The 56537-nt window shown below is 69.4% G+C and carries 51 protein-coding genes (1 of these 51 running past the window's edge); 16 read left to right on the top strand and 35 right to left on the bottom strand.

The genetic code is table 11. The features are described 5' to 3' along the window. Positions 1-481 carry the 5' portion of a hypothetical protein gene (locus tag ABTU92_RS20255; protein ID WP_408093437.1) on the bottom strand. 8 nt of this gene lie to the left of the window's left edge, so the window shows 481 of its 489 coding nt (coding positions 1-481); its start codon is at positions 479-481; its stop codon lies beyond the left edge, outside the window. Here ABTU92_RS20255 and ABTU92_RS20250 point away from each other — a divergent pair. Next, positions 480-866, top strand: a complete 387-nt coding sequence (locus ABTU92_RS20250) for a hypothetical protein (protein ID WP_408093436.1) — start codon at positions 480-482, stop codon at positions 864-866. The genes ABTU92_RS20255 and ABTU92_RS20250 overlap by 2 nt on opposite strands. Before the next feature lie 291 nt (positions 867-1157). On the opposite strand, the gene ABTU92_RS20245 is transcribed toward ABTU92_RS20250, so the two are convergent. The 14 genes from ABTU92_RS20245 to ABTU92_RS20180 all read right to left on the bottom strand — a co-directional run bounded on the left by ABTU92_RS20245 (position 1158) and on the right by ABTU92_RS20180 (position 12486). Further along, the gene (locus ABTU92_RS20245; protein ID WP_408093435.1) at positions 1158-1772 is read right to left on the bottom strand and encodes a hypothetical protein; all 615 of its coding nucleotides are present in this window, start codon (positions 1770-1772) and stop codon (positions 1158-1160) included. A 190-nt stretch (positions 1773-1962) separates the two neighbouring features. Continuing rightward, positions 1963-2253, bottom strand: coding sequence for a hypothetical protein (locus tag ABTU92_RS20240; protein WP_408093434.1), 291 nt, complete (start codon positions 2251-2253; stop codon positions 1963-1965). Positions 2254-2293: 40 nt separating this feature from the next. Beyond that, on the bottom strand, positions 2294-3490 hold the full coding sequence (locus ABTU92_RS20235; RefSeq protein WP_408093433.1) for a hypothetical protein: 1197 nt from the start codon (positions 3488-3490) through the stop codon (positions 2294-2296). Then, positions 3480-4007 carry a hypothetical protein gene (locus ABTU92_RS20230; protein WP_408093432.1) on the bottom strand — a complete coding sequence of 176 codons (528 nt, stop codon included), beginning with the start codon at positions 4005-4007 and terminating at the stop codon, positions 3480-3482. Before ABTU92_RS20230 ends, ABTU92_RS20235 begins: the two co-directional genes overlap by 11 nt. A 12-nt stretch (positions 4008-4019) precedes the next feature. Then, the gene (locus ABTU92_RS20225) at positions 4020-4988 is read right to left on the bottom strand and encodes a hypothetical protein (RefSeq protein ID WP_408093431.1); all 969 of its coding nucleotides are present in this window, start codon (positions 4986-4988) and stop codon (positions 4020-4022) included. Then, positions 4985-5743, bottom strand: coding sequence for a hypothetical protein (locus ABTU92_RS20220; RefSeq protein WP_408093430.1), 759 nt, complete (start codon positions 5741-5743; stop codon positions 4985-4987). Before ABTU92_RS20220 ends, ABTU92_RS20225 begins: the two co-directional genes overlap by 4 nt. Positions 5744-6061: 318 nt before the next feature. Then, on the bottom strand, positions 6062-6928 hold the full coding sequence (locus ABTU92_RS20215; RefSeq protein ID WP_408093429.1) for a hypothetical protein: 867 nt from the start codon (positions 6926-6928) through the stop codon (positions 6062-6064). Between the two features lie 235 nt (positions 6929-7163). Continuing rightward, positions 7164-8540, bottom strand: coding sequence for an AAA family ATPase (locus tag ABTU92_RS20210; RefSeq protein ID WP_408093428.1), 1377 nt, complete (start codon positions 8538-8540; stop codon positions 7164-7166). Further along, entirely contained in the window at positions 8537-8857 is a 321-nt protein-coding gene (locus ABTU92_RS20205; protein ID WP_408093427.1) for a hypothetical protein, read from the bottom strand. Before ABTU92_RS20205 ends, ABTU92_RS20210 begins: the two co-directional genes overlap by 4 nt. Beyond that, entirely contained in the window at positions 8854-9195 is a 342-nt protein-coding gene (locus tag ABTU92_RS20200; protein ID WP_408093426.1) for a hypothetical protein, read from the bottom strand. Before ABTU92_RS20200 ends, ABTU92_RS20205 begins: the two co-directional genes overlap by 4 nt. After that, positions 9192-9593 carry a hypothetical protein gene (locus ABTU92_RS20195; RefSeq protein ID WP_408093425.1) on the bottom strand — a complete coding sequence of 134 codons (402 nt, stop codon included), beginning with the start codon at positions 9591-9593 and terminating at the stop codon, positions 9192-9194. Before ABTU92_RS20195 ends, ABTU92_RS20200 begins: the two co-directional genes overlap by 4 nt. Beyond that, positions 9593-9976 (bottom strand): hypothetical protein, encoded by a 384-nt coding sequence (locus ABTU92_RS20190; protein ID WP_408093424.1) that lies wholly within the window; start codon positions 9974-9976, stop codon positions 9593-9595. The genes ABTU92_RS20195 and ABTU92_RS20190 overlap by 1 nt, the downstream gene beginning before the upstream one ends. Positions 9977-10179: 203 nt before the next feature. Then, complete coding sequence (locus ABTU92_RS20185) at positions 10180-10377, bottom strand: helix-turn-helix domain-containing protein (protein ID WP_408093423.1); 198 nt, start codon at positions 10375-10377, stop codon at positions 10180-10182. A gap of 897 nt (positions 10378-11274) precedes the next feature. Next, entirely contained in the window at positions 11275-12486 is a 1212-nt protein-coding gene (locus tag ABTU92_RS20180; protein WP_408093422.1) for a tyrosine-type recombinase/integrase, read from the bottom strand. Positions 12487-13736: 1250 nt separating this feature from the next. On the opposite strand from ABTU92_RS20180, the gene ABTU92_RS20175 reads away from it, so the two are divergent. The 3 genes from ABTU92_RS20175 (at position 13737) to ABTU92_RS20165 (ending at position 17193) form a co-directional block, all read left to right on the top strand. Beyond that, a complete protein-coding gene (locus tag ABTU92_RS20175) occupies positions 13737-14720 on the top strand; it encodes a quinone oxidoreductase family protein (protein ID WP_408093421.1) in 984 nt (327 codons plus the stop codon). A gap of 248 nt (positions 14721-14968) precedes the next feature. Continuing rightward, positions 14969-16414, top strand: a complete 1446-nt coding sequence (locus tag ABTU92_RS20170; RefSeq protein WP_408093420.1) for a TAXI family TRAP transporter solute-binding subunit — start codon at positions 14969-14971, stop codon at positions 16412-16414. An 8-nt stretch (positions 16415-16422) separates the two neighbouring features. Next, the gene (locus ABTU92_RS20165) at positions 16423-17193 is read left to right on the top strand and encodes a potassium channel family protein (RefSeq protein WP_408093419.1); all 771 of its coding nucleotides are present in this window, start codon (positions 16423-16425) and stop codon (positions 17191-17193) included. A 256-nt stretch (positions 17194-17449) separates the two neighbouring features. Here ABTU92_RS20165 and ABTU92_RS20160 read toward each other — a convergent pair whose 3' ends face one another. The 6 genes from ABTU92_RS20160 to ABTU92_RS20135 all read right to left on the bottom strand — a co-directional run bounded on the left by ABTU92_RS20160 (position 17450) and on the right by ABTU92_RS20135 (position 22659). Beyond that, the gene (locus ABTU92_RS20160) at positions 17450-17641 is read right to left on the bottom strand and encodes a hypothetical protein (protein ID WP_408093418.1); all 192 of its coding nucleotides are present in this window, start codon (positions 17639-17641) and stop codon (positions 17450-17452) included. Positions 17642-17806: 165 nt separating this feature from the next. Beyond that, the gene (locus ABTU92_RS20155) at positions 17807-18802 is read right to left on the bottom strand and encodes a branched-chain amino acid ABC transporter permease (RefSeq protein WP_408093417.1); all 996 of its coding nucleotides are present in this window, start codon (positions 18800-18802) and stop codon (positions 17807-17809) included. After that, positions 18799-19680: a branched-chain amino acid ABC transporter permease gene (locus ABTU92_RS20150; RefSeq protein ID WP_408093416.1), complete on the bottom strand. Its 882-nt coding sequence runs from the start codon at positions 19678-19680 to the stop codon at positions 18799-18801. Before ABTU92_RS20150 ends, ABTU92_RS20155 begins: the two co-directional genes overlap by 4 nt. 227 nt (positions 19681-19907) lie before the next feature. Beyond that, complete coding sequence (locus ABTU92_RS20145; protein ID WP_408093415.1) at positions 19908-21134, bottom strand: ABC transporter substrate-binding protein; 1227 nt, start codon at positions 21132-21134, stop codon at positions 19908-19910. A 75-nt stretch (positions 21135-21209) separates the two neighbouring features. After that, the gene (locus ABTU92_RS20140) at positions 21210-21914 is read right to left on the bottom strand and encodes an ABC transporter ATP-binding protein (protein ID WP_408093414.1); all 705 of its coding nucleotides are present in this window, start codon (positions 21912-21914) and stop codon (positions 21210-21212) included. After that, the gene (locus ABTU92_RS20135) at positions 21907-22659 is read right to left on the bottom strand and encodes an ABC transporter ATP-binding protein (protein WP_408093413.1); all 753 of its coding nucleotides are present in this window, start codon (positions 22657-22659) and stop codon (positions 21907-21909) included. The genes ABTU92_RS20140 and ABTU92_RS20135 overlap by 8 nt, the downstream gene beginning before the upstream one ends. A gap of 582 nt (positions 22660-23241) precedes the next feature. Between ABTU92_RS20135 and npdG the strand changes: the two genes are divergently transcribed. Further along, positions 23242-23931 (top strand): NADPH-dependent F420 reductase, encoded by a 690-nt coding sequence (gene npdG, locus ABTU92_RS20130; protein WP_408093412.1) that lies wholly within the window; start codon positions 23242-23244, stop codon positions 23929-23931. 275 nt (positions 23932-24206) lie between these two features. On the opposite strand, the gene ABTU92_RS20125 is transcribed toward npdG, so the two are convergent. Then, positions 24207-25238: a helix-turn-helix domain-containing protein gene (locus ABTU92_RS20125; RefSeq protein ID WP_408093411.1), complete on the bottom strand. Its 1032-nt coding sequence runs from the start codon at positions 25236-25238 to the stop codon at positions 24207-24209. Positions 25239-25475: 237 nt separating this feature from the next. Here ABTU92_RS20125 and ABTU92_RS20120 point away from each other — a divergent pair, with 237 nt between their 5' ends. Further along, positions 25476-28607, top strand: a complete 3132-nt coding sequence (locus ABTU92_RS20120; protein WP_408093410.1) for an autotransporter domain-containing protein — start codon at positions 25476-25478, stop codon at positions 28605-28607. A 259-nt stretch (positions 28608-28866) separates the two neighbouring features. Here the strand turns inward: ABTU92_RS20120 and ABTU92_RS20115 are convergent, their stop codons facing one another. Together ABTU92_RS20115 and ABTU92_RS20110 are read right to left on the bottom strand one after the other, a co-directional pair. Beyond that, positions 28867-31257: a transketolase gene (locus ABTU92_RS20115; RefSeq protein ID WP_408093409.1), complete on the bottom strand. Its 2391-nt coding sequence runs from the start codon at positions 31255-31257 to the stop codon at positions 28867-28869. Positions 31258-31428: 171 nt separating this feature from the next. Next, positions 31429-31878, bottom strand: a complete 450-nt coding sequence (locus ABTU92_RS20110) for a DUF6163 family protein (RefSeq protein ID WP_408093408.1) — start codon at positions 31876-31878, stop codon at positions 31429-31431. 163 nt (positions 31879-32041) lie between these two features. Here ABTU92_RS20110 and hemB point away from each other — a divergent pair, with 163 nt between their 5' ends. Then, on the top strand, positions 32042-33118 hold the full coding sequence (gene hemB, locus ABTU92_RS20105; protein ID WP_408093407.1) for a porphobilinogen synthase: 1077 nt from the start codon (positions 32042-32044) through the stop codon (positions 33116-33118). A gap of 112 nt (positions 33119-33230) precedes the next feature. After that, the gene (locus ABTU92_RS20100) at positions 33231-33995 is read left to right on the top strand and encodes a hypothetical protein (protein ID WP_408093406.1); all 765 of its coding nucleotides are present in this window, start codon (positions 33231-33233) and stop codon (positions 33993-33995) included. A 190-nt stretch (positions 33996-34185) separates the two neighbouring features. Here ABTU92_RS20100 and ABTU92_RS20095 read toward each other — a convergent pair whose 3' ends face one another. Beyond that, complete coding sequence (locus tag ABTU92_RS20095) at positions 34186-35415, bottom strand: threonine ammonia-lyase (RefSeq protein WP_408093405.1); 1230 nt, start codon at positions 35413-35415, stop codon at positions 34186-34188. Positions 35416-35559: 144 nt separating this feature from the next. On the opposite strand from ABTU92_RS20095, the gene ABTU92_RS20090 reads away from it, so the two are divergent. Next, entirely contained in the window at positions 35560-36081 is a 522-nt protein-coding gene (locus tag ABTU92_RS20090) for an RDD family protein (RefSeq protein WP_408093404.1), read from the top strand. A 215-nt stretch (positions 36082-36296) separates the two neighbouring features. Then, positions 36297-37040 carry an arginyltransferase gene (locus ABTU92_RS20085; protein WP_408093403.1) on the top strand — a complete coding sequence of 248 codons (744 nt, stop codon included), beginning with the start codon at positions 36297-36299 and terminating at the stop codon, positions 37038-37040. Between the two features lie 267 nt (positions 37041-37307). Here the strand turns inward: ABTU92_RS20085 and ABTU92_RS20080 are convergent, their stop codons facing one another. After that, complete coding sequence (locus ABTU92_RS20080) at positions 37308-38840, bottom strand: caspase domain-containing protein (protein WP_408093402.1); 1533 nt, start codon at positions 38838-38840, stop codon at positions 37308-37310. A 157-nt stretch (positions 38841-38997) separates the two neighbouring features. Between ABTU92_RS20080 and ABTU92_RS20075 the strand changes: the two genes are divergently transcribed. Beyond that, the gene (locus ABTU92_RS20075; protein ID WP_408093401.1) at positions 38998-40185 is read left to right on the top strand and encodes a hypothetical protein; all 1188 of its coding nucleotides are present in this window, start codon (positions 38998-39000) and stop codon (positions 40183-40185) included. A 101-nt stretch (positions 40186-40286) separates the two neighbouring features. Here the strand turns inward: ABTU92_RS20075 and ABTU92_RS20070 are convergent, their stop codons facing one another. From ABTU92_RS20070 to ABTU92_RS20060, 3 genes are all read right to left on the bottom strand, one after another. Then, a complete protein-coding gene (locus ABTU92_RS20070; RefSeq protein ID WP_408093400.1) occupies positions 40287-40964 on the bottom strand; it encodes an HAD family hydrolase in 678 nt (225 codons plus the stop codon). A gap of 377 nt (positions 40965-41341) precedes the next feature. Then, positions 41342-43282, bottom strand: a complete 1941-nt coding sequence (tkt, locus tag ABTU92_RS20065; protein WP_408093479.1) for a transketolase — start codon at positions 43280-43282, stop codon at positions 41342-41344. A gap of 248 nt (positions 43283-43530) precedes the next feature. Continuing rightward, positions 43531-44409 (bottom strand): phosphoribulokinase, encoded by an 879-nt coding sequence (locus ABTU92_RS20060; protein WP_408093399.1) that lies wholly within the window; start codon positions 44407-44409, stop codon positions 43531-43533. On the opposite strand from ABTU92_RS20060, the gene ABTU92_RS20055 reads away from it, so the two are divergent. Further along, on the top strand, positions 44378-44539 hold the full coding sequence (locus ABTU92_RS20055; protein WP_408093398.1) for a hypothetical protein: 162 nt from the start codon (positions 44378-44380) through the stop codon (positions 44537-44539). The genes ABTU92_RS20060 and ABTU92_RS20055 overlap by 32 nt on opposite strands. A gap of 39 nt (positions 44540-44578) precedes the next feature. Here ABTU92_RS20055 and ABTU92_RS20050 read toward each other — a convergent pair whose 3' ends face one another. From ABTU92_RS20050 to ABTU92_RS20035, 4 genes are all read right to left on the bottom strand, one after another. Beyond that, entirely contained in the window at positions 44579-45622 is a 1044-nt protein-coding gene (locus ABTU92_RS20050; RefSeq protein ID WP_408093397.1) for a class 1 fructose-bisphosphatase, read from the bottom strand. 92 nt (positions 45623-45714) lie between these two features. Continuing rightward, a complete protein-coding gene (cbbX, locus tag ABTU92_RS20045) occupies positions 45715-46647 on the bottom strand; it encodes a CbbX protein (RefSeq protein WP_408093396.1) in 933 nt (310 codons plus the stop codon). Between the two features lie 139 nt (positions 46648-46786). Beyond that, positions 46787-47176 carry a ribulose bisphosphate carboxylase small subunit gene (locus tag ABTU92_RS20040; RefSeq protein ID WP_408093395.1) on the bottom strand — a complete coding sequence of 130 codons (390 nt, stop codon included), beginning with the start codon at positions 47174-47176 and terminating at the stop codon, positions 46787-46789. 152 nt (positions 47177-47328) lie between these two features. Then, a complete protein-coding gene (locus tag ABTU92_RS20035; RefSeq protein WP_408093394.1) occupies positions 47329-48828 on the bottom strand; it encodes a form I ribulose bisphosphate carboxylase large subunit in 1500 nt (499 codons plus the stop codon). Between the two features lie 122 nt (positions 48829-48950). Here ABTU92_RS20035 and ABTU92_RS20030 point away from each other — a divergent pair, with 122 nt between their 5' ends. After that, positions 48951-49871 (top strand): LysR family transcriptional regulator, encoded by a 921-nt coding sequence (locus ABTU92_RS20030; protein ID WP_408093393.1) that lies wholly within the window; start codon positions 48951-48953, stop codon positions 49869-49871. 167 nt (positions 49872-50038) lie between these two features. Here ABTU92_RS20030 and ABTU92_RS20025 read toward each other — a convergent pair whose 3' ends face one another. Continuing rightward, positions 50039-51826, bottom strand: a complete 1788-nt coding sequence (locus ABTU92_RS20025) for an SLC13 family permease (RefSeq protein WP_408093392.1) — start codon at positions 51824-51826, stop codon at positions 50039-50041. Positions 51827-51958: 132 nt separating this feature from the next. Next, the gene (locus ABTU92_RS20020) at positions 51959-52909 is read right to left on the bottom strand and encodes a helix-turn-helix domain-containing protein (protein WP_408093391.1); all 951 of its coding nucleotides are present in this window, start codon (positions 52907-52909) and stop codon (positions 51959-51961) included. 385 nt (positions 52910-53294) lie between these two features. Between ABTU92_RS20020 and ABTU92_RS20015 the strand changes: the two genes are divergently transcribed. The 3 genes from ABTU92_RS20015 to ABTU92_RS20005 all read left to right on the top strand — a co-directional run. Next, complete coding sequence (locus ABTU92_RS20015) at positions 53295-54500, top strand: amino acid ABC transporter substrate-binding protein (protein ID WP_408093390.1); 1206 nt, start codon at positions 53295-53297, stop codon at positions 54498-54500. A 167-nt stretch (positions 54501-54667) separates the two neighbouring features. Next, positions 54668-55543, top strand: coding sequence for a branched-chain amino acid ABC transporter permease (locus tag ABTU92_RS20010; protein WP_408093389.1), 876 nt, complete (start codon positions 54668-54670; stop codon positions 55541-55543). Then, positions 55540-56537, top strand: a 998-nt coding sequence (locus ABTU92_RS20005; protein WP_408093388.1) for a branched-chain amino acid ABC transporter permease, incomplete at its 3' end; no start/stop codon positions are given. The genes ABTU92_RS20010 and ABTU92_RS20005, both read left to right, overlap by 4 nt.

The raw sequence follows: 56537 nt of genomic DNA, 5'->3' as shown, positions 1-56537 counted from the left end.
AGATCGTATCGAGCGAGTTTCCGTATCGGTAGGTCTGGCACCGGATCGGGCCGATCGGTTCCTGGGCCGGCGCCGTGACGACCACCGGGTCACGCCGCGCCGCCCGCTCGAGCGCCCGCACCGACCGCTCCTCCATCGCTCGCCGCCGAGCCTCGGCCGCGATCCGGGCCGTGATCCGCGCGTCCTCGGCCTGCATCTCGGCGAGCCCCACCGCCCGCTGGTCGAACCGCTGCGCGTTCGCCAGGCGCTCGGCCATCTCGAGGCGAAGCAGGTCGGGGTACGGGTAACCGACAACCCGGACTGAAAATTCCGCATCCAGGTAGCATTTCGTGAGCGCCGCCATAGAGCGGAACTCGCGCTCGCGCGCCTGACAGGCCCGCACGCCGGCGGCGAGATGGTCCTGCAGCGGATCTGCGCTCCCGGCTCCTGTCAGGAAAACGACCAGAAGCCCGACGACCCCGCGCATCACAAGGAGGTTCATGGCACCTTCCGTTATCGAAGTAAGCCCGGCTACGCGGATCTCAACGGGGCCAAGATTGCTCTCGATCATCGGCCCTTTGGCGCTCGTCCTCTTCATAACGAAGGCTCTCTCGTTCCTCGTCGAGGATTTCGTCCCGGAAGTAGTCCTTCCAATCGTGTTCTGTTATGCCGGAGTTCTTAAGGCTATCAATCGCAAGGCCGATCAAGTTCGATTTTCTCGACCACTCGGCCTCGATTTCTCTGCGGCGCCGTTCAGCGGAGAGCGATTTAGAGACGCCCGTAATGATCACTTCTTCGCATCGGGAATCGCCTTCACACTGCGCACGGACCCTTGCGAAATCGGCGTCGCATCGCGACAGAACGAAACTGTGGTCTTGCTGATGTGATAGGCGCTGAGCTTCTTGGACGGCGCTGCTGACACACCGTTCAAAGTTTCTCTTCACTTCGAACGCCGCGTCACGCTGGCTCTGTAATGCAGAACTGACGAGGTACGCTGCCATCGACAGACAAGCGACGCCAAACAGCAGGACCTTGGTGAGTGACCTAGGGCGCGGGGGCATTTCGATCCGATCAATCCCAGGGCATTGTGGCAACAGTACCCCAGGTGTGATCAGAAAGAAAGCGGCGCACGCCTTCATCAGCGTGCGCCGAGTTTCAGGCGATAGTTATTAGGCGCTTCAGGTCATCGCCAACAGATCCCTCACGATGAGCCTCGCCATGTCGGTGTCGTCCATCGCAGGATCGGGAAGCTCGCCCTCGGTGAACGAGGCGAGGAACTTCGCCTTTGTGATGAGGCCCATCAGCGTCGTCGCCGGCATCGCCATCGCCTGCTCGAGCAGGGCAGTGTAGCGGCGGAAAAGTTCGTTCTGGCGCTGCTCCGCGGCACGGAAGCCGACCGCCACGGCGATAGCCTCGCAAGCGGCCGAATGCCGGTCGTGGGTCTCGATGATCACCGTCGCGCGAGTCTTCAGGGGCTCGGGGAGCCCCGGCAGGACGCCGCGTAGCCAGTCGAGATCCCGGGTGTCGCAGGCCTCTTCGCCGTCGGCACCACGGACGCTGATCGTGGGGTCGCCCTTCTGCCACCGCAGCTCGCTCGGAAGAGGCGGCAGGATCGCCAAGTAGCGGCGCTCGGTCACCTCCCGGTCGGCGTTGGCGGTCTTCAGCGCCTCCGCGAGAGCGAGCCCCTCGTTCGCGAGCGCGAGGAGCGCGCCGTCTCCGGCGCTGGAAGCCTGCTTCGTCGGGATCTTCGCCTTGCGAGCACGGGTGGTAGACTGCGTGTCAGCCTTCGGCATGGGTAAGCTCCATGGTGAGGGTTAGGGTCGAGCGGGAAGCTGCTACTTCCCCTCGACCTGCCTATACAGTACTCGAAATCGACGATGGTTGCAAAAACAAAGTATTGACAGGCAGCCTGTCAATAATTTGTCTGATATGTTCGCAAGGCTTTGCCTTGTATGTCTCCGTGATGCCGGAAACTCCGCGTCATTATTCGAGGTGACCATCGCTCGGCAGCATCCGCAGGATCAGGTCACTCGGGCTTTCGGCAGCCTCCGACCGGACGTCGAACACTGGCCGCCGGCCTGCGAGAGCGCGGAACTCCGGCTGATCCGTCAGCGACCCGATGAACGCCAGCGCGCTCGACCGATCCAGCCCCGCGGTGAGGTAGCCTGACTCCGACAGAAGCCGCTCGACCTCCCGCATCTCCTCGGCCTGGCCTTCCGGGTCGAGTTCTGACAGGAGCGTCAGCATTCGCTTGGAAAGGCGGGCTCTTTCCATGGGCAATGGACTCCTGCCGCAAGCGAACTGCTTCGCCTTCCTAATACCTGATGCAAGTCATCGCGACGAGCGCGACAGGGCGCGCCTCTGTTCCGCCATCGTTGGCGACCGTGACAGAGGTCGAAGACGACGAGGTCCCGGTGTGCGAGTGGGAACCGGCGCTGTAGGTCGTGTCGAGGCCGTTTGCAGATGTCACGCGGACGCCGGTTCCTGAAGCGCCAGTTGAGGTCGTGCCGCCGCCGGTGTTGGCAGCGACGCCCGGCCCCGTGACAGATAGATTGTTGAGGTTCGAATACGTATAAGAGTGCGAGTGTCCCGGATCGTATATCCCAGCCGCGTGATAGTGCAGACCATCGGTGCTGATCGAAGTCGTCGTCGTCGTCGTCGCCGTGGCGGTGTGGTTGTGCTGCTTGTTCTGGTCGGCTTGCACCTGCCCGACGTGGATCGATGAGGTGCGCGAGCGAAGGAACCGGCCAGCCGTCTTCGTATCGGGAAGCGTAAACGAGTTCGCGTTCACGGTCCCGTACGGCGAGACATAGACGGTCGAGGTCGCCGAGCCAGTGCAGGTGTTGTTGATCGTGATCTGGGAGGACGAGTCGACCGAAACAATCGTCGAGCCGTCCGTGATGCCGGTGCCTCCCACGTAGTAGCCGGCCTTCATGTTCGACGTGTCGGACAGTCCCGTGATGACGGCCGACCCGTTCGTGTGAGCTCCGGATTGCTGGATCACCAGCTTGTTGAACAGGTCTGGGAAAGAGGCAGCCGCCTTGACCGCTCCGTCTGCTTCGAACGCGAAGGAGGGAGACACCGCGCCGCTGTGCTGGACGTAGGTTCCAACCAATTCAGCGTCCGCGCGTCGGACCACGTTCGATCCGAAGCACCAGATCCTCGTCATGGCTCCGCGGGGCACGTTGACCGCGGTCCCCGACGACGTCTTGACCAGGACACCGAAGTTGCCGGTCGTCCCGTTGTAGAAATCCCAGGGCTTTTTCGAGTTCGGGACGACGATGGTCGCGTCACTCGACAGCGCCCCGGTGACGGACACGGCGGCGCACCGCGCCTGATCCGCCGTCAATGTCGTGGAGCCGCCCGTCGTCGACACCGAATGGATTTCGGCGATGGCGTCCTCGATCAACTCGGTGACGTATTGGTTGTGGTTGTCGCCCCAGGTGTTGTCGTTGTTGCCGGTGCCCTGGAGCAGCAAGCCGAGCAGCGAGGTGTAGGCGTCAGCGGGCATGCGCGGGTCCTCCCGGAATCGTCAGGTCTTGGTTGTTTGGGACCGTTTCAGAAGAAGGTGCTCGGCTCGTTATGGTGACATCCGTCCTGGCCTCTGGAGGCGATTCATTCTCCGGGATCTCGCCGGCCTTTAGGGCGGCGACACGGGCGGCGATGGCGGTGCGCTCCTCGGTCGCCTTCCGGGCGGCGTCCTCCGCCTCGGCATGCTGGCGCCGGCGCTCGGCGTCCTGCTCCTGCCGGACCCGCTCGGCCTCGGCCAGGCGCTCCTCGTGCGCGGTCTTGGCCGCCTGCCAGGGCGGTAGGAACGGCAGCACGCGCGCCTCGTCGGCGAAGTGCTCGACGTCGAACTTGCCGGGCACCGAGCTGGTGCGCCGGATCTCGCCGTCGCGGCCGTCCCAGATCATCGAGACGAAGCGGGGGTCGGTGATCAGCGCCGAGGCGTCGACGTGGAAGCCCTCACCATTGACCGCGACGTGGGTGGTTTTGGCATTGCCGGCGATCTGCACGTGGACCTGCATGGGGTTCTCCTGTCAGCGCTTGATCCGCACCGTTCCGTCCGGGTGGCGGTAGAAGGAGCCGGAGACGATTGAGTTGTAGTCGTCGGCGGTCGTCGGCGCGTAGGGCGTTTCGCGCGTGCCGTTACCCCTCATGCCGAGCTCGCCGCGGAACCGGTCGTTGAACGTGTCCGCCGCCTTCGGCGCAGCCGGAGCCGCCGGTGCCGGGGCGGCTGGTGCGGCGCCGGCCGGGGTCTCGCCTACGCCGAGCTCGCGGCGGATCCGCTTCTCGTACTCGCCGTGCAGGGCGCGCAGCCGCTCCGTCTCCTTCTGCCGCTGCTCGTCGGTCAGCCGGAAATTCGTCGCCAAGCTGTCGATCGTCTTCTCGGTCCGCGCCAAGCTGCGAGCGATCAACCCCTCCGCCGCAACGACCCGGCGCGACCGCGGCATCTCGGCGAGCGTCTTGGGCACGCCTGTCCCGTCGTCGTCGCTGCCGCCGTCGGTCAAGGCGCTGGCCCGGCGGCGGGCGAGGTCGGTCTTGGCGTCGATCAATCCGAGGGTCGCATCGGCTTCGTTCGACCGTCGGACCATGTCGACCGCCTTCACGCCGCGGCCGAACTCGGCCTCGTCGAAATCGTTGCTGCCTTTCAGCGCACCGCCCATGCTCTTCCCGAAGGCCCCGAGCGGCATGCTGCCGTCCATCGCACCGAACCCGCCGGCAAGAGCTGCGCCGATCCCCCTGGCCGCCGGAACGGATCCGGTGACGGCCGTGAGAAGCCCGCCCGCGCTCGTCTGATACGGTCGGCTCGGGAACGGCCGGCCGAGAACGTCCGGCGGATCGGGGGGCTGCGGCACGGCGCCCTGCGAGGGCACGTCCGCTCTCGGCGAGCCGGCGCCTCCTGGCAGCTTGGCGAGCAGGGCGGCGATCGGGTCGCCTGGCACGCTTGGAGACGAGGCCGGCGATGGATGACCGGCTCCGCCGAAGAGCACGTCGATGATGTTCATTGGATTTTCTCCTCAGGGCTGGCGCTGGTGGGATGCATGTCTTGTCCGCGGCGCGCACGCTCGCGGGCCGCGGCGGCCTGGAAGGCGTCGAAGTCGATGGTCACCGAGGACGCACCGGCACCCGGAGGCGGAGGCGAGGTCACGGCGCCACAGGCCGGATCGTCCCGACGGCGCATGAAGTCCTTCAGGCGTTGCTCCGTGGTTGGCTCTGCGCGATTTTGCGCCGTCGAGGACGCTTCGATCGGCGTCGCCGTCTCGGCCGCCAGAGCGTTCAGCTTCTCGAAGCCCTCCAGGGCGGCGACGGCGGCGTTGCTGGTCCGCTCGATCAGCACGCCCAGCTTGTCCGGAGCGTCCCGAACCAGGGGCCCGGGATCCCGCGCGACGTGCTGCGCCACCTTCCGGGTCGCCTCCAGCAGGTCCGAGAACGTCCGCCGGGCGCGCTCGGCGTCGGTTAAATCGTCCTGGTCGGCCTCCGGGGAGGCTTCTCCGCAGCCCAGCGCGAGAGCCGGCAGGCTGTCGAGACGGCGCTGCGGGTCGCCGGTCAGCACCGGCACGGCGGCATCGAGCTCCGCGCGCGGCTGCGGCGGCTGCCGGGGCGCCCCGGCCTGCCAACCCGCTCGCCGCCACCTGGAAATGCTGTCGTGGCCCACCGGCCGGCCCGCCTGCGTGAGCGCCAGGGCGACACGCCGACATGAGGGCTGGTCCATGCTTTCCCACACCGCTCGGGCCTCGGCAGGGGTGGCGGGGCGGATCACTGGTCCCTCCGTCCGGAAGTGTCCGGCGTCCGATCGGACGCTCGGACAGCGCGTCTGATCTCGGACAGCGCCCTTTCGCTGCCGGCAACCGAGCGCCGCCGACCACCGAAGCTCCGGTCCGTGCCGTTCGGGTCGACCTGCTCCACACAGCGGTTCACGAGGGCGTCGGCAGCCCTAACGTGCCGCCGAAGCTTGAAATCGGCGCCCGTGGTCGTGGCGAACTGCGGCGCAGTAGCCGGAAGCGGCCGCCGGTGTGATCCGGTGGCGGGGGCCCGGTCCATGGTGTTGAGCTGTCGTTTTGCCATGCCGCTGTCCCATTCAGGAATCGTAGCCGCGGCGGCGGAGCGCGGCTGCCTGACCGCATGCTTCGATGAACGCTGCGGCCGATTCCTCGAGCGCAGCTCGGATCCGCATTACCGCAGCCAAGTCCCTTTCCGCCCGCTCGCCCAGATCGCGGTCGAGCAGCGAAGCGACGACGAGCATCAGGCGCTGCGTCTCGGCGACCAGACGCTCGAAGTTCTCCCTGGGAGAAGTTCCGGTTGCGGCACCAGTAACACCCCCCGGCTCAGTGCCTGCGGCCGCGGCCGACGCGAGTTCGTCGAGGAGGCCGAACGCCGGGGGCGTGGCCTCTGCCGCGGCGCGCCGATGCGCCTCGAAGACGTGCACGTCGAACAGGCGCCTGTCCTCGGCCTGCATCTCCGCAAGCCCAATCTCCTTCCGGTCGAACCGCTCGGCGTTGGCGACACGAGCGGCGAGCTCTTGGAACAGGAGGCCAGGATACGGGTGGCCGATGGCCCGCACGCGGTGCTCCGCCGCGAGGTGGCTCGCGACCAACTCCGCCATCGACCGGAACTCGTGCTCGCGGGCCTGGCAGTGCCGGATGCCGGCGGCGAGGTGGTCCTCCAGGCAGGGCGGTGCCGCGGGCGAGCACGCTCCGGCGCTCATCGGCGCGGCGGGAGCGGCCGGCTTGCTGGTGTCCGTGGTTTTCGTGATAGCAGCAGAAGCCCGGGCGATAGCCGCACCAACGGTGGCGGGCTCGGCCCGGCAAGCCGACCGGAGCTGCTTGGCGGCCGCCGGCGCGGCGGCTCGATCGCCACGGACCGACTTCCGACCGTCGGTCGGTGCCGTCGCGGTTGAGGCGCTCCCCGGATCGCGGTTGGCGTTCGGACTGCGGTTCGGCTTCATCTTGGGGCTCTCTGGTCTTGGCGAAGGTGATCGGAGCATCGCCCCCGCAACCGCACCGGTGTCCTATAGACACCGGTTGCGGTGGTTGCGGCGTGGGTCCCGGCGATGGTTGCGCGATGGTTGCACCCCGGTTTCAAGCCGGTTTCAGCATGGTTGCGGTGGTTGCGGGTGGCCCCGAAATCGGATGGTTGCGGCATGGTTGCGGAGGGGGTTCCGCAACCATCGAAATTCGGGGTCAGAGCGGCCATGTCAGGTCCCCCTCGCAGGCCACCAGATTGGCGCTCACCAGCTCGCGACGATGCTTTGCGAACAAGGTCCGGGCGGAATGCGCTTTGGCGCCGGGATCGATCAGGCCCAGGGTCACGCACTCGGCGCGCCACACGTCGGTGGACACCGCGGGCTGCCCCCGGAGGTTCACCCGTTCGTCGCCGGCCATGGCGTTTCGGAGCGCGTCGAGGAACTTTCCGCCGAGCGGCGACACCTTGGCTGGGCGCCGTGCCTCAGCCGCCTCGAACGTCCAGCGGTCATCCACGAGGGCGACGCGGGCCTGTTGAAAGTCCAACCGGGTCGCCGGGCTCCGCTCGCGGGCCTTGCGGAAATCCAGGCAGAACGACACGTCCGTGTCGTCTCGGCGAACTGCTTCGAGCACCACCACCGTGTCCATCTGCCATTCGCGGGTCTTGGTGCCGTATCCGCGGGTTTCGTCGTGGCCGGTGTGGTGCACCCAAATCTGGCCGATGCCGCGCCGTGTCAGCGAGCGCGCCCACGGCAGCGTTTGCTGCCACGACTCCTCGTCCTTCATGTCACCTGTGGTCAGGCACATGATGCTGTCGAAGATGACGAGGTTGATACCGCCGATCCGCTGGATGAGCGCCTCGACACAGGCCCGGCCGGCCGGGGTGTTCAGCGGCGCGAACGCCTCGACGTCTTCGTGGCTGAACGCGAAGAACCCGGCCGGCACTTCGCCGAGCCGCTCGACCGCGTCCGCGATGCGCTGTCGCAGCAGGCGGCGGGACATCTCGCCGTCGATGTAGAGCACCTTCGCCGGGCGGCGGCCGCGCCAGTGCAGAAACCCCTGACCGGAAGCCGCAGCCATGCCGATCGCCATCGCGAAGTTGGTCTTGCCGAGACCAGTCCCGGCGATGAGCAGAACCCGCGACGTCGTGGTCAGCCAATCCCCCATCAGGGGATCGGGCTGGTCCAGCTTCCGAGCCTGCCACTCGGCAATCGACAGCGGAACGTGTTGAATGCCAAAATCGACAGCTGGGGCCGTCAGCACCGGGCCGTACTCACGGGGCATCAACACTGCCGGCGGCGGCTCTTCCGGGTTGTCGAGCGCGTCGGCGATTGCACGGATCACCGCGTCCTCGCTGGTGCGCGCCAGCAATCCAGTGCTCTCGGCCTGCTCGAGCAACTCGTCGATCACCGTCGACCGATCGATAAACCCCTGCCGAACCGGAATTGCGAGCCGCGACGCCCCGGCTTTCAAGGCCAGCAACTGGGGGATCGGTCGTTCTGCGAGCGCGATGTCCGCCTTCGTCTCGCGGAGAACAATTGCCGCAGCGGACTCGGGATCGAGAGCGTGTGCCGCTCCATTGATACCTGCGCTCATGGCGACCGCACCTCCGGAACCGCGATCCGGTCGAGAGCGGCGCCCAGGATTCCCGATGCGCGGCCGCTGCCGTCGCGGATCAGCGCGCGCCGGAGCGTCTCGGCCTCACACCCATGCTGGAGCGCGAGCGAGGCGGCGACCGCAGCGTCCCGGGCGTGGATGTCGACTGCGCTGCCGTCCTTCGCGATGTTCAGGAACACCTCGGCCAGACGCCCATCTTCGAAGCGGCCAATGCCCGCCCGGCAGCGCATGCCGGAGTGCTCGAACTCGAAGACTTCGTGCTCGCGACGGTTCGGAAGGCGCTGGCGTTCTGTCATCGCAACACCGCCTTCCCAACGCGCTCGGCCACCGCGGCGATTTCCGCGGCGAGGCGCAGCGGGATCACCACGAGCGGCTCGCGTCGGTCGGCCCGGACCACCAGAAGGTCCCGGCCGTCGAGCCATCCGTACAGCTCGCGGAACCCGCCCGCCCGGACCTTCACTTCCACGACTCGGTCGACGCCGAGCAGCGGGACCATGACGTCGCCCGTGTAGCGGCCTCCGGCGGAGCCGGAGAGCGGGACTCGCTCGGCCGCGAAGCCGCGTTCTTGGAGGAAGCGCACCAGCGCCCGCTCGGCGCGGTCGCCCTTCTGACGAGAGCGCCGGCCGCCGCTCATGATCGCCTCCCGGCCGAGCCGATGCCGAGCTCGTCACAGAGGCGGTCGATGAAGGCCTGCTCGTTCGTCCGACTGATCACGATGAAGGTGTCGTCTTCCTCGTCCCAAGACCGCTCCTGCCGGATCACGAGGGCGCCGCGCTTGTTTCTGTAGACGGCCGTCGCGCGCTGCTCCTGCAGGACGATCGAGTCGTTCTCATCCCAATCGAAGTCGTCGATGTCGGCGGCTTCGCTGTCGCGGACCTTCCTGGGGCCGATCGGGTCGATACCGAGCGCGTCGACCCGGCGGAGTTCGGCTTCAGGAACGGCGATGACCTCGTGGCCGTTAGAGACCAGCGTTGTTGTCGCGCCTTTCGATGGCACCTTGTTCTCGTCGAAGAGAGAGGCAACGGCGCTCATCACGCTTGCGCTCCCTGCTCGACAACATGGACGGCGCCGGGCTCCAGAACGTATCGGGCGTGCGTGCCCGGGAACGCGCCGCCGTGCGCCTCGTCGATCGTCTGGACGGGCACGCCGGCCTTGCGGATCTTGTGCACGTAGTCCGACCATCGCGGCCCGGGCGTGTCGATCGGCGTGCAGCCGGCGGCGCCGGCGCGGAGCAGGTGATCGAGCGCCCACGCGGTGCGGCCGCGGAAGATGTGCTCGGGTCCGTCCGGTCCACCGATCCGCACCCGGATCGCGACGGTTCCCCGCTGGCGCTTCGGGGAGGGGGTGGACCGCGCCGCCGCTTTCACGCGGGGCGTCCAGGCGAAGAGGTCGCTCGTCGTCGGAGTCGTGCTCATTCGGGCCCTCCAAAGACGAGGGGCAAGATCACGGCCGCCACCGACGACTTCAGGCGGAAGCGCGAGACGAGGTGACCGACTTGCAGAACACCGAGCGGGAGGATATCGTCCGGAACCGTCTGGCTTCCCAGCAGACGATCAGTTCCGGACGGCGTCGTGCCTGCCAGCACGGCGCCGTTCGTGTTTCTGGTGCACATGGTCGATCACGCCGCCGCCTTCTTCGAGATCACCGGGAGGCGGTCCGCCAGCGCGACCAGATCGGCGTGCGGAACCAGGGTCTTTCGGCCGAGCTTCTTGATCGGCAACTCTCCGGCGGCGACCAGCGCATACAACTTGCTGCGGCCTATGCCGAGAGCTCGGCAGGCGTCCGGAATTGGGAGGAGCAGCGGAGTCACGTTCATTTAGTTCGTCCTCGTGGTCGAAAACGGCCGGGAACGGCCGGTCGAGGACGCACGTTGGCCCCGGATACGCGGGGTAGAATAGCCGCTCCGAAAAAGGTGGCGCTTCGAATTAGCGCTTCGATTTCTTGCGCCCGGGCAACGCTTTCACGCAAAGCCCCGCCCTCTTCCTGGCTTGAGGCCATACGCGGTTCAAGAAGCCGCGGTCTGAGACGTGAGAACGAACCAATTCCGCGGCGTCGTCTCTCCGTAGGTCGGCATTCTTTTGAAGTGCTTCTGTGACAATGCGGACTGCTTCGGCCTCATCCTTGGCCGATATTTCCAGGCTCATCCCTCCCGAGGGCGACGCTTCCTGCCCTCTCAGCCTCATCCATCGCTTGATGCCCTTCTGGTCGGCGACAACGTGCCTCCAGAGCACCCCGTGGTCGGGATGGATGCGACGCCGATAGCGGAGGAGGTCGAACGGTTCCGACCGGATCGTTCCGGTCGCCAAATCGAAACCGCGTACCTCGACGAAATCAGTTGCGGGGATTGGTTCGGATGGAGGCGATTCCGAACGGCGCCCGGCGAACCGGACAATTCCGCTCGCCGCGGCTCTGCTGAGCGCTTCGTCCAAGCGCCGGCGCTCGGTGGGAATCGCGGCGGTCGTCACACCGTGAAGCCAAGCCCCTGGAAGGGGCGGGAATTGCTCCATCTCATCAGGTGACGCTCGATCGCCAGATGCGGGATCCGCGCCATAGAGCACCCACCAGAGGGCATCCTTCAACGATATCCAATCCCGAACGGCTTCTGATTCCGACATCGCGCGCACCTCGCGCCAGCACCAGAGTGAGCACGGGGAAACCGGTGGTGCGAACCGGCTTGTCGGATGGCCGTCCTATCCCCGTGCGTCCGTGACTCTCAGCTCCGCTTCACGAGCGGCACGACCACGCCGCTGGTCGCCGCCGGCGCTGTGCAGTATCCAGCCCACGCCTCCATGAGCCGCCGGCGCTTCTCGAGCGCGTCGCCGCGACGGTAGGCGCGCTCGGTGGCATCCCCAACGACGTGGGCCAGCGCGGCCTCGGCGATTTCGCGCGGGAAGCTCGTCCGCTCACCGGCCCAGTCGCGGAACGCCGAGCGAAACCCGTGAACCGTCAGATCGCCGCGCTTGGCACGGCGCAGGACCATCGTCAGCGCCATCACCGAGAGCGGCTTGCCCGGCTTCGCGCCGGGGAACACGAACTCGCTCACCTTCGTCTCGGCGAGCGCCGTCAGGATCGCGACGCACCGCCCGGTCAGAGGAACCCGATGCTCACGGCCGGCCTTCATGCGGCTGGCCGGCACGGTCCAGACCTTTGCGTCGAGATCGATCTCGGACCACCGTGCTCCGAGCACCTCGCCCGATCGCGCTGCGGTCAAAACGGCGAACTCCAGGGCGCGGGCCGAAATGCCTTCCATCGCGCGAAGTTTGGCCAGAAACGCCGGCACCTGATCGAACGGCATCGCGGCGTGATGGCCGCGGGAGAGCTTCGCCCGCTTCGGCAGGAGGTTGGCGAGGTGACCGCGCCAGCGGGCCGGATTCTCCCGCGACCGCAGACCACGCGCCGCCGCGGCGTCGAGCACACGCTCTATCCTGCCGCGCACCCGGGACGCCGTCTCCGGCTTCGTCTGCCAGATCGGCTTCAGGCACGCGAGCACCTCGTCCGTGTCGATGTCGGCGAGGCGCTTCGACCAAATTGGCGCCGCGTAGGTCGTGAGCGTCGCACGCCACTGCGCCCGATGCTTCTCGTTCCGGAACCCCGCTTCGATCGTGTCGAGCAACGTCAACGCGAACGCTCCGAAGGTGGCGCCGCCGGCCGCTGCGGCGCGCTCGCTGCGCCGGGCCGCGAGCGGGTCTCTCCCGGCGTCCAGAAGGCGCCGCGCGTCAGTGGCCTGTGCCCGGGCGTCCGCGAGAGTAACGGTCGGGAACGAGCCGAGCCCCATCTCGACCCGCCGCCCAGCGCGCATGTAGCGCAACACCCATTTCCGAGCGCCCGTGCCGGAGACGACAAGCCGCAGCCCGCGCCCGTCCTCGTACTTGCCCGGCTTGGCCGTTTCGACCTTCCGGTTTGAAAGCCCGCTCGACCTCGCCATGCGGTCCCCCAACAGGTCCCCCAAATCGACGCGGATTGTAACAAACGCCAGCGCACGACGGTAGATAAACGATGCGAGATATTGCCGTGATATCGCGCTTTCTGTGGAGGCCGAAGGACGGCTGCGGATTTCGGTTCTGCGGACACCCCGTCCGCCAGCCCAGTCGAGACGCCGACAGGATGTCCTCCGCCACGGCGACGGGCGGCCGCTCTTCGTCGGCCGCGCATCGAGCCGACGCCGCGCCGGGTAACCACGCCGCGAAAATCGCCGAAAGCGTCACGTCGTCGACCGAGTTCGACTCGACTTCCGCGGGCTGTTGGGGAAGACTGCGCGCCGACGGCCGGCGAGGGCCCGTGCGCGTCTCGCGCGCATCCCTCGGCGCAAAAAAAAGAGGCCGCGCGGCGTAAACGTCGGCGGCCCGAAGTCTAGGGAGGAAACGCCCAAGGAGGGCACCGCCGGCCGTCAGCCAGCGGCGTGTCTGGAATACGTTGCCGCGACGCGCTGCACATCCGGCAAGTCCCGTAGTTCAAAGGGCTAATCGGCCCGATCGTCACCCGTGTGCCACACCTTCCGACGGGTTTCGGGCGACACGATAAAGGGACTCTTACGGACCATAACCGCATCCGGTCGGACGCGATAACGGCCGGGCAGGACCTCATAACGTCGGGTAAAGAGTCGTGCACACCCGATGCCGCGTCGGGTCGACTCGGCCTGAGATCGGCGGACGAATCAGGTCACCCGAATCAGGTCACCCGCATCACGTGACCCGAATCACGTCGCGCGTGCTGGCGAACTCCGGGTCGCGCGCGGCGTCCCGGCGCGGCCGGACCGGCGGTGCCGAACCGGAGCCAGCAAAAAAGAAAAGGGGCGGTCCGTGAGGACCACCCCTTTCGTGTCGCACCACTCACCCCCGTGAAGCGGCGCAACGAGGCCTTTCTAGAGGGTCGCGGCGTGTCGGACTTTGACACAGATCAGAGAGACGCTTTTTTCCGATCGCGTCCGGTCCGTCCACGACAACGCCGCCGTGCGGCGTGTGCAGCGTCTCGCGCGGCGCGCGACGCGAGGCCGGCCGGGTCGGCCCGTCGGGTTTCTCCGCGTGGGTTTTCACCTCGTTGGTTTTCACATGGCACGCCCCCGCCGGTGCGCGTTCCGGCGGGCCGAGAGATCGGTGACACTCCCGGTCCGCCGGCCCGCACGTCCGCACAACAACCCGCCGCGGGGCCGGATCCCTGGAACGAGTCGGAGGAAACATGAGCAGCAAGGCACGGGTGGTGAGATACGCGCAGCCGGGCGGCCCCGAGGTCCTGGCGATGGAGACGATCGATCTCGCCGACCCCGGACCGGGCGAGGTGCAGATCCGCCAGTCCGTCGTCGGGCTCAACTATCAGGACTGCTACTTCCGCTCCGGCTTCTACCCGGCCCCCCTGCCCGGCGCGGTGGGAACCGAGGCGGCCGGCACGGTCGAGAAGGTCGGCGCCGGCGTCAGCGAATTCGCGGTCGGCGACCGCGTCGTCTATGCGGGCGGCGCGTCGGGCTCCTACACGGACCTGCGCAACATGCCGATCGAGCGGGTGCTGAAAATCCCGGCCGGCGTGTCGGAGGCGCACTCCGCCGCCCTCCTGATGAAGGGCATGACGGTCGAGTACCTGATCACCCGCTGCTATCCGATCAAGCGGGGCGAGTGGGTGCTGTTCTGGGCGGCGTCGGGCGGCGTCGGCCTGATCGCCGGCCAGTGGGGCCGGCACATCGGCGCCCGCATGATCGGGGTCGCGGCCGGCGAGGAGAAGTGCCGGCTGGCGCGGGAGAACGGCTACGAGGTGGTGATCGACCGCACCCGCGAGGACGTGGCGGCGCGGGTGAAGGAGATCACCGGCGGCACCGGCGTGCCGGTCGTCTACGATTCGGTCGGCAAGGCGAGCTTCGACGCCTCGATCGCGTCGCTGGCGCCGCGCGGGTACTTCGTCTCGTTCGGCACGACGACGGGCGCGCCGCCGCCGGTCGAGGCCGGCCTCCTGCAGAAGAAGGGCTCGCTCTACTTCACCCGGCCGACGCTCGCGACCTACTGCGCGACGCGCGAGGAGATCGCGATGTCGTCCGGCAAGCTGTTCGATCTCGTCGCCGCCGGCACCGTCAAGGCGCATGTCGGCCGTCGCTACCGGCTCGACGAGGCCGTGCAGGCGCATCGCGACCTCGAGGCGGGCAAGACCATCGGCTCGTCGCTGCTGATCCCTTGACGGGACTAGAGTGGTTTCCGCTGACGCCGACCCACACTCCGCTCAGTCCCGCGAAAGCGGGAATCCAGAGCCACACGTCGTGCGGCCCCTGGGTCCCCGCCTTCGCGGGGACGAGCGGAGGTCGGGGGCGATTCATCAAGACCGAAAGCCGCTCTAACCGCTGCGTCCGCCTCTCGACAGACCGGGCAATCGGCACGATACCTTCGGGCGCCGGACCGGGTTCCGGTCCGCACGCCCGGAGGACAGTCATGGACCATGGGCAGTTCCAGAAGGTCGCCGGCGCAGCGGCCGGAGCGGCCGTGGTGGCCGGCATCGCCGCCGTCGCCACCGGCCGCTTGCCGCGCTGGCTGCGCATCACCGTCGTGCTGGGGACGACGCTGCTCGCCTTCGCGGGCGGCCTCTGGGGATGGCGCTACGTCACCGCGCCGAAGACCCTGACGGTCGCGACCGGATCACTCGGCGGCGAGACCCCCAAGGTGGTGACGGCGCTCGCGGCGCGGCTCGCCGCCGCCAAGGCGCCGGTGCGGCTCAAGGTGATCGACAAGGGCAGCGTGCTGCACGCCACCGAGGCCTTCTCGTCCGGCGAGGTCGACCTCGTGGTCGGGCGATCCGACGTCGGCGACCTCGGCGATGCGCGCGCCGTCGTGATCGTGTCCAACATCGTGGTGCTGCTGGTGACGCCGCCGGGCAGCAAGATCACCGAGATCGCCGAGCTGAAAGGCAAGACCGTCGGGGTGATCAGCGGCCCGGTCAACCGCGCGGTCGTCGCGGCGCTCAAGCGCGAATACGATCTCGACCACCTCAAGGTGACGTTCCGCGACCTGTTCGTCACCGACGCGCCGGCCTCGGTCGCGTCCAAGCAGGTCGCCGCGATCCTGGTGGTGATGCCGCTGACCGAGAAGTATCTGGCGATGCTGCGCAGCCTGTTCCCGAACGGCCGGGGGGCGCCCGGCCTGATCGCGATCGAATCGGCCGGCGCCATCGCGGCGGTGTCGCGCGCCTACGAGAGCTACGACGTGCCGAAGGGCACGCTGCGCGGCTCGCCGCCGATCCCGGACGACGACCTCACGACGCTGCGCGTGCCGGTCCATCTGCTGGTCCGCAAGACCATCGACGAGGACACGGTCGCGGCGCTCGCCAAGGCCATCATGGACGTCCGCCGCGATCTCGTCGGCGAGTACCCGCTGCTCGCCCAGATCGCCGCGCCGAGCACCGACAGCGACGCCTTCGTGCCGATCCATCCCGGCGCGGCCGCGTATTTCGACGGCAACGTGAAGACCTTCTTCGACAAGTGGGGCGACCAGATCTTCTACGGCTCGATGCTGCTCGGCGGCCTCACCTCGGTGGCGGCCGCGGCCTGGCGCTTCATGGCGCGCGACTTCGGCCGCGAGATCAACGCGCTCGCCGGCCTGCGCGGCTTCGCCGAGCGGATCGAGGCGGCCGCCGACGAGCCCGCGCTCGCCGGCATCGAGCGGGAGATCGACACGATCCTGCACGGCGAGCTCGACCGCATCGCGGCGCGCGACCCGGATGCCGCCGACCCGGCCGCGCTGTCGCTCGCGACGCACCGTCTGGAGCGTCTGATCGCGCGCCGCCGGGAGGCGCTGACCGGCGTCCCCGCATCACCTCCGCCGGCGACGCCCGTCGCGGCCGATGCGGCCGGCCCCGCCGACGCCGAGCCGCAACATGCATGAGCCGCAACATGCATGAGCCGACGAGCGCCCGCGCGATGCGCGGCTTCCGGGCACGGCTGCGCCGCGCCCAGGAGCGCTGGAGCGATCAGCTCCTCACCGTGCTGATGGTTCTCATGCTGCTTCTGTTCTTCGTCGCCGTGCCGCTCCAGGCGACGGGCTCGGAGCCGGGCCAGATGCTCGGCGCCGTCGTGCTGCTCGGCATCATGGCGTGCGCGCTGGTGATGTCGGGCAACCCCTGGGTCTTCGCCCTTCTGCTGGTCGGCCTGGTGATGAACGGCACCGCCGTGGTGCTTCGCCTGCACACGCCGTCCCGGATGGACATCATGCTGGCCGCCGGCGGCTGGCTCATCCTCTCCGTGGTGCTCGGCTCGGTGGTGGCGCGGCTGGTGTTCGGTCCCGGCCGGGTGAACACTCACCGGGTCATCGGCGCGGTGCTGCTCTATCTGCTGGTCGCCGCCGCCTTCGTGGCCGTCTACGCCTTTGTCGGCCTGTTCATCCCGAACGCCTTCGCCGGGCTCGAGATCGTCGACAGCCCGAGCAACGCCAGCAACCTGATCTATTTCAGCTTCGTCACCCTGACCTCGACCGGCTATGGCGACATCGCGCCGGTGCATCCGATCGCCCGAGCGTGCTGCAACATCGAGACGATCATCGGCCAGCTCTATCCGGCGACCCTGCTGGCCCGGCTGGTGACGCTGGAGCTGGAGCACCGGCGCGAACGCATCGCCGGCCGCGACGCGTCGCGCGGCGAGCACCCGGGGCGCGGCCGGCGGGAGTGATGCGGCTGCACTGAGCTAACCGTTGGTCATTCCGGGGCGGCGCGACGCGCCGAACCCGGAATCCAACCCCGACGGCCGAACGCGTCGCTGGATTCCGGGTTCGCAGCTTCGCTGCGCCCCGGAATGACCGAGACCTTTTCAGCCAACGCGGGATGACCCGGTCCGCGGTCACAGCGTAAGGCGACCGACGGGTCGGCGCCTGCCGAGCGCCCTGCCCCGCCGCCCCTGCTTCGGTGCCCGGTCCGCTGCGCGCGCCCTATTCGGTGGAGGACAGCATCCGGTGGCCGTGCTCGGTCAGCCGGTCGTGGTGGTCGATCAGGCCGTGGTCGCGCAGACCGTCGACCACCCAGGCGTGGAGCGTGGCGGCGTGCCCGTGGGCGACGCGCGCGAGGTAGTGGCACATGTCGGACGTCGGCATGAACGCGACCAGATCGCTGCGCTGAAGCACGGGGACGCTCCTGCTGGGGTTGCACACGCACAAGATGGTACCGACTCGGCGTCGCAGTGCAACACTTTTGTTCGCAGGAGGCTTACATTCTGTAATATTCTTTCCCGCACTGCAGCATAAGGGCGAGCATGGGCGGCCGCGGAAGCGCCGGGGCGCGCCGGAGGCTCACTCGGCCGGCGCCGTGCGCGTGACCCCATCGTCGGGCGTCGCCCGGCGCCGGGCAAAAGCGACGATCTCGCCGACGATGCCACGCCGGAACAGCAGCACGGTGAGCACGAAGATGCAGCCCTGCGCCACCAGCACCCACTCGCCGAAGCCCGTGAAGGTGTTCTGCATGATCACGATCACGGCGGCGCCGACGATCGGGCCGAACACCGTGCCCATGCCGCCGACCAGGGTCATCAACACCACCTCGCCGGACATCTGCCAGGTGACGTCGGTGAGCGAGGCGAGCTGGAACACCAGCGCCTTGGTGGCGCCGGCGAGGCCGGCGAGCGTCGCCGACAGCACGAATGCGATCAGCTTGAAGCGATCGACCGCGTAGCCGAGCGAGACGGCGCGCGGCTCGTTCTCGCGGATCGCCTTGAGCACCTGCCCGAACGGCGAATGGATGGTGCGCCAGATGATCAGGAAGCCGGCCGCGAAGATCGCCAGCACGACGTAGTAGAGCGAGAGGTCGGACGAGATGTCGATCAGCCCGAACAGCGGCCGGCGCGGGATCGCCTGGATACCGTCCTCGCCGCCCGTGAACGGTGCCTGCAGGCAGAAGAAGAACACCATCTGGGCGAGCGCCAGCGTCACCATGGCGAAATAGATGCCCTGGCGGCGGATCGCGATGAAGCCGGCGACCAGCCCGAGCGCCGCCGCGACCGCGGTGCCGGCGAGGATCCCGAGCTCGGTGGAGAGCCCCCAGGACTTCACCGTGTAGCCGGACACGTAGGCCGCGAAGCCGAAGAACATCGCGTGGCCGAAGGACAAGAGCCCGACATAGCCGATCAGCAGGTTGAAGGCGCAGGCGAAGAGCGCGAAGCACAGCACCTTCATCAGCAGGACCGGATAGATGGCGAAGGGCGCGGCGACGAGCGCCGCGATCAGCACGGCGAAGACGATCATGTCGACGTTGCGGGCGCCGGTCGCGGCCCTGCGGCTCGTGCTGGTCATCGCGGCGTTCCGAACAGGCCCTGCGGGCGCACCATGAGGACGATCGCCATGATGACGAAGATGACGGTGGCGGAGGCCTCCGGCCAAAAGACCTTGGTGAGGCCCTCGACGACGCCGAGCCCGAAGCCGGTGACGATCGAGCCGGCGATCGAGCCCATGCCGCCGATGACGACGACGGCAAACACCACGATGATCAGGTTCGAGCCCATGGTCGGGTTGACGGTGTAGATCGGTGCGGCGAGCACCCCGGCCAGCGCCGCGAGCCCGACGCCCACCCCGTAGGTCAAGGTGATCATGCGCGGCACGTTGATGCCGAAGGCCTGGACGAGTTCGGGACGCTCGGTGGCGGCGCGCAGATAGGCGCCGAGCTTGGTGCGCTCGATGGTGAACCAGGTGAGCAAGCACACGACGAGCGAGAAGGCGACCACCCAGCCGCGGTACCAGGGCAGGAACATGAAGCCGAGATTCTGCCCGCCCGGGATCGGGTTGGTGTAGGGCAGCCCGGACGAGCCGTATTGCTGACGGAACAGGCCCTCGATGATCAGGGCGAGCCCGAAGGTGAGCAGCAGCCCGTAGAGATGGTCGAGGTGATAGAGGCGCGAGATCAGCAGGCGCTCGATGACGATGCCGGTCGCCCCGACGATCAACGGCGACAGCACCAGCGCGCCCCAATACGGGATGCCGGCGTATTGCAGCAGCATCCAGGCCACGAAGGCGCCCATCATGTACTGGGCGCCGTGGGTGAAGTTGATCACGTTCATCAGCCCGAAGATGACCGCGAGCCCGAGCGACAGGAGCGCATAGAACGCCCCGTTGATCAGCCCCAGCAGGAGCTGACCCATCAGGGCCTGGGGCGGCACGCCCAACAGCTCGAACATGTCTGCGTCACCTCGAGTCTCGTTTGCTCACCTCTCCCCGCCGTGCGGGGGCGCGGCTCTTGCCGCGCCAAAGAGGTCGACGTCGCGCGAACAGCGCGGATGTCGGGTGAGGGGGCGTCTCCGTATCCACGAGAGGCCCCCTCACCCGACTCGGACCTGCGGTCCGAGCCACCCTCTCCCCGCGCAGCGGGGAGAGGGAACAACAGGCTCCAGCCAGGACTTCGCCTTCACTTCACCAGCGCGCAGCCGCCCTCGGCGAGCGGGCGGAAGGCTTCCGCGGCCGGGATCGTGGCGACGACCTTGTGGTAGTCCCACGGGCCCTTGCTCTCTTCCGGCTTCTTCACCTCGACCAGCATGAGGTCGTGGATCTTGCGGCCGTCGGCCCGGATCGTGCCCTTGCCGAACAGCTTGTCGTCGGTCGGCATCTCCTTCATCTTGGCCACCACCTTGGCGCCGTCGCCGTCCGAGCCGAGCGCGTGCACGGCCTTGAGATAGTGCATCACGGCCGAGTAGACGCCGGCCTGCACCATGCTCGGATAGTTGCCCTTGTTGGCGGCCGAGAACTCCTTGGCGAAGGCGCGGTTGGCGTCGCTCGTGTCCCAGTACCAGGCCTCCGTGAAGGTCAGGCCCTGCGCCGTCTTCAGCCCCAGCGCATGGACGTCGGTGATGAAGACGAGGAGGCCGGCGAGCTTCTGGCCGCCCTGGACGATGCCGAACTCGGACGCCTGCTTGATCGAGTTGATGGTGTCGGCGCCGGCATTGGCGAGCCCGATCACCTGTGCCTTGGAGGCCTGCGCCTGCAGCAGGAACGACGAGAAGTCCTGGGCCGGGAACGGATGGCGCACCTTACCCAGCACCTTGCCGCCCATCTTCTCGACGACCGCCGCGGTGTCCCGCTCGAGCGCATGGCCGAAGGCGTAGTCGGCGGTCAGGAAGTACCAGGACTTGCCGCCCTGCTTGACCATCGCCGAGCCGGTGCCGTGCGCCAGCGCCCAGGTGTCGTAGGTCCAGTGGATCAGGTTCGGCGAGCAGGCCGAGCCGGTGAGGTCGGACGCGCCGGCGCCGGAGTTGAGGAAGACCTTGTTCTTCTCGCGGGTGATCTGATTGACCGCGAAGGCGACCGAGGAGGTCGGGGTGTCGACGATCACGTCGACCTGCTCGACATCGTACCAGCGCCGCGCCACGCCGGCGCCGATGTCCGGCTTGTTCTGGTGATCGCCGAACACCACCTCGATCTTCTCGAAGCACTTCTGCGCCTTGCAGAAGTCCTCGACCGCCTTCTTCGCGGCGAAGACCGAGCCCTGGCCGGACAGGTCCGCATAGGTGCCGGACTGGTCGTTGAGGACGCCGATCTTGATGACGCCGTCGCTCATCTGGGCGCTCGCCGGGCCGCCGGACCCGATCGCGAGCGCCGCGGCAGCGAGGCTTCCGAGCAGCATGGACTTGGTCTTCATCTGATTTCCTCCGGATTTTTTCTGGTCGCTTGGTTGGCTTGTCGGCCGAGCGCGACGAGACCCCGAAGAGTCCGGTCAAACGCCCAGATAGGTCTTCAGCTTCTCCCGGTTCTGCTCCAGCGCGGCGTTGGGGATCATGTCGATCACCTGGCCGTGCTCGACGACGTAGTGACGGTCCGCGACCGTCGCGGCGAAATGGAAGTTCTGCTCGACCAGCACGACCGTGAAGCCGTGCTCGCGCAGCATCCGGATGGTCGCCCCGATCTGCTGGACGATGACGGGCGCGAGCCCCTCGGTCGGCTCGTCGAGCAGCAAGAGGTCGGCGCCGGTGCGCAGGATGCGGGCGATCGCCAGCATCTGCTGCTCGCCCCCGGAGAGTTTTGTTCCCTGACTGCCAGATCGCTCGCGCAGGTTCGGGAACAGCTTGTAGATCGCCTCGAGATCGAGCCCACCGGCCTTCACGCGCGGCGGCAGGAGCAGGTTCTCCTTCACCGAGAGACTTGCAAAAATGCCGCGCTCCTCCGGGCAGATGGCGATGCCGGCGCGGGCGATGGCGTTGGACTTGAGATCGATAAGCTCGCGGCCGTCGTACTTCACCGAGCCGGTGCGCTTCGCCAGCATGCCCATCACGGCCCGCATGGTCGTGGTCTTGCCGGCGCCGTTGCGGCCGAGCAGCGTCACCACCTCGCCGCGGGCGACCTCGAAATTCATGCCGTGCAGGATGTGGCTCTCGCCGTACCAGCCTTCGAGGTCGCGGACCTGCAGCAGCGGCTCAGCCATGGCCGGTCCCCATGTAGGCCTCGACCACGGCCGGGTTCGACGACACCTCGGCGTAGGATCCCTCGGCGAGGATCTCGCCGCGGGCCAGCACCGTGATGCGGTCCGACAGGTCGGCGACCACCGAGAGATTGTGCTCGACCATCAGCACGGTTCGGTTCTCGGCGACGCTCAGGATGAGATCCGAGATGCGCTTGATGTCCTCGCGGCCCATGCCGGCCATCGGCTCGTCGAGCAGCAGCATCTCGGGATCGAGCGCCAGCGTCGTCGCGATCTCCAGCGCCCGCTTGCGGCCGTAAGGCAACTCCCCGGCGGTGAGGCGCGCATAGGAGCCGACGCCGACCTGCTCCAGAAGATCCATGGCTTGGTCGTCGAGCACCGCGACCGAGCTCTCCGGCTTCCAGAAATGATACGCGGTGCCGAGCGGCCGCTGCAGCGCCACCCGCACGTTCTCCAGCACGGTGAGATGCGGGAACACGGCCGAGATCTGGAACGAGCGCACCAGCCCCATGCGGGCGACGTCGTGCGGCTTCGCGGCCGTGATGTCGCGCCCGTTGTAGAGGATGCGCCCGGTGGTCGGCTGCAGGAACTTGGTGATCAGGTTGAAGCAGGTCGTCTTGCCGGCCCCGTTGGGGCCGATGAGGGCGTGGATGGTGCCGCGGGCGACCCTCAGGTCGACATTGTTGACGGCCCGAAAGCCCTTGAACTCTTTCGTCAGATTCTCGGTCTCGATGACCCAGTCCGTCATGCGGGCCGATCCGTTTCGCTGCCGGTGGCCGTCAACGGGCCGGCCGGCCGCGGCGGCCGGCCGGCCGATGCGCCGAGCGCGAGATCGGCCGCGCGACGGCGCGCGGAGCCGGATGCGACGAGAGCCGCGCCGACGGTCGGCGCGCGGGATGCAATTCGAGTGTCCGGCGAAACATCACGCCGCGTCTCCTCCCTGGAAGGGGCGGTCCGGACGGCCACCCTCGTGTTCTCGTTGGACGTCTTCTTCTGCGTCTTTTTGCTTTGCCCCGCCGGCGGCCCGCCCACCGGCCGGCCCACCGTCGAAGTGGGCGCAGTCTAGCAGAGGCGGTTTGCTTGGCGAGGCGTATTTTGGTCGTAGAGCCCGCGATGCGCGAGCCCGCACCGGGACATGCGGCCGCAGGGGGCCGGCCCCCGCGTCAGCCGCAGCTTCGGGCTTGCATCGAAGCGCCGGCTCGGCCCAGATGACGGCCCGTCCGCCGGCGCCCCCGCCCCACCCCGAGCCGGCCTCCTCCCGCCCGACGTGCTGCGTGCGGCTGCCAGACGCGGACGCTCTCGAGTGGGCCGTGCGGCCCGAGGATGGATCATGACCGAAAGCCTCACCGGAAGCCTCAACATCTGCGTCGTCGGCGGCACCGGAGCCGAAGGATCGGGCCTCGCGATGCGCTGGGCCCGGGCCGGCCACCGCGTCACGATCGGGTCGCGCGACGCCGCCAAGGCGGCCCCGGCCGCGACCGAGCTCAACCAGAAGCTCGGCAAGCCGCTGATCTGCGGCGCGTCGTCCGACGAGGCCGTGACCGGTGCCGACGTGGTGGTGCTGACGGTTCCCTACGCGGCCCAGATGGCGACCGCGATGGCCCTGAAGGACGCGCTCGCGGGAAAGATCCTGATCGACGTGACGGTGCCGCTGGTGCCACCCAAGGTGTCGCGCGTGCAGCTCCCGGAGACCGACTCCTGCTCCGTCGCCCTGCAGGCGGCATTGGGCGAGAGCGTCAAGGTCGTCTCCGCCTTCCAGAACGTCTCGGCCCACAAGCTCAAGGACCCCGACAAGACGATCGAGTGCGACGTCCTGGTGACGGGCGACGACAAGGAGGCGCGCGCCGTCGCGATCCGGCTCGCCGGCGACGCCGGCCTGCGCGGCATCGACGCCGGCCCGCTCGCCAACGCGGTGGTCGCCGAGGCGCTGACCTCGGTGCTGATCTTCATCAACCGGACCTACAAGGTGCCGGACGCCGGCATCCGCATCACCGGCATCGACCAGCCGAAGGCGGAGTGAGCCGGCGGAGGACCGATCAAGTCAGGCGCGCTCGGTCGAGCCTTCTCCGCCACCGCCCCGGTGCAGACCTCGTGTCCCGGGCGCGGCGCGAAGCGCCGCGAATCGGGACCCAGGGCGATCGAGCGAGGCGCTTGGCGCACCGTCCGTCCCGTGGCCCTTGGGCCCCGGCTCTGCGGCGCGTCAGGCCTACGGCCTGACACGCCTTGTCCGGGGCACGCAGCCGTGAACCGGGGCGGCTATCTGGTCCATCACAGTCGGCGATCGCCGCCCGGTCGTCACCCCAGCCCGGCGAGCCAGTCCTCGTGCAGGCGGTCACCGACGCGCGGATCGACCGACGGCCGGTCGCGACGGGCGAGCGGGGTCGCGGCGCGGCGGACCTCCGAGGGGGTGCGGCCGAAGCGCTGCTTGAAGGCGCGGGCGAAGTGGGTCGGGTCGGAGAACCCCCACGCATAGGCGATCTCGGCGACCTGCCTATGCGCCTGCTTGGCCGATACGAGGTCGGTGAGGCAACGCCGCAGCCGCTGCTCGCGGATGTGCTCGGCGATGCCGCCGACCGGGGCGAACAGGCGATAGAGCCGGGCGCGAGAGATGCCGAGCGCGGCCGCGATCATGTCGGGCCCGAGATCCGGCGCGGCGAGATGCGCCTTGATGAAGCCCTGCACCCGCAGGAGCTCCGCCTTGGCGAGCGCCTCCGGCAGGTCGCCGCCCGTCTGGTCGCCGCCCGGCTGGCCGACGCCGTTGAAGGCGAGCGCGATCAGCTCGACCAGGGCCGTGGCCGCGGCGCTCGCCTCGGCCGGCGAGAGCTGCGGCGCCGACTGGTAGAGCGAGAGCAGATAGGTGGCGACCAGCCGGCCGGTGGCGCTCGTCGGGTCGACGGCGGCGCCGTTGAGCGAATCCGGCCGCGCCAGCAGCGGCGCCAGCCGCCGGCGCGGGATGATGACGGACACGAGATCGAAGGTGGAGTTCACCGTGTCCATCGTGTCGGCGAGATCGAACAGGATCACCTGCCCGGTCGGGAAGGACAAGGCGTGACGGCCGAGCGTCATGTCGATGGTGCCGCGGACCAGCACCTGGATCATGTAGTGGTCGATCGAATCGTGGGCGACGCGCAGCGGCTGGCGATCGAACTTCGTGGCACTGGCGGCACAGCGCGACAGCATCAGGTCGTCGAGCAGATAGCTCTCCGCCCAGGCGTCGTAACGCTCCTCGTCACCCGCCCGCACCAGCCCGACCTCGAGAAACACGCCGATGCTCTCCCGCCAGGCGGCGAACCGCTCGGGGGACGGGAGATCGGCAGTGTCGAACAACGAGACCGGGAGTTTCGCGGCGGCGCGCCGGGCCGTGGCATCGGAACGCGGATGCAAACGAATGAGACGGATGTCCAAGCCTCGCCCCGTGACGAATTGTTTCTGTGTTGATAGCCCATAAGCAGTAAGCGCCGGGCTTTTTCAAGCGACGGCGCTCGCGTCGCCGCCTCTGCTCCACCCCCCTGATCCCGGAGCCGGGGCGGCGACGCCGCTCAACGCTTTAGTGGGGATGACACCATGCGTGGTTCGAACCGAACCGCCGCGCGCCGGCGCCTTCTGATGTCGGCGGTCGCGACACTCGCCCTGACGGAGAGTCACGGCGCCTTCGCGCAAGGCGTGCCGGGCAACCCGGCGAGCTTCGAGGCGACGCAGCAGTATCGGAACCAATGGGGCCTCGGCCTCATCCACGCGGCCGATGCGTTCGCGCGCGGCTACTCGGGCGCCGGCGTCACGGTCGCGGTCGCCGACACCGGCTTCACCAGCGTGGTGCCCGGCTTCGGCGCCAAGATCGATCCGCGCAGCATGAACTTCGTGCTGCCGGCGGCCGGCGCACCCTACAATCCCGCCGACACGAGCGACGTCGGCTCGCACGGCACCCACGTCGCCGGCATCATCGCGGCCCCCTACGACCCGGCCAATTCCGACAGCATGTACGGCGTCGCCTACAGCTCCAACCTCGTCGTCCTGCGCATGCTCGGCACCCCGAGCGAGGACGTCGGCCATCCGTCGGCCCTGGCGCTCGACTACTTCACGTCGCTCTCGAACGTGACGATCTACAACGCGAGCTACGGCCCCAATCTCGATACGATGACCGACCTGAAGACGTGGCCGTCGGTGGCGATCGACGAGTACGAGGCGGCGGCGGTCGGGCGGGCGCTCGCGGCCGGCAAGATCGTCGTCGCCGCGACCGGCAACGACCGTGGCAGCAATCCGATCGCCGGCCGCAACCCGAGCGGCATCGCGCTGATGCCGTTCATCCAGCCGAACCATGCGAATGCCGGCGTCTACGACGACGACGGCAACCGCTACGACTTCGCCGAGTTGCTCTCGCAGCCCGGTCGGATCGTGGCCGTGACCGCGGTCGACCACAACAAGTTCATCGCTTCCTACGCCAACATGTGCGGCGTCACGGCGAGCTGGTGCGTCGCCGCCCCGGGCGGCGACCAGCCGGCCGGCGACCCCGGCATCCTGTCGACCGTGCCGACCTCGGTGGACGCCAGCGGCTACGCGCAGAAGAGCGGCACCTCGATGGCGACCCCGACCGTCTCGGGCGCCCTGGCGCTGCTGCAAGGCGCGTTCCCGGGCTACTCGTCGGCCGATCTCGTCAACCTGCTGTTCGCGACCACCGAGGATCTGGGCGCCGCCGGCCTCGATCGCGTCTACGGCTACGGCATGATCCGCCTGGACCGGGCGACCGACGGCCCGACCTCGCTCGCCGCCGGCAGCACCGTGAACGTCGCGTCCCAGACCTCGACCTATTGGAGCCAGCCGCTCGTCACCGCGGGCGGGTTCACCAAGACCGGCGACGGCACACTGGTGGTCGCCGGCAAGACGACGGCGACGGGCGACGTCACGGTCTCCGGCGGCACGCTGGCGGTCGGCGGCACGCTGTCGCTCGGCACGGCGATGACGGTGCAGCAGGGCGCGACGCTGGCCGGCTTCGGCACGGTGGCCGGCCCGGTCACCATCGCCGGCACGCTCGCCGCCGGCGCGGTGCCGAACTACGCGGATCTCGCCGCCAACAACGGCGGGACGCTGCCGACCGGCACGCCGCTGAACGGCTCCTCGCCCGGCCTCCTCACCTTCAACGGCAACGTGGTGCAGACCGCGACGTCGACCACCCGCATCGACATCGACGGCACCTACAACGTCCCGGGCGGCCCCGGCACCTGGGACCGGATCGTCGTCTCGGGCAGCGGCTATTCGTTCACGGTCGGCGGCACGCTGGTGCCGGTCACGCGCGCCATCGCGGGCGGCTACAACGACTACACGGCGTCGCTCGGGTCGCGCTTCGCCTACCTGACTGCCGAGGACGGCGCCCGCATCGCCGGCTCCTATTCGGGCCTCCTCCAGCCGACCGCGGGCCTCCCCGTCGGCACGCGCTACGACGTCCTCTATTCGCCGACCCTGCTGTCGCTGGTGGTGACGCCGCAGTCGTTCCGCGCGCTCGCCGGGACGGCCAACCAGCAAGCCCTCGCCTCGGCGCTCGATGCGGCGCGGCCGGCCGCCGGCGTGCGCCCGTCCGATCGCGCCAAGGGCGTGTTCGATGCCCTCTACGGGCAGACCACCACGGTCGGCTACACCGGAATGATCGACCAGATGACCGGCCAGGGACAGCCGGCCATGGTCGGCGCCGTCATGGGCGCCTACACGGCCTTCGGCACCGCCATCGCCGAGCGTCAGATGATGTGGCAGTCGGGCGGTGCCGCCGTGCAGTCGTCCTTCGCGCCGAGCTTCGCACTCTCCTATGCGGGCCGCGACTCGCACGTCGAGACCCGATTCGCCGGCTCGCCGCTCGCCGCCTACGCCTCGGCCGACCCGGCCGAGGCCTCGGCCGCCGCGGCGGCCGGCTGGACCGTGTGGGGCCAGGGCTTCGGCCGCACCGCCCGGGTCGGCGACGCCGGCGGCCTGCCGGGCGGCAAGAGCCGCAGCGGCGGCGGCATCGCCGGCGCCGACCGCCAGGTCGCGCCCGACACGCTCGTCGGCGGCGCCTTCGGCGTCACCCGCACCACCAGCGACAGCGCCGGCACCACCGGCACCTCGGACACCTATGCGGGCGCCGTGTACGCCAGCTACACACCGGGCCGGCTGGTGCTCGACGGGCGGCTCGCCGCCGGCGTCACGTCGCAATCGACCTCGCGCAGCGTCGCCGGCATGGGCACGTCCGGCGCGACCGACGGCGTCGGCGTCCTGGCCGCCGGCGAGGCAGGCTATCGGCTGCCCGCCGGACGCTTCACGCTGATGCCCTATGTCGGCCTGACCGCGCAGACCTTCCGGCGCGATGGCTTCACCGAGACCGGCACGTTCGGCCTCACCTTCCCGCGCCAGACCTTCGACAAGCTGACCTCGACGGCCGGCGTCGCCGCCAGCACCGTGTTCACGGCGCTCGACGGCGCCAAGTTCCGCCCCGAGGTGCGGCTCGCCTGGGGCCACGACTGGCGCGACGACGCGCTCACGACGCAGGCCTCGCTGCTCGACTCACCCTTCGTCGTGTCGGCCGCCGATCCGGGCCGCGACGCCCTGGTGACGCGCTTCGCCGTGACCGGCTGGCGCACCGAGGCGCTGCGCATCTACGCCGCCTACGACGGCGAGGTCCGCCGCAACGCCAGCGCCCACCAGCTCACCGGCGGCCTGCGCGTGTCGTGGTGATGGAGGGAGGCAGCACCATCGGAGACGGCGCGGCCTGACGGATCAGGAGAGCGGCCGCGATCCTCGGCCGCCCGCGCCGGGCACCGCGTGCCCCGGATCGCGTGCCCCGGACAAGGTGCGTCAGGCCGCAGGCCTGATGCGCCGCCGAGCCGGGGCCCAGGGCCACACAGTAAGCGCCTCGATCTCACACCCTGGGGCCCGGGTCACGGCGCTGCGCGCCGCGCCCGGGACACGAGGCCTTTCGTACACCGCTCCACCCTCACAGCGCCTTGAGATACCGGATCGGCCTCCCCGGGGCGATCGCCTGGGCGGCGGCCACGATGGCGTTGGCGTCGATGCCGTAGTGGCGATGGAGGTCGGGCAGCGCGCCGGTCTGGCCGAAATGCTCGACGCCGAGCGGCCGGGTGCGATGACCGGCGACGGCGCCGAGCCAGGCGAGCGTCGCCGGGTGGCCGTCCAGCACTGTGACGATGCCGCAGTGGGGCGGCACCTCGGCGAGCAGCCGCTCGATATGCGAGCGAGCGTGCGGCAGGCCGCGCTCGCGGGCCCGACTCGCCGCCGTCCAGCCGGCGTTGAGCCGGTCGGCCGAGGTGACGGCGAGGAGGCCGATGTCGCGGCGGTCCTCGGCCATCAGGCCGACCGCCTGGATCGCCTCCGGCGCGATGGCGCCCGTGTAGGCGACCACCACCTGGCAGTTCGGGCCGGGCTTGCGCATCCAGTAGGCGCCGTCGATGATGCCCTGGCGCAGCTCCGGCGTCATGGCTCTCTGCGGCTGCTCCACGGGCCGGGTCGAGAGGCGCAGATAGACCGAGCCGCCCGTCTCGTCGCGCAGCCAGGTGCGCTCGCAGGCCTCCCCCTCCCCGTCCCGCTGGATGTAGTCGAAGGCGAAGCCGAGGATGACGGCGAGCTCGTCGACGAAGGACGGCTCGAATGCGGCGAGCCCGTCCTGCGCCATGCCGATCAGCGGCGTGCCGATCGACTGGTGGGCGCCTCCCTCCGGCGCCAGCGTGATGCCGGACGGCGTGCCGACCAGGATGAAGCGGGCGTCCTGGTAGCAGGCGTAGTTGAGGGCATCGAGGCCGCGGCAGACGAACGGGTCGTAGAGCGTGCCGATCGGGAACAGCCGCGCCCCGAACAGGGAGTGCGACAGGCCGAGCGCCGAGAGCAGGATGAACAGGTTCATCTCGGCGATGCCGAGCTCCATGTGCTGGCCCTTGGGCGAGAACTCCCAGGTCAGCGTCGAGGGGATACGCTCGCTCTTGAAGGTGTCGACCATCGGCTGGCGGGCGAACAGACCGCGCCGATTCACGAAGGCGCCGAGATTGGTCGACATGGTCACGTCCGGCGAGGTCGTGACGATGCGGTCGGAGAAGTCGGACTTCTGCTTACCGACCTCGTTCAGCAGCACGCCGAAGCCCTGCTGGGTCGACATCGTCGGGGCGATCTCGACCGTCAGCGCGGCCGGCACGTCGACCCGCGCGGCCTGGAGGCGACGCGGCCCGCCTTGCGCGAACGGAACTTTCTCGAGGAAGCTCCGCAGCTCGTGCTCCGGCAGCGACAGGCCTTCGAAGAAATCCCACTCGTGCCCCGGCCGGACCTGCATCGCCGTGCGCAGAATCTCCATCTGGGCCGAGGTCATCAGGCCCGCATGGTTGTCCTTGTGGCCGGCGAGCGGCAGGCCGTGGCCCTTCACCGTGTAGGCGATGATGCAGGTCGGGCGGTCGTGGTCGATCTTGCCGAACGCATCGAGGAGAGTCGGCAGGTCGTGGCCGGCGAGGTTCGTCATCAGCCGGGCGAGATCGTCGTCGGAGAGCGCATCCAGCATGGCGCTGAGTGGCCCCTGGTCGCCGAGATCGTCGGTGAGCCGCCGCCGCCACGCAGCGCCGCCCTGGAACGTCAGCGCCGAGTAGAGCTGGTTCGGGCAATGGTCGATCCAGGCGCGAAGCTTGTCGCCGCCGGGCTTCTTGAAGGCCTCCTCCAGCAGAACTCCGTATTTGAGTATGACGACATCCCAGCCGAACGCCCGGAACAGTTTTTCGTACTGCTCCCACAGTCCCTCGCGGACGACCGCGTCGAGGCTCTGGCGGTTGTAGTCGATGATCCACCAGCAGTTCCGCACGCCCTGCTTCCAGCCCTCCAGCAGCGCCTCGAAGATGTTGCCCTCGTCCATCTCGGCGTCGCCGACCAACGCGATCATCCGGCCCGGCGGGCGGTCGCCGGCGAAGCCGTGGTCGTGCACGTAGTCCTGCACCAGCGAGGCGAACAGCGTCTGGGCGACGCCGAGCCCGACCGAGCCGGTGGAGAAGTCGACGTCGTCGGTGTCCTTGGTGCGCGACGGATAGCTCTGCGCGCCCTTGTAGCCGCGGAACGCCGCGAGCTTGTCTCGCGATTGACGGCCCAGGAGATACTGAATCGCGTGAAAAATCGGGCTCGCATGCGGCTTGACGGCGACCCGGTCCTGCGGCCGCAGCACGTGGAAGTACAGCGCCGTCATGATGGTCGACAGCGAGGCGGACGAGGCCTGATGGCCGCCGACCTTCAGGCCGTCGACATTCTCGCGCAGATGGTTGGCCTCGTGGATCATCCAGGCGGCCAGCCACAGCACCTTGCGCTCGAGCGCGGAAAGCACGTCCAGCAAGTCTTTGGTCATCGCGATGTCCATCCGGGATGCCGGCCGATCGACGGCGCGGGGCGGCGGACGGCCCGGCGTCGACGTGGCGTGCGCCGGCCAGGATAGTGCGATCGAGGGACGGCTCAAGCCACAATCCGGGCATGGCCGACGGGCGCCGGCACGCGCCCGGGTAGCGCGACCGGCCGGTCCTCAGGCCGGCTGCTCGCGGGCCGCCATCACGGCGAAGAACAGGTAGGCGCCGATCATCGCGACGAGCCCGACCACCACGATCCAGTGAAAGCCGTAGATCAGCGGGAAGAAGACCTGCACGACGATCATCGTCACCGAGCCGGTGAGCCACACCACGGCGCCCCAGGGCGCGGCGAGCCACAGCCCGACCGCGGCGACGAGGTCGATGACGGCGAAGAACACGGTCGCGGTCTGCCAGGACAGCGACTGCGCGTCGAACCCCTCGCCCGGCCGCGCCCCGAAGCCGCAGACGGCGGACCAGTGGTAGAGGCCCTTGATCATCGCGAGGCCGGCGGCGACGCGCAGGAACACGACCAGCCACCAGGCCCAGCCCTCGCGGTCCGGCCGGTAGTCCTCGGCGTGGACCGGGGCGAGCTGCTCGATCGGGCCGGCGCCCGAGGGATCGTTCACGGCACGGCCCCCCGCACTGCGGAACCCGTCGCGCCACGTGGGGTGCGGCGCGGTTCGGCGCGGCTGTCAGGCATAAGCAGTGTCAAGGACATGGAACACCGGTCCGGAACGCGCTAGAAGCGGGCAAATCATTGCGCGCCGAGAACACTTACGGAGAACAGCCATGGCCATCAAGTACGGGCGCCCGCTCGAGTCGCAGGTCCGGGTGGTGCCGGCCGAGCCGAAGGGCGCCCCTCGCGCCGACGCCCTCGACCTGATCCACCGGCCCCGCCGCAACCGTCGCACCGACTGGGCCCGCCGCATGGTGCGGGAGAACACCCTGTCGGCCAACGACCTGATCTGGCCGCTCTTCCTCGTCGACGGCGACAATGTCCGCACGCCCGTGCCCTCGATGCCCGGCGTCGAGCGCATCTCGGTCGACCAGGCCGTGCGCGACGCCGAGCGGGCCGCCGCCCTCGACATTCCCTGCCTCGCCCTGTTCCCCTACACGGACCCGACGCTGCGCAACGAGACCGGCTCCGAGGCGCTCAACCCGGAGAACCTGGTCTGCCGCACCGTGCAGGCGATCAAGAAGGCAGTGCCGGATATCGGCATCCTCTGCGACGTGGCGCTCGACCCCTACACCAGCCACGGCCATGACGGGCTCATCGCCGACGGCGTGATCCTCAACGACGAGACCGTCGGCGTGCTGGTGCAGCAGAGCATCCTGCAGGCCGACGCCGGCTGCGACATCATCGCCCCGTCCGACATGATGGACGGCCGCATCGGCGCCATCCGCCAGGGCCTCGACGACGCCGGCCACGACGCCATCCAGATCATGGCCTACGCGGCCAAGTACGCCTCGTGCTTCTACGGCCCGTTCCGCGACGCGGTCGGCTCGTCGACCACGCTGACCGGCGACAAGCGCACCTACCAGATGGACTTCTGTAACTCGGACGAGGCGCTGCGCGAGGTCGAGCTCGATCTTGAGGAAGGCGCCGACATGGTGATGGTGAAGCCCGGGCTACCCTATTTGGATATAGTCCGGCGCATCAAGGATACTTTCTCGCACCCGACGTTCGTCTACCAAGTCTCTGGCGAATATGCGATGATCATGGCGGCCGCCAGTAATGGATGGCTCGACGGCGAGAAGGCCATGGTCGAAAGCCTGATGGCCTTCAAGCGGGCGGGGGCAGACGGAATCCTCACTTACTTCGCGCCGCGCGTGGCGGAAAAGCTGAAGAAGGGCAGGCTGTTCTGACCGTTCGCTGAGACAGCGGCTCCGCCCGCCAGGGCGTCCCTCGCCGTCGTGTCGCGACGCTCTCGCCTGCGCCCGCAGGCGACGGTGCGCGACTCGCTTGCGGAGGGGGGACATGCCGTACCGCAGTGCCGATGAGCCTTATACCGGCCGCCGCAGGCCGGGCCGGCGGAACACGGGCCGTGAGCATGCCGGGCGGGGCTCGCGGCTCCTGATCTCCGGGCTGCTGGTCGCGGTCGGCGGCCTGGGCGCCTGGGTGGTGGCCGCCAACACGATCCTGAAGGCGCAACCGACGCCGCTGCGCGACGTCGCCGCCGCCCTGGTGGCGGCCCGCGACGGCGCACCGCCCACCCTGTCGTCCCTCACGATCGCCTCGGTCGCGACGGTGCCGGAGATGCCGGCGCCGCCGGCCGTGATCACGCCGCCGCCTCCGGCGGCCGCCGAGGAGCAGCCCGTCGCCGCGATCCCGGCGATCACTGCCGCGCCCTCGCCGGACACGACGTCTCCGCCGAGCGGCGCACCCCCCGCGATCGCCGTCGCCCAGCCGTCGCGGCCTGCCGCGGCGCGCGCCGATACCGGCGCCTCCGCCGAGACCGCCGACATTGTCGAAGCGCCCCCACCCGTGACCGTGCTGGCCGCGGCCTCGACCCATGACGTCACCGGCGCGCTCGGCACTCCGCCGCTGGCGGCCGGCCTGACCGACATGGCGGACGACGACGCGGCCGCCCCGCTCGACGGCGCCGTGCCGCTGCCGCGCACCCGCCCGTCCGTGCTCGGCGTCCCGCTGCCGCGCCCGCGACCGGAGATCGCCACCGAGGCGTCGTCCGCCCCGGTGATGACCATCCCGGACTGGGCCATCGAGCGCAACCAGCCGCTGTGAGAGCGGTGCAGGACGAACCTGTCAGTGGTCATTCCGGGGCGGCGCGTAGCGCCGAACCCGGAATCCAGCCATGAATGCAGAGTTTGCCGCGGGATTCCGGGTTCGCAGCTTCGCTGCGCCCCGGAATGACAGAGACCAATCGATCGGACACTGTCTGTGGCGAGGTCCGCGCCGACCTTGCCGGACCGCCCTACTCGATCGCCTTGACGGTCTCGATGCGCTCTGGATCGTAGCCGTGCGCCGCGAAGGCCTCGACGATCTCGCGGCCGTGGGCGCGGTCGCGCGCCTCCACGGTCACGTCGACCTTGGCACCCTTGGCCGGCACGTCGAGAAACAGCCGGTGGTGGACGACCTCGAGGATGTTGGCGCCGTGCTCGCCGAGCAGCGTCGCGATCGCGCCGAGCACGCCGGGCCGGTCGGGAATCGTCAGCCGGATCGAGACGATGCGTGACTGGCGCTCGAGCTCGCGCACCATGATCGAGGCGAGGATGCGGGGGTCGATGTTGCCGCCGCACAGCACGAGCCCGACCCGCTTGCCGCGGAACCGCTCCGGCCGCGCCAGCATGGCGGCGAGGCCGGCGGCGCCGGCCCCCTCGGCCATGGTCTTCTGCAGCGTCAGGTACGCATTGACGGCCTGCTCGAGCTGCGCCTCGTCGACCAGCACGATGTCGGAGACGAGCGCCTCGATGATCGGCCGGGTGAGCCGACCGACATTCTTGACCGCGATGCCCTCGGCGAGCGTCGGCCCGCCGACCGGCCGCGTCTCGCCGCTGATCGCGTTGCGCATCGCCGGATAGAGCGTCGCCTCGACCCCGACCACCTCGATGTCCGGCTTCACGCCGCGCGCCGCGACGGCGTTGCCGGAGATCAGGCCGCCGCCGCCGATCGGGATCACCAGCGTGTCGAGGTCCGGCACCGCCTCGAGCATCTCGAGCGCGATCGTCCCCTGCCCGGCGACGATGTCCGGGTCGTCGTAGGGGTGGACGAGGGTGAGCCCCTGCTCGGCGATGATCGCCTCGGCGCGGCGCTGCGAGTCGGCCAGCGTCTCGCCATCGAGCACCACGGTGGCGCCGAACGCCTTGGTGGAGGCGACCTTCACGAACGGGGTCGTCTCCGGCATCACGATGGTGGCCGGCACGCCGAGCCGCTGGGCGTGGTAGGCGACCGCCTGGGCGTGGTTGCCGGCCGACATGGCGATGACGCCGCGCTTGCGCGCCGTGTCGTCGAGCCGCGCCAGCTTCACATAGGCGCCGCGGTCCTTGAACGAGTTGGTGACCTGCAGGTTCTCGTACTTCACGAACACCTCGGCCCCGGTGAGGGCCGAGAGCCGCGGCGCCGGCAGCATCGGGGTGGCGATCACCTGACCCTTCAGCAGCTTTCGCGCCGCTTCGATCGCGGCGAGCGTGACGGCGGGGCTCATGGTTGCGTCCTCACGATCCGGAGATCCGTCGCGACGGCGCCGCGCGCCCCTCTTGCGGGGGGTGCCGCGCACGGCCATCTGGATGGGCACCGGCCCTGCGCGGGCCGAAAGTCCTTGTCGACCAGGACCCTTGCGAGGAGCCCCATGGCGTACTCCGAGCTGCCCCGTTCCGAGCCGCCGCTGCTCGACCCGTTCCGGGATCCCGAGCGATTCGAGGGCGTGCTCATGCGCCGCGTCATCGCGTTCATGATCGACGTCGTCATCCTGTTCGTTCCGGTGGCCGTGGCCACGATCGCCGTGTTCCTGTTCGGGATCGTGACGCTCGGCCTGGGGTGGGCGCTGTTCTGGCTCGCCGGTCCGGCGACCGTGATCTGGGCGCTTCTATACTACGGAACCACGCTGGGCGGACCCGAAACCGCCACCTGGGGCATGCGCATGGTCGACCTGCAGATGCGCCAGGGCGACGGGGCGCCGTCGACCTTCCTGCTCGGGGCCGTTCATGCCGTGCTGTTCTGGGTATCGGTCTCGGTCCTGTCGCCGCTCGTCCTGCTAGTGTGCTTTTTCAATCACCGCCGACGCCTTCTCCATGATATCCTGCTCGGCACCGTGGTGATCAACAACGGGTCGCGGGCGGCGCGCCTGCGGGCGGCCGGTCTCGGCTACTGACCGGGTCCGGGTCACCGGGCGGGTTGGTGCCGAAGGGAGTCGGTGACTGAACGGGACTGGTTACTGAAGGCGATGATGGTCTGCGGGGTGGGCGTCGGCGCCCGGGTTGCAGAGGCGAGCGCCGGTCGAGAGTCGTCGGATCCGGGTCGAGCGGAGCGGCCGGCATCGGCTCGCCTGACTGCTGGCGCCCTGAATGCCGGCGCGAGGTCCGCCGCGTGACCCAGCACTCCCGCGACACGCCGCAGTTCTACCTCACGGCGCCGTCGCCCTGCCCTTATCTGCCGGGCCGCGAGGAACGCAAGGTCTTCACCCACCTGGTCGGCGAGCGCGCCGGCGACCTCAACAACCTCCTCACCCATGGCGGCTTCCGCCGTAGCCAGTCGATCGCCTACCGGCCGGCCTGCGAGGGTTGCCGCGGCTGCGTCTCGGTGCGCGTGCTGGTCGACGAGTTCCGGCCGACCCGCAACCTTCGCCGGGTGCAGGAGCGCAACCGCGACCTCGCCGGCGAGATGCGGGTCGCGGTGCCGACCTCGGAGCAGTACGGCGTCTTCCGCGCCTATCTGGATGCCCGCCACCAGGACGGCGGCATGGCCGACATGACGGTGCTCGACTACGCCATGATGATCGAGGACAGCCATGTCGACACAAGGCTCGTCGAGTACCGGCGGCGCGGCGGCGAGCACGGCTTCGGCCGCCGCGGCGAGCTTCTGGCCGTCAGCCTGACCGACGTCCTCAAGGACGGGCTGTCGATGGTCTACTCGTTCTTCGAGCCGGAGGAGAGCGGCCGCTCGCTCGGCACGCTGATGATCCTCGACCACATCGCCCGCGCCCGCGCCATGGGCCTCGCCTATGTGTATCTGGGCTACTGGGTGAACGGCTCGCGCAAGATGGACTACAAGGCCCGCTTCCTCCCCCAGGAGCGCCTCGGCCCCGAAGGCTGGGACCGCATCGAGGCGTGAGCCGGCGATCCGCGCGAGGCGCTATCGAGTTCGCTGACGACCACCGGGAATTCGGCCCCGTGCCCCGGACAAGGCGCGTCGGGCCGACGGCCCGATGCGCCGCAGAACCGGGGCCCAGGGGCGCCGCGACGGGCTTCGCCGTCGGCCCACGACAGGTCCGCACCGCTCCGTGCCTGGGCTCCTGGGTCCCGGCTCGCGCTGCATCGCTTCGCGCTGCAACGCGTCCGGGACACGAGGCACTCGGCCTCGGCAGCCTTTCGAACCGCGCTACCGCCCGTAGCCGCCGCGCATACCGCCGCCGGACGAGCCGATGCCGCGCATGCCGCCCCCGGTTGGTCCGGACGGGCCGTGCGAGTGGCCGCCCGGGGTGACCCGGCTCGGACCCGGGCCGTAGGACGGCCGGCGGATCATCGAGCCGATTCCGATGCCGATCCCGATGCCGAGGGCGGCGGGCGGCGGGCCGGCCGACGGCGGGGGCGGCGGAGGCGGCGGGCCACCGTCGCGGACGGCGGTCCGCTTGGTCGTCTTCTTGCTCGGCTTCTCGGTCTTCTCGGCCTTCCGCCGGGTCGGCTTGATCGCCGGGGCCGGGACGGGCGGGCAGACCGGCGCGACCGCGACCGGGGTCGCGATGGCGATCTGGCGGTTGCCGGCCCGCGACAGCAGGCGCTGCGCCGTCAGCATCAGGTCGGAGCCGGGATACTGCGCCAGGAACAGCTCGTAGGACGCCGTCGTGTTGACCGTGACGGCCGTGTACCAGGCGATCATCACCTTGCGGCGCTCGACGATGTCGCGCACCCGCGTCTGGTACGGCGCGGCCGAGAACAGCTGCAGATAGGCTTGGTAAGCCTCGACAGTATCCTCGGCGATCACGCGCTCGAAGGCATCGGGCTGGCGCAGCGGCTTGAGCTCGTTGCGCCACGATTCGACCGTGCGTAGGCTGGTGCGGCCGCCCGTCGTCACGGCGGCCACCTTGGTGCCGGTCGCGCCCGTAGCGCCGCCCTTCGCCTTGGTGTCGGTCGCAGCCACCACGGGAGCGGATGTTGCGACGCCGGGGAAGAAGGCGAAGTCGGCGGTGAGCGAGGAGCTCTCCCACGGCGTCTGCCGCCCCGACGTCTCTTGGTGCACGGCGTAGCGCACGCGCTTGAACGCTTGCTCGATCGGCACGCCGGGCTCCTTGGCGACGCTCAAGAGCGCGCGCGTGTAGGGGCTGTTCGAACCCTCGCCGTCCTCGGCCTCCGAGCCCGGCGCCGTCGAGTAGGAGACGATCGAGCCGGCCGGCGCGTCGACGATGGCGAGCCCCCGGCCGACCACCTTGTTAATCTCGGAGAACGGGTTGTTGCGGCAGGCGTCGAGGATGACGATGCGGGTGCGGCTCGGCACCGCGGCGAGTGCGTTCATCACGTCGGCGAGCCGCACGGTATGCAGCGGCACGTCGGCCTCGCGGCCGATCCTCGCGTCGACCGGCACGAGAAAGTTCTCGCCGTCGACCTGCAGGCCGTGACCCGCATAGAACACCAGCGAGACGGCGTCCGGACCCTTCTGCGCCACCTTGGCGGCGAAGTCGCCGACGGCTTTCCGCATCTCGGCCTGGCCGAGATCGGGCGCCGTCGTCACCTCGAACCCGGCCGAGGCCAGAAGATCGGACATCGCCTTGGCGTCGTTCGCCGGGTTGGGCAGCTCGGTGACGGCCTGATAGGCCGAGTTTCCGATGACAAGAGCCAGCCTGGGCTCCGCCTGGGCGGCACCGAAGGCGCCGAACGCCCCCAGTGTCGCGACGATCGTCAGCACACGCCACGCCATGACCGCACCTCCAGGGGTTTATGGTGTCTTGTCGGGGCAACGCGACTGTGGGTTCGAACCGTTCCAGGCAAAAACCACACACGGCTTGATGACCGTCAAGAAATCCGCACTTTCGTGCCGCACCTGGGAACGGTCCCTCGTCCTGGAGCTCTTCGCGATGTGTCGCACCCGCCGCCGGCCGCCCCTGTTCCGGCGCGATGACCTGTCCGCCTCTTCGGTCGTTCCCGGCGCCGCGCAGGCCGCCGTCCGTCGCGTGCCGCGCCGCGTCAGCGGCGTGCTGACGGCCGCCTGCGTGGCCGTCCTGCTGCTCGGCCCACCGGGCGACGCGAACGCCGCCGGGACGATGCGGCTCCACACCAATCAGGACTACAACGAGGAGCTGAGAGCCGCGACGCGGCTGCCGGTCGACAACCCGGTCGCCATGTTCGGCCGCGTGTTCGAGGCCCTGCCCGATCGCGTGAAGGTCTACCCGACCGAGAACTACTACTACTTCACCTTCCTCAACGACGGCGCGCCGTGGAACGGCAACATCCGGCTCGACGCCAGCGACCGTGACAAGGGCAAGCTGCACTTCGCCTATTCGGAGGATCTCGCCGACTGGCGCGAGGAGACCGACGTGATCCACGTCGTGCTCGACCAGACCAACGAGGTCGCGGTCGAGAAGGTCGAGCGCTTCCTCTACCGGGTGACCTATCGGGGCAAGAGCGTGCTGTTCGCGCTCAACGACCTCTCCGGCGTGAAGCCGCCGGACGGCACGTTGGCGCCGGACGAGACGTTCGTCGGGCCGATCTTCGACGAGTCGGGACTGCGCTTCCTCCTGGTGTTCAACACGCGGCTGAAGCTCTTCCATTACGTGCTCGACGAGACCGCGCCGGTGCCGGAGCAGTTCGTGCCTGAGAAGTCCAGCCGCATCGTCGTCGGCAAGCGCACCGGCTACGGCTTCTTCGTCGACGACCGGCGCCCGCGGAAGATTCTGGTCGGCGTCGCCTTCTCCAACTCGCGCGTGAACAACTATTTCGACGGGCCGTTCGATCAGCTCCCCGACAACTTCATCACGGACGACAGCTTCCGCGACATGATCCTGTCGGTCGCCCCCGAGCTGAAGGGCAAGATCGACCGCTATGGTGGCTGGGGCGACGGCGCCCAGCGCTTCATGATCGCACCCTACTACTACTATCAGAGCCCGAAGGAGCTCGCCGCGTTCGATCGCTGCGCCACCGACAAGCGGGTGCCGGAGGCGAACCATCCCGCCTGCTTCGTCGTCGACGAGGAGAGCCAGCAGCGTTTCGATCCGGTGCCCCGCGCCATCAAGGAGCTGCGCGGCAAGGGGCGGAAGAAAGGATAGCGCCACGCCGACATCCCACTCCCCTCGCGGGAGAGGGTGGCCGGGTCCCGAGCGGCTCCATCGGCGACGGTCTCGACCGGCGACGTGGGTGACAGGACCGGCTAGCGGCGGCCGCCGACCTCGTCGATGTGGTTCAGGAGCGCCTGCGGATCCTCGTAGACCCGGAAGGCGCCGGCCCGCTCCAGCTCCGCCTCGCCGTAGCCGCCCGACATCACGCCGACGCCGAGCGCGCGGGCCCGTTGCGCCGCCAGCATGTCCCACACGCTGTCGCCGACCACGTAGGAGTCCTCGATGGCGACGCCGAGCCGCGCCGCGGCGGCGAGGAAGAGATCGGGATCCGGCTTGGCGAAGCGCACCTGATCACGGGTGACCACCGGGATCTTGTCGGGATCGACGCCGAGCGCATCGAGCGTCGGACGCGCCGTCTCCATGCGACCCGAGGTGGCGATCGTCCACGGAATGCCGGCGTCGGTCAGGAAGGCGAGCAGTTCCCTGGCGCCGGGCAGCGGGCGGATCTCCTTGGAGCGGCGGCCGTAGCTCTCGGCGTGCAGCCGCTGCAGCCGCTCGCTGCGCTCGGGATCGAGCGCCATCCCGGTCTCGCGCAGCAGCATGTTGGTCAACAAGCCGCCGCTCATGCCGATCCGGCGGTGGATGCGCCATACCGAGAGCCGGATGCCCTCGTGCTCCAGCGCCTCGTGCCAGGCGAGCACGTGCTGATAGACGCTGTCGACGAGGGTGCCGTCGAGATCGAACAGGAAGGCGGTCTGGCGACGCTCCATGCAGGGGTCTCCGGTGCGCGAAGGAACTGGCGAGAACAAAAACGCCGCCGAGCCTCGGCCCGGCGGCTCTGTCTGGCAAGCTTTGGTGACGGCGGGATGGCGGCAGCCTCCGTCATCCCGGGGCGTGAACCGCAGGTTCGCTGCCGCGGGAGGAGGCCTCGTGTCCCGGGGGCAGCGCGACGCGCTGCGAACCGGGACCCAGGGGCGACCGCGAGAGGTGGCCGCCGTGCCGCCCGTCGTCACGCCCGTCGTGCCGCTCCTGGGCCCCGGCACTGCGGCGAATCAGGCCGATGGCCTGACGCGCCTTGTCCGGGGCACGCGGCCGACGAGCGGACGCGCCGCTTCATCGAACGAGACGCGCCACCGAGCGTCATGCCTCACCCCGCCAGCACGGTGCGGACCGTGCCGGCGACGGCCTCCTTGGTGAAGCCGAAGCGGGTGAGCAGGTCGCGCTCGGGCGCCGACTCCCCGAAGCGGTCGAGGCCGATCACGGCGCCCTTGCGGCCGGCAAGGCCGCGCCAGCCGCGGGTCGCCCCCGCCTCGACGACGACGACCGGCATGTCGGCCGGCACCAGGGCGGCGCGCGCCGCGTCCGAGAGCGCCTCGAACCGCTCGACGCAGGGCATCGACACGACCCGCACGGCGATCCCGGCCTCGCCGAGCAGCGCCGCGGCGTCGACGGCGAGCCGCACCTCCGAGCCGGTGGCGACCACGGTCGCGGCGGCATGCGGCGCCTCGACCAGCACGCGGGCGCCGGTCGCGGCGAGCGTGTCGAGATGGGCGGGCGTCTGCGGCGGCAGCGCCTGGCGGGTGAGGATCAGCGCGGTCGGCCCGTCGCGCCGCTCCAGAGCGGCCCGCCACGCGACCGCCGTCTCGGCGGCGTCTGCCGGGCGCCAGACGTCGAGGTTCGGAATCAACCTCAGGCTCTCGACATGCTCGATCGGCTGGTGGGTCGGGCCGTCCTCGCCGACCGAGATCGAGTCGTGGGTGAACACGTAGACCACCCGCAGGCCCATCAGGGCGGACATCCGCACCGCGTTGCGGGCGTAGTCGGAGAACACCAGGAAGGTCGCGACATAGGGGATGAAGCCGCCGTGCAGGGCGATGCCGTTGGCGATCGCCGACATGCCGAACTCGCGCACGCCGAACAGGATCTGGTTGCCGGCCGGATCGCGCGTCACCGGCACGCTCTTCGGATGGAACGTCAGGTTCGAATGCGCGAGGTCGGCCGAGCCGCCCAGGAGCTCGGGCAGCGCCTTGGCGAGCTCGGTCAGCGCGATCTGCCCGGCTTTTCTAGTCGCGACCGCGCCGGCGGCCGTCTCGGCGGCGAGCGCCGCGGCGGCCGCTTCGGCGAAACTGGCCGGCAGGTCGCCGGCGAGGCGCCGCTCGAACTCGGCGGCGAGATCCGGATGCGCGGCCGCATAGGCCGAAAAGCGCGCCCGCCACTCGGCCGACAGCGCGGCGCCGCGGGCGTGGCCATCCCATTCGGCATAGACCTCGGCCGGCACATGAAAGGGCGGATGCGTCCAGCCCATGGCGGCGCGGGCGCGGGCGATCTCCTCAGGCCCGAGCGGCGCGCCGTGGGTGTCCTGATGGCCCTGCTTGGTCGGCGCGCCATGGCCGATGACGGTGCGGGCGCAGATCAGCGTGGGCCTGGCCGTCTCGGCGATCGCCTGGGCATAGGCGCGCGCGATCGCGTTCGGGTCGTGGCCGTCGACCGCCTCGATCACGTGCCAACCATAGGCACGGAACCGCGCCGGCGTGTCGTCGGAAAACCACTCGGTCACCTTGCCGTCGATCGAGATGCCGTTGTCGTCCCACACGGCGATCAGCTTGCCGAGCCCGAGCCGGCCGGCGAGCGAGGCGGCCTCGTGGCTGATGCCCTCCATCAGGCAGCCGTCGCCGAGGAACACGAAGGTGCGGTGATCGACGATGGTGTGACCGGGCCGGTTGAACTGCGCGGCCAGCGTCTTCTCGGCGAGCGCCATGCCGACCGCGTTGGTGAGCCCCTGCCCCAGCGGCCCGGTGGTCGTCTCGACGCCCGGCGTCATGCCGTATTCGGGATGGCCCGGCGTCTTCGAATGGAGCTGGCGGAAGCGCTTGATCTCGTCGATCGGCAGGTCGTAGCCGGTGAGATGCAGGAGCCCGTACAGCAGCATCGAGGCGTGGCCGTTCGACAGCACGAAGCGGTCGCGGTCGGGCCAGCGCGGATCGCTCGGGTCGTGCCGCATGACGTCGCGCCACAGCACGGCGGCGATCTCGGCCATGCCCATCGGCGCGCCCGGATGACCCGACTTCGCCTGCTCGACCGCGTCCATGGCGAGCGCCCGCAGCGCCGCCGTGACGGGCCAGGCGAGCCCCTGCTGCGCCGCGCCTGCAGTATCTTGCCGCTCGATCGTCGCCGGCATGGTCATGGTGGTGTCTCCCCGGACTTTGTCTCTCGAATTCCGAATGCCGGCCTCTCGGCCGTCATGGCCGGGCCTGTCCCGGCCATCCACGGTCTGGCCCGCCGCGCTTTCGCGTCGTGGATGGCCGGGACGAGCCCGGCCATGACGAAGTCTGGACGTCACGCCAGGGCGCGGCGCTTGCGCTCGACGAGTTTTAAGATCATCGGCGTCAGGATGAGCTGCATGGCGAGGTCGAGCTTGCCGCCCGGAATCACGATCGAGTTGGCGCGGCTCATGAAGCTGCCGTCGATCATGGTGCGCAGATAGGCGAAGTCGATGCCGCGCGGGTTCTTGAAGCGGATCACCACCATCGACTCGTCCGGCGTCGGAATCCAGCGGGCGACCAGCGGATTCGACGTGTCGACGGTGGGCACGCGCTGGAAGTTGATGTCGGTCTCGGTGAACTGCGGGCAGATCACGTGCACATAGGCGTGCATGCGGCGCAGGATCGTGTCGGTGACGGCCTCGGTCGAGTAGCCGCGCGCCGCGCGGTCGCGATGGATCTTCTGGATCCATTCGAGATTGATCACCGGCACGACGCCGATCTTCAGGTCCGCGTACTGGGCGATGTTGATCGTGTCGGTCGCGACCGCCCCGTGCAGGCCTTCGTAGAACAGCAGATCCGACTTGTCCTCGAACGGCGCCCAGTCGGTGAAGTTGCCGGGCGGCACGCCGTAGCGCTCGGCCTCCTTGTCGTCGTGCACGTAGTGCCGCGTGCGCCCCTTGCCGGTGAGGCCGTAATCGCGAAACACCCGCTCGAGCTCCTCGAGCTCGTTGGCCTCGACGTTGAAGTGGCTGAAGGTCTGGTCGCCCTCGGCGGCGCGCCGCGCGATCTCGGCCTTCATGGCGGCGCGGTCGAAGCGATGGAAGGCGTCGCCCTCGATCGACACCGCCGTGATGCCCTCGCGGCGGAAGATCTGATCGAAGGTGTGCTTGACCGTGGTGGTGCCCGCTCCGGAGGAGCCGGTGACCGAGATGATCGGATGCTTGACGGACATTGTTCTCGACCCGGAATTTCAGTCTGCCGTCATTCCGGGGCGCACCGCAGGTGCGAACCCGGAATCCAGCGGCGACGACGGAGATTTTGGCTGGATTCCGGGTTCGCCGCTGTGCGGCGCCCCGGAATGACCGGGAAATGGCTCAAATCAAACCTCGGAAAGCGTGATCTCACGCCGTGAGCAGGCCTCGCTTGGAGAACAGCGGCGAGCGCTCGGCGATCTCGCCGGGGCCGGTGAGATAGTTCGACACCCGCTCCACCTTCTCGCGCGAGCCGAAGATCAGCGGTACGCGCTGGTGCAGCTTCTCCGGCACGAGGTCGAGGATCGGCGTGCGCCCGTCGGTCGCCGCGGCGCCCGACTGCTCCATCAGGAGCGCGATCGGAAACGCCTCGTAGATCAGGCGGAGCCGCCCTTGCGTGTAGCCGGCGCGCGTGTCGGCCGGATACAGGTAGATGCCACCCCGGATGATGATGCGGTGCGCCTCCGCCACCATCGAGGCGATCCAGCGCATGTTGTAGTCGGCCTCGCGCGGCCCGTCCTTGCCCTGCAGCAGGTCGTCGATGTAGAGGCGCAGCCGGTCGTCCCAGTGCCGGTGGTTCGACATGTTGATGGCGAACTCTTTCGCGCTCGCCGGGATCGTCACGCGCTCGCTGATCAGCCGGTAGGTGCCGGAGGTCCGGTCGAGGACGAAGTGGACGGTCCCCTCGCCGACGCTCATCACCAGCGCCGTGTGCGGGCCGTAGACCGTGTAGCCGGCGGCGAGCTGGTCGCGCCCCTTTTGGAAGAACGCCGCCTCCGACACCGGGTCGACGCCGTCGGGTGCCGGTAGCACCGAGAAGATCGTGCCGATCGTCACGTCGGTGTCGATGTTGGAGGAGCCGTCGAGCGGATCGACGGCGACGAGCAGCGGCGCGCCCGCGTTGACGGCGACCGGCAGCTCGGCCTCCTCGGACGCATAGGCGGCGACCGGCGCCGCCTTCACGGCCTCGAACAGCAGCGCGTCGGCGCGCACGTCGAGCTCCTTCTGCTCGTCGTAGCCGTCGGCGCCCTTGCCGAGTGTCGCCGACAGCTCGCCGGCGAGCGGCCCGTCGGCGACGACGCCCGAGATGGTGGCCGTCGCTCCGGCGATCGCCACCAGCGCCTTGCGCACCGCGTCGCGGGTCGGGTCGGTGCCGGCCCAGCGTGCCAGATATCCGTCGAGTGTGTCCGCCATGGTGCTTCCCCAGTCCCGCCGCCTTGCCTGTCGCGTCTGCCCGTCGCTCTTGCCTTGTGCCGGCCGCCATTGTCGCGGCGCCGACCGAAATGTCAGTCCGAAAAAACCCGGCTGGCGCGGATTTCCGCCGCCGTGAGGGTGCGCAGCGCCTCCTGGTCGACCGGCGCGTCCTGGTCGAACAGCCGCATCGCCTGGCGCAGCCGCGCCCGGTCGAAGGCGTTACGCATCGAGCGCGCGTTCGCGAAGGACGGCTTCTTCCGTCGCGCCGTCACGTAGTCGACCAGCGCGGCCCGGCCGCCCTCGTCGAAGCGATAGCCCTCGGCGGCCGCGAGCGTCTCGGTGATGGCGACCAGCTCGGCGTCGTCGTAGTCCGGGAAGTCGATGTGATGCGTGATGCGCGAGCGAAAGCCCGGATTGGCCGAGAAGAACGTCTCCATACGGTCGCCGTAGCCGGCCAGGATCACGACCAGATCCTCGCGCTGGTTCTCCATCACCTGGAGGAGGATCTCGATCGCCTCCTGGCCGTAGTCCTTCTCGTTCTCGGGCCGGTAGAGATAATAGGCCTCGTCGATGAACAGGACGCCGCCCATGGCGCGCTTCAAGACCTCCTTGGTCTTCGGCGCCGTGTGACCGATATACTGGCCGACCAGGTCGTCGCGCGTCACCGAGACGAGGTGCCCCTTCCTCACATAGCCGAGGCGATGCAGGATGCTCGCCATGCGCAGCGCCACCGTGGTCTTGCCGGTGCCGGGATTCCCCGTGAACGCCATGTGCAGGGTCGGCGGCGTCGCGGTGAGCCCGAGCGTGCGGCGCGCCTTGTCGACCAGGAGATAGGCGGCGATCTCGCGGATGCGCCGCTTCACCGGCTTGAGGCCGATCAGCGCGGCGTCGAGCTCGGCCAGCACCGCGTCGATCTGGGTCTCGTGATAGAGCGCCTTGAGGTCGACGCGGGTGTCGGCCGGGCTTTCGCCCGTCGCTCCCGCGACCGGCACCGCCTGCCCCGTCCCGATCGTGCCGATGGTCATGACCGTCTCCGCTCACGCTCTCGCTTGGTCATTCCGGGGCGCCGCGCAGCGGCGAACCCGGAATCCAGTGAAAAGCTCCGTTCCCCGGGTCTCGATTCCGGGTTCGCGCCTCCGGCGCGCCCCGGAATGACCGGAGGGCTCAGCCCCGCACGACCGAATAGTGCTGCACCCGGCCCGGTCCCTCGGAGCGGACGAGGCGGTACGTCGCCTCCGCCTTCGGCCGGTGGACCATGAAGGCGAGCCGGACCGTCTCCCAGCCGCGGGTCGAATCGAAGGCCGAGAGGCGGATGTAGCAGTCCGGATGCGCCTCGCGGCAGGCCTTCAGCTCGCCCATGACGCCGGCGGCGTCCTTCAGGTCGAACATCGGGATGCCCCACATGTCCCAATAGGTATTGCGGGGATGCGGGTCGTCGGTGAACTCGAGGCTGACGGCCCAGCCCTGCTCCAGCGCGTACTCGATCTGCGCGGCGATCTGCGGGTCGGTGAGGTCGGGGAGGAACGAGAAGGCCCCTTGCGTGATCTTGGACATGATCTGCTCCTGGTCGCGATGCGACGAATTGGTTTGCCGTCATTCCGGAAGCCGATCGAAGATCGGCTGTCCGGAATCCATAACCCCGGTCGGTGGATATGGATTCCGGGCTCGCGGCTTCGCCGCGCCCCGGAATGACCGAGGCTGCTGAATCACGCCACCGAGGCGGTCGGCACGAAGTCCGAGGTGTCGGTCGAGGTGTAGTCGAACGTCACAGAGCCCCAGGTGTGCAGGGCGGCCTCCAGCGGCTTGCACCACTTCGCCGCGGCCTGCAGGATCTCCGGACCTTCCGCCATGATGTCGCGGCCCTCGTTGCGGGCCAGCACCATGGCCTCCAGCGCGACGCGGTTGGCGATGGCGCCCGCCTCGATGCCCATCGGATGCCCGATCGTGCCGCCGCCGAACTGCAGCACCACGTCGTCGCCGAACAGGTTGATCAGCTGGTGCATCTGGCCGGCGTGGATGCCACCCGAGGCGACCGGCATGACCCGGCGGATGTCGGCCCAGTCCTGCTCGAAGAAAATTCCGCGCGGCAAGTCAACCTGGTTCTGCCGTTCACGGCAGATGTTGTAGTAGCCCTGCACGGTCATCGGGTCGCCTTCCAGCTTGCCGACCGCCGTGCCGGCGTGCAGGTGGTCGACGCCGGCGAGCCGCAGCCACTTGGCGATTACCCGGAACGACACGCCGTGGTTCTTCTGCCGCGTGTAGGTGCCGTGGCCGGCGCGATGCATGTGCAGGATCATGTCGTTGGCGCGCGCCCACTCGGCCATCGACTGGATCGCGGTCCAGCCGATCACCAGGTCGACCATCACGATCACCGAGCCCAATTGCTTGGCGAACTCGGCGCGCCGGTACATCTCCTCCATGGTGCCGGCCGTGATGTTGAGATAATGGCCCTTCACCTCGCCGGTGCGCGCCGTCGCCTGGTTGACGCCCTCCATGCAGTAGAGAAAGCGGTCGCGCCAGTGCATGAACGGCTGCGAGTTGATGTTCTCGTCGTCCTTGGTGAAGTCGAGGCCGCCGCGCAGCGCCTCGTAGACGACGCGGCCGTAGTTCTTGCCCGACAGGCCGAGCTTCGGCTTGATGGTGGCGCCCAAGAGCGGGCGGCCGAAGCAGTTGAGCCGCTCGCGCTCGACCACGATGCCGGTCGGCGGGCCCTTGAAGGTCTTCACATAGGCGACCGGCAGCCGCATGTCCTCCAGCCGCGCCGCCTTGAGCGGCTTGAACGAGAACACGTTGCCGATGATCGAGGCGGTGAGGTTGGCGATCGAACCTTCCTCGAACAGGATCAGGTCGTAGGCGATGTAGACGAAGTACTGCCCCGGCTGGCCCGGTACCGGCTCGACCTTGTAGGCCTTGCCGCGGTAGCTGTCGCAGGCGGTCAGCCGGTCGGTCCAGACGACCGTCCAGGTCGCCGTGGAGCTCTCGCCGGCGACGGCGGCGGCCGCCTCGACCGGATCGACGCCCTCCTGCGGGGTGATGCGGAACACCGCGAGCAGGTCCGTGTCCTTCGGCTCGTAGTCGCCGTCCCAGTAGCCCATCTGCGCGTATTTCAGCACGCCCGCGGCGTAGCGCTTCTTGGCGTCCGTGATGGCGCCCTGCGGCGCGCTGCCCTGCGGGGCGGTGGGGGCGAGCGAAGTGACGCTGGTCATCGAAAAGGGCTCCTCGGCTGTCCTCGCGACGGACATTGCAATTTTCGAATGCATCAGTATATTTTAATGTTCTGAAGCACTCGTTCAGCCATGCTTAACCGAAGCGACGTTCAGGCGACTCCATGCGCAACATCACGCTCAAGCATCTCCGCCTGATCGACAGCGCCGCCAGGCTCGGCAGCTTCGCGGCGGCGGCGGAGGCGAACCACGTCACGCCGCCGGCCGTGACCATGCAGATGCGCCAGCTCGAGGAGGAGATCGGCCTTCCGCTGTTCGACCGCGACGGCCGCGGCCTCACCCCGACGGCGGCCGGCCAGGAGCTGCTGCTCGCCGCGCGAAAGGTGGAGGCGGCGCTCGCCGAGTGCCGCGAGGCGCTCGTCTCGCTGAAGTCGCTCGACGCCGGGCGGGTGACGGTCGGCGTCGTCTCGACCGCGAAGTACTTCGCGCCCCGCATGCTCGCCGCCTTCGCCAGGAAGCACCCGAAGGTCGAGCTGCAGCTCGTCGTCGGCAACCGGCGCGACATCGTCGCCCAGTTCGAAACCGGGCTGTTCGACGTCTGCGTGATGGGGCGCCCGCCGGAGGGCATCGCGATCGAGAGCGACCGCATAGGCGCGCATCCGCATGTCGTCGTCGCGCCGCCCGATCATCCCCTCGCGAGGAAGCGCCGCCTGACCCCGCAGGCGCTGGCCGGCGAGACCTTCCTGGTGCGCGAGCCCGGCTCCGGCACCCGCACCCTGATGGAGAGCTTCTTCACCAAGGCGGGGCTGGCGCCTTCGATCGGCATGGAGATCGGCTCCAACGAGACCATCAAGCAGGCCGTGATGGCGGGGCTCGGCCTCGCCTTCATCTCGGCCCACACGATCGCGGCCGAGCTCGCCGACGGCCGCCTCAAGGTCCTGGACGTCGAGGGCCTGCCGCTCGAGCGCGCCTGGTTCGTCGTGCGCCTCGAATCCCGCCGCCTGCTCCCCGCCGCCCAGGCGCTGCGGGCGTTTTTGGCCAAGGAGGGCGGCACGTTCCTGCCGGCGGTGCCGAAGAAGCGTTGAAGCCTCGTGCCCCGGACGCGACGCACCGGACCTCCGGTCCGGTGCGTCGTGAGCCGGGGCCTAGTTTCCGCGCCCGTGCTCGCCGATCCGCCGCCTGGGTCCCGGGTCTCCGGCGCATCACGACGCAGCGTCGTGATGCCCCTCCGCCCGGGACACGAGGTCCGTCGCTATCGCGCCAACGGCCAGAACACGGCGATCGCCGGCACGGCGACCAGGACGACCAGCACCGACAGCGGCAGGCCGAGCTTCCAGTAGTCGCCGAACCGGTAGCCGCCCGGACCCATCACCAGCGTGTTGGACTGGTGGCCGAACGGCGTGAGGAAGTCGCAGGCCGCCCCCACCGCGACCGCCATCAGGAACGGGTCGGGGCGCAGCCCGAGCTTGCCGGCGAGGCTCGCGGCGATCGGCGCCATCACCAGCACGGTCGCGGCGTTGTTGAGGAACGGCGTCACCGCCATGGCGGCGACCATGATCAGGGCGAGCGCCCCGATCGCCGGCAGCGCGTCGGTCGCGACCGACAGCCACGCGGCGACGAGCTCGGTGGCGCCGGTGGTCTGCACGGCCTCGCTGACCGGGATCAGAGCGCCGAGCAGCACGACGATCGGCCACTCGATCGCCTCGTAGGCCTCGCGCAACGCCAGCGCGCGGGTGAGCACCAACGCCACGGCGGCGGTGAAGAAGGCGACCGCCACGGGCAAGAGCCCGGAGACGATCGTCGCGACCGAGGCGGCGAGAATGGCGACCGGGATCCAGCGGCGCCGGCCCCGCCCGAGCTCGAGCTCGCGCTCGGCGAGCGGCAGCAGGCCGAGCGTCTTCAGGGCGTCCGGGATGCGGTCGAGATGCCCCTGCAGCACGACCACGTCACCGGGCCGGAACCGCACGGCGCGCAGCCGCTGGGTGATGCGCTCGCCGGACCGGCTGAGGGCGATCAGATTGAGGCCGAAGCGGTCGCACAGCCCGGCGCTCTCGTGCGTCTCGGCGACGAGCCGCGACCAGCCCGTCACCACCGCCTCGACGGTGCCGACCTCGTCGGCGTCGCCCTCGACGGCCGGCTCCTCGCCGTCGCGCTGGCCGGCGAGCTGGAGCCCGGCCCGCACCACGGCGCGCTCGAGCGATTCCGGCTCGCCCTCGATCAGCAGGATGTCGCCCTCGCGCACCCGCAGACCGCCATGGGCCGACTTGTGGCGCACCTCGTCGCGCACCACGGTCGTCACCTTGCTCACGCCCTCGTCGAGGTCGCCGACCGCGGTGACGCGCTCGCCGATCAGCGGCGAGCCCTTGGGCACCTGCGCCTCGACCACATAGTTCTCGATGTTGATGGCGGCGTCGAGCGAGGCGCCGCCCTGGCGGTCGCGGGGCAGCAGACGGTAGGCGAAGGCGAGATAGACGAGGCCGACGGCCGCGACCGTGAGGCCGACCGGCGCGTAGTCGAACATGCGGAACGGCTCGCCGACGAGGTCGGCGCGCAGCCGCGCCACGATCACGTTGGGCGAGGTGCCGACCAGCGTGATCAGGCCGCCGATCAGCGAGCCGAAAGCGAGCGGCATCAGGAGCCAGGACGGCGGCGTGTCGGTGCGGCGCGCGAGCTGGAACGCGACCGGCATCAGGATCGCCAGCGCGCCGACGTTCTTGATGAAGGTCGACAGCACGATCACGGCGAAGACCAGCGCGAAAACCTGGCGGCGCGGCGTCGTCAGCCACGGCCCGAGCGGCCGCACCACCTCCTCCATGACACCAGATTTCGCGACCGCGGCCGACATCAGGAGCGCCGTCGCGACGATGATCACGACGTCGTCGGAAAAGCCCGAGAAGGCCTTCTCAGGCGGCACGATGCCGGCCACCACGGCAGCAACGAGGGCGAGCGCGGCGACGAGGTCGTAGCGGAGCCGCCCCCACACGAACAGCAGCATCATGGTGCCGACGATCGCGAAGGCGAGCCCTTGCGGAAGGGTCATGCGGACATCCGGTGCTGACGGGGACGCGCGGCCGTCGGGCAGGCGCGCCCGGGCGGGCCGACACTCAACGCCGCCACGCGTTTGCTGTTCCCGGTCGTGAAACTGCCCCGCACGCGGCGCGGCCCGGCGCGCTCACGGCCAGTCGGCGTAGGAGTGGCGCGCCGGCGGGGGCGTGCGGTTCGCGGCGGCGCGCGCCATCTCGCGCCGGAAGGCGCCGGGCGGCAGGCCGGCATTGGCCTTGAAGAAGCGATTGAAATGGGCCGGGTCCTTGAACCCGAGATGCGCCGACACCTGCTCGACCGTCAGCATCGAGCGCTCCAGCAGCAACATCGCCTCGCGGGCGAGCCGCTCGTGCACCAAAGCGAGCGGCGCGCGGCCGAGTTCGCGCAGGCAGATCGCGTGCAGCCGGTCGGGCGAGACGGCGAGCGCCTCGGCGTAGCGCGGGATGCGCCAGTGCTCGCGGAAGTGCAGTTCGACCAGGTGGCGGAAGCGCTGGAGGATCGAAGCGGCCGGACCGCCGGAGCGCCCGGCCGCCGCCTCGATCCCGGACGCCCGCCACAGCCCGACCATGACCAGCGCGACATGCGCCGTCACCGCCGTCCAGGCGCCGCGGGTCGCGCCGGCGAGCTCGCGCTCGATCGCCGCGAACGCATGGGAGAGGTCGGCGAGCGCCTCGGGCGAGCCGACCGGCACGGCGAGCAGCCGCCCGGCGATCGTCGCCAGCACGGCGGACTCGACGTTGCCGCTGATCGTCGAGGCGAGGAGATCGTCGGCGATGGCGAGCAGCCAGCCGCTCGCCCCGGCTTCGAGGTGCAGCCGCTCGGCGGCACGCGGCGGCACCCACACGAGTGCCGGGCCGGAGACCACGAGCGGCGGCTCGGGGCCGACCAGGTGCCCCTGCCCGGTCGTCACCAGGATGGCGTGGGAGAGGCGCCCGGCGGCGCCGCGCCCGAGCGACCAGTCCCGCCCGGTGAGGGCCGGGCGGATCGCCTGCAGGGCGACCTTCCGGGCCGCCACCGAGCCCGCCAGCAGCGACGGCCCGTGAACGCCGGAGGAGCCGGACTCGATCCACTTCTCTCCCATGATGTGCCAATTCCGATGGCCGGGCGTCCAGAACGCCGGATTATCGTCAATAAAGGGCCAGAAAAGGATATTCATCCCGGACGCGCATTCGGGTCAACTTCGCTTCACCGGACGCTGCACCCCCGAACAACAAAGCGGCGCCGGGCGGGAATGGGACATCCAGGGAGGCGGCCGCCCGGCCGCAGGCACGACCGGCTCGCGCCGCGCCGCGGTGGCGCCCCGTGTCGGCCCGCCGGGCCGCCGAGGGTCGTTCGGACCCGCGCGGCGTCATTCCGCCGCGTGCCCGTGGCCCTGGATGTCCCCCTTCTCGTCGGATGCGAGCGCCGGCCCCGCCGTCGCTCGTCGCAGGTCCGCGTCAGTCGGGCCGCCACGAAGGGAGGAGACCATGCGACGTGTGTCTGCGGCGCTCGCCGCCGCGCTCGGACTGTTTGCACTCGGCGCCGAAGCTTTGGCGCAGGCCGCGCCCGACAAGGTCAAGATCGGTTACGCGATCTCGAAGACCGGCCCGTTCACGGGCGGCGCCAGCATCACGACCCTGCCGGTCTACCAGCTCTGGGTGAAGGAGGTGAACGCCGCCGGCGGCCTCAAGATCGGCGACAAGCGCGTGCCGATCGAGGTGATCGAGTACGACGACCGCTCCAACTCCGAGGAGGCCATCAAGGCGATCGAGCGGCTGGCCAGCCAGGACAAGGTCGATTTCATCCTGCCGCCATGGGGCACCGGCCAAAACCTCGCGGTCGGGCCGATCCTCAACCGGCTCGGCTATCCGCATCTCGCGGTGACGACCAACACCAACCGGGCGCCCGAGCTGGCCAAGCGCTGGCCCAACGCCTCGTTCTGGCTCGGCCTGCCCTCCGACATCTCGGTCGAGATGGTGGCACTGCTGAAAAGTCTCCGCGACAAGGGCGAGATCGGGCCGACGGTCGCGATGATCGCGGTCTCCGACCAGTTCGGCATCGAGCTGTCGACGGCGGCCCGCGACGCCTTCGCCAAGGCCGGCTTCAAGCTCGCCTACGACAAGTCCTATCCGGCCGGCACGCAGGACATGCAGCCGATGCTGAAGGACGCGATGGCGACGAGCCCGGACGTGTTCGTCTCGTTCAGCTATCCGTCCGACACGCTGGCCGTCACCGACGCAGCCAAGGTCCTCGGCTTCAATCCCAAGGTGTTCTTCACCGGCGTCGGCACGGCGTTCCCGCTGTTCAAGCAGCGCTTCGGCGGCAACGCCGACGGCGTGATGGGCATCGGCGGGTGGAACGCCGACTCCCCGCTCCTGAAGGACTATCTGGAGCGCCACAAGGCCGGCGTCGGCCGCGAGCCGGACCGCTGGGCGAACCCGATCACCTTCGCCAGCCTGCAGGCGCTGCAGCAGGCGATCGAGCGCGTCGGCCTCGACCGCGCCGCGGTGATCAAGGAGCTGCAGAACGGCACCTTCGAGACCATCATCGGCAAGGTGAAGCTCGAGGGTGGATTGCTGAAGGACGTCTGGGCGGTCGGCCAGTGGCAGGGCGGCGAGTTCTACGGCATCGCGCCGACGAAGAAGGACGGCGCCCGCGCCGCGATCGTGCCCAAGCCCGCCTGGGGGCCGTAGCGTTCCCCCAGTCATTCCGGACAGACAGCATCGCTCCTCATGGTGAGGAGCGCTCCGCAGGAGCGCGTCTCGAACCATGAGGCCGCCCCCATCCTTCGAGACGCGGACCTCGGTCCGCTCCTCAGGATGAGGGCGGAATTTCCTCGGTCATTCGCCGGACGTATCCCGTGCTCCTCGTCGACATCCTCCTGTCGGGTCTGATCCTCGGCGGCATGTATGCGCTCGTCGCGATGGGGCTGACGCTGCAATACGGCGTCGCCCGCATCCTCAACCTCGCCTATGGGGAGGTGATGGTGGCGGCCGCGTTCCTCGCCTATGTGCTGTTCACGGGCGCCGCGATCGTGCCGCTCGTCGGGCTCGTCGTCGTGCTGCCGCTCGCCTTCGCGGCGAACTGGCTGGTCTACCGCGTCATGCTGGTGCCGCTGGTGCGGCGGGCCAAGACCCGCGCGGCGCTGGAGACCGACTCGATCCTCGCCACCTTCGGGCTCCTGTTCGTGCTGCAGGGGATCGCCTTCGTGATCTTCGGCGGCCAGTACTACGGTTATGCGTTCCTCTCGACGCCGGTGTCGCTCTTCGGCGCGACCGTCGCGGTGAACCGGCTCGTGGCGCTCGGCTTCGCCGCCGTGCTCGCGATCGGCCTCTATCTGCTGCTGACCCGCACCCGCACCGGCACGGCGATCCGTGCCGTCGCCGTCGATCCGACCGCGGCCCGTCTGGTCGCCATCGACGTGGACAGGATCGCGGCGCTCGCCTTCGCTGCGGGCGGCGCGCTTTGCGCGGCCGGCGGCGTGCTGGTGTCGATGTTCCTCACCTTCAACGCGGCCATGGGCGTGCTCTTCACCATGAAGGCGCTGATCGTCGTGATCATGGGCGGGGTCGGAAACCTCCTGGGCGCGCTCGCCGCCGGCCTGCTGCTCGGCCTGATCGAGACGGCGGTCGCGCGCCTCGTCGACCCCGGGCTGACGCTCGCGGCGAACTACGCCCTGTTCCTCGCCGTGCTGCTGGTGCGGCCGACCGGCCTGTTCGGAAAGGTCGCCCGATGAGCCGGCTGTTCCGCTACGGACCCGCCGTGCTGGTCGGCGCCACGCTCGCCGCGCTCGCATTGGTGGCGGTCTTCGGCTCCGACTATCACGTCGCGCTCGCCATCGCGGTCACGAGCTACATCGTGCTCGCCACCGCCTGGGCGCTGTTCTCCGGGCCGACCGGCTACGTCTCGCTCGCCACCGTCGCGTTCTTCGGCATCGGCGCCTACACGGTCGCGGTGCTGGGCGAAGCCCTGCCCTGGCCTCTGGTGCTTCTCGTCGCCGCCGCCATCGGCCTCGTCGTCGCCCTGGTGGTCGGTCTCTCGACACTGCGGCTCAGCGGCATCTACTTCGTCGTGTTCAGCTTCGGGCTCGCCGAGCTGATCCGTCAGCTGGTCACCTGGTACGAGGTGAACATCGGCCGCTCGGTCGGTCGCTACGTGTTCCTCGACGTGACCCAGGCCGGAATCTTCTGGCAACTGTTCGGGCTCGCCGTCGCGGTTTTCCTGGTCGGCTGGCTGATCGGCCGCTCGCGGCTCGGGCTCGCCCTGAAGGTGATCGGCGAGGACGAGACGGTGGCACGCCACTGCGGCATCGACACGACGCGAGCGAAGCTGATGCTGTTCGCGGTCTCGTCGGTGTTCATCACCGTCACGGGCGCCGTGATGGCGCCGCGCTGGACCTATATCGACCCGGCGATCGCGTTCAACCCGCTCGTCTCGTTCCAGGTCGTCGTGATGGCGCTGCTCGGCGGCGCCGGCGTGCTCTACGGCCCGCTGCTCGGCGCCGTGCCGCTGGTGCTGCTGTTCGACCTGATCGGCGCGCATTTTCCGAACCACTTCTCGATCCTGCTCGGGCTCGTCTTCATCGTGGTGGTGTACGGACTGCCGAAAGGCGTGGCGGGCCTGCTGGGCAGCTTCAGTGTCACGGAGCACGGCGCCCGCGCTCCTTCTCCCCGCACGCGGGGAGAAGGAGGCTCGCCTCGAAGAGGCGAGACGGATGAGGGGGCGCCTCC

This window comes from Rhodoplanes sp. SY1, from assembly GCF_046000175.1.
Classification (GTDB): Bacteria; Pseudomonadota; Alphaproteobacteria; order Rhizobiales; family Xanthobacteraceae; genus Rhodoplanes.
Note: the sequence above shows the minus strand (reverse complement) of the source record. Positions and strands in the feature narration are given on the sequence as shown.

Excerpts from the sequence above, each read along its gene's own strand:
- ABTU92_RS20030 (WP_408093393.1), top strand. The coding sequence starts at position 48,951 with ATGCGCAACATCACGCTCAAGCATCTCCGCCTGATCGACAGCGCCGCC.
- ABTU92_RS20250 (WP_408093436.1), top strand. The coding sequence starts at position 480 with ATGGCACCTTCCGTTATCGAAGTAAGCCCGGCTACGCGGATCTCAACG.
- ABTU92_RS20090 (WP_408093404.1), top strand. The coding sequence starts at position 35,560 with ATGGCGTACTCCGAGCTGCCCCGTTCCGAGCCGCCGCTGCTCGACCCG.
- ABTU92_RS20115 (WP_408093409.1), bottom strand. The coding sequence starts at position 31,257 with ATGACCAAAGACTTGCTGGACGTGCTTTCCGCGCTCGAGCGCAAGGTG.
- ABTU92_RS20205 (WP_408093427.1), bottom strand. The coding sequence starts at position 8,857 with ATGACAGAACGCCAGCGCCTTCCGAACCGTCGCGAGCACGAAGTCTTC.
- ABTU92_RS20185 (WP_408093423.1), bottom strand. The coding sequence starts at position 10,377 with ATGAACGTGACTCCGCTGCTCCTCCCAATTCCGGACGCCTGCCGAGCT.
- hemB (WP_408093407.1), top strand. The coding sequence starts at position 32,042 with ATGGCCATCAAGTACGGGCGCCCGCTCGAGTCGCAGGTCCGGGTGGTG.
- ABTU92_RS20040 (WP_408093395.1), bottom strand. The coding sequence starts at position 47,176 with ATGTCCAAGATCACGCAAGGGGCCTTCTCGTTCCTCCCCGACCTCACC.
- ABTU92_RS20150 (WP_408093416.1), bottom strand. The coding sequence starts at position 19,680 with ATGTTCGAGCTGTTGGGCGTGCCGCCCCAGGCCCTGATGGGTCAGCTC.
- ABTU92_RS20020 (WP_408093391.1), bottom strand. The coding sequence starts at position 52,909 with ATGGGAGAGAAGTGGATCGAGTCCGGCTCCTCCGGCGTTCACGGGCCG.
- ABTU92_RS20190 (WP_408093424.1), bottom strand. The coding sequence starts at position 9,976 with ATGAGCACGACTCCGACGACGAGCGACCTCTTCGCCTGGACGCCCCGC.
- ABTU92_RS20240 (WP_408093434.1), bottom strand. The coding sequence starts at position 2,253 with ATGGAAAGAGCCCGCCTTTCCAAGCGAATGCTGACGCTCCTGTCAGAA.
- ABTU92_RS20200 (WP_408093426.1), bottom strand. The coding sequence starts at position 9,195 with ATGAGCGGCGGCCGGCGCTCTCGTCAGAAGGGCGACCGCGCCGAGCGG.
- ABTU92_RS20230 (WP_408093432.1), bottom strand. The coding sequence starts at position 4,007 with ATGCAGGTCCACGTGCAGATCGCCGGCAATGCCAAAACCACCCACGTC.
- ABTU92_RS20035 (WP_408093394.1), bottom strand. The coding sequence starts at position 48,828 with ATGACCAGCGTCACTTCGCTCGCCCCCACCGCCCCGCAGGGCAGCGCG.
- ABTU92_RS20180 (WP_408093422.1), bottom strand. The coding sequence starts at position 12,486 with ATGGCGAGGTCGAGCGGGCTTTCAAACCGGAAGGTCGAAACGGCCAAG.
- ABTU92_RS20120 (WP_408093410.1), top strand. The coding sequence starts at position 25,476 with ATGCGTGGTTCGAACCGAACCGCCGCGCGCCGGCGCCTTCTGATGTCG.
- cbbX (WP_408093396.1), bottom strand. The coding sequence starts at position 46,647 with ATGACCATCGGCACGATCGGGACGGGGCAGGCGGTGCCGGTCGCGGGA.
- ABTU92_RS20145 (WP_408093415.1), bottom strand. The coding sequence starts at position 21,134 with ATGAAGACCAAGTCCATGCTGCTCGGAAGCCTCGCTGCCGCGGCGCTC.
- ABTU92_RS20095 (WP_408093405.1), bottom strand. The coding sequence starts at position 35,415 with ATGAGCCCCGCCGTCACGCTCGCCGCGATCGAAGCGGCGCGAAAGCTG.
- ABTU92_RS20195 (WP_408093425.1), bottom strand. The coding sequence starts at position 9,593 with ATGAGCGCCGTTGCCTCTCTCTTCGACGAGAACAAGGTGCCATCGAAA.
- ABTU92_RS20165 (WP_408093419.1), top strand. The coding sequence starts at position 16,423 with ATGCATGAGCCGACGAGCGCCCGCGCGATGCGCGGCTTCCGGGCACGG.
- ABTU92_RS20050 (WP_408093397.1), bottom strand. The coding sequence starts at position 45,622 with ATGGCGGACACACTCGACGGATATCTGGCACGCTGGGCCGGCACCGAC.
- ABTU92_RS20060 (WP_408093399.1), bottom strand. The coding sequence starts at position 44,409 with ATGTCCGTCAAGCATCCGATCATCTCGGTCACCGGCTCCTCCGGAGCG.
- ABTU92_RS20155 (WP_408093417.1), bottom strand. The coding sequence starts at position 18,802 with ATGACCAGCACGAGCCGCAGGGCCGCGACCGGCGCCCGCAACGTCGAC.
- ABTU92_RS20235 (WP_408093433.1), bottom strand. The coding sequence starts at position 3,490 with ATGCCCGCTGACGCCTACACCTCGCTGCTCGGCTTGCTGCTCCAGGGC.
- ABTU92_RS20140 (WP_408093414.1), bottom strand. The coding sequence starts at position 21,914 with ATGGCTGAGCCGCTGCTGCAGGTCCGCGACCTCGAAGGCTGGTACGGC.
- ABTU92_RS20225 (WP_408093431.1), bottom strand. The coding sequence starts at position 4,988 with ATGAACATCATCGACGTGCTCTTCGGCGGAGCCGGTCATCCATCGCCG.
- ABTU92_RS20215 (WP_408093429.1), bottom strand. The coding sequence starts at position 6,928 with ATGAAGCCGAACCGCAGTCCGAACGCCAACCGCGATCCGGGGAGCGCC.
- ABTU92_RS20075 (WP_408093401.1), top strand. The coding sequence starts at position 38,998 with ATGTGTCGCACCCGCCGCCGGCCGCCCCTGTTCCGGCGCGATGACCTG.
- ABTU92_RS20245 (WP_408093435.1), bottom strand. The coding sequence starts at position 1,772 with ATGCCGAAGGCTGACACGCAGTCTACCACCCGTGCTCGCAAGGCGAAG.
- ABTU92_RS20070 (WP_408093400.1), bottom strand. The coding sequence starts at position 40,964 with ATGGAGCGTCGCCAGACCGCCTTCCTGTTCGATCTCGACGGCACCCTC.
- ABTU92_RS20170 (WP_408093420.1), top strand. The coding sequence starts at position 14,969 with ATGGACCATGGGCAGTTCCAGAAGGTCGCCGGCGCAGCGGCCGGAGCG.
- tkt (WP_408093479.1), bottom strand. The coding sequence starts at position 43,282 with ATGGACGCGGTCGAGCAGGCGAAGTCGGGTCATCCGGGCGCGCCGATG.
- npdG (WP_408093412.1), top strand. The coding sequence starts at position 23,242 with ATGACCGAAAGCCTCACCGGAAGCCTCAACATCTGCGTCGTCGGCGGC.
- ABTU92_RS20100 (WP_408093406.1), top strand. The coding sequence starts at position 33,231 with ATGCCGTACCGCAGTGCCGATGAGCCTTATACCGGCCGCCGCAGGCCG.
- ABTU92_RS20015 (WP_408093390.1), top strand. The coding sequence starts at position 53,295 with ATGCGACGTGTGTCTGCGGCGCTCGCCGCCGCGCTCGGACTGTTTGCA.
- ABTU92_RS20025 (WP_408093392.1), bottom strand. The coding sequence starts at position 51,826 with ATGACCCTTCCGCAAGGGCTCGCCTTCGCGATCGTCGGCACCATGATG.
- ABTU92_RS20210 (WP_408093428.1), bottom strand. The coding sequence starts at position 8,540 with ATGAGCGCAGGTATCAATGGAGCGGCACACGCTCTCGATCCCGAGTCC.
- ABTU92_RS20175 (WP_408093421.1), top strand. The coding sequence starts at position 13,737 with ATGAGCAGCAAGGCACGGGTGGTGAGATACGCGCAGCCGGGCGGCCCC.
- ABTU92_RS20135 (WP_408093413.1), bottom strand. The coding sequence starts at position 22,659 with ATGACGGACTGGGTCATCGAGACCGAGAATCTGACGAAAGAGTTCAAG.
- ABTU92_RS20080 (WP_408093402.1), bottom strand. The coding sequence starts at position 38,840 with ATGGCGTGGCGTGTGCTGACGATCGTCGCGACACTGGGGGCGTTCGGC.